Consider the following 57,671-nt stretch of genomic DNA (forward strand, 5'->3'; position numbering starts at 1 on the left):
GCATGGCCAGGTTCCGCAGATGCCTGCGAAATACGATCTGAACAGTGACTGGGTGGATGTAGCGAGACAAGCTGCTGCCGAAGCAGAGCTGCCGTATGCCCTAGATTTCGGATTAGTACTGACGCTGGATTCCTTTATGAGTGAATCCGAGCGAGTGGAATGGATTAAATCGACTTTTCCTACCGTCAAGGTATCAGACATGGAAGGGCTCGCGATTGTACAAGCTGCTGCTCAATATGGCATTCCCGTGATAGCTGTCAAGGCAGTATCCGATATTACCGGACATGGTGCAGATTCGGCCGACAGCTTCGATAATAATCTAGATGACGTTGCGAAGCATGCCGCGCATTTTACGGAGTTGCTAGTTCAGCAGATCCAGTCGATCGCCGTGTAGCTATATAAAATAATTCTGAACCGAAAGCGGTATGTCTTGATAAGACGTGCTGCTTGCGTTTTTTGTCGTAAGTTTATTTAAAGAAATTGAAAGTTTTGGAGATAGGTACTGGATACTATGTTGGCTTGTTGAACACAAAGAAAATTTAGATGAAGCCGTTGCAAAAATAGAAACGATAGAAGGTATTCCGTATATCATAAGCCTACTAAATAAAAATGGCGCATCAAATTGGTTATCAATTTGTACGCCATTTTTTATTTTGTTAAATCTAAATTGCAACGTTAATTTCCGCCACCGTTAACTAATGTCACTTCCTTCTGGAAAATAACCTTTGCTTTCCCACCGTAAGGATTGAGCAGGGATGCTTGAATCACAGCAGAGCCGCTTGATATTTGATTAGGAATAGATACCGTTCCGTTCGAACGGACGGTTACCTTGTCGTCTCCGTTGACTTTCGACCACTTTAAAAGAGCGGAAGGAAGCTCAATGTCGAGCACCTTAAGTGAATAGTTGTGTTTTTTTCCATTCGCTGTTGTTTTCAGTGTCTCTTTCGCTTCAGAGCGGATGTAAGCAACGGCCAGCGCGTTAATAGCAGGCTTGTCTTCCTGTAGTTTCTGAAGGAAGCTTTGCGCCGTAGTCAGCAGATCTTGCGATGTAACGCCAAGCTGATTAAAAATGCTGCTGATTTTGTACGCCTCTGAGTTGCCGAGCAGTTGCTCTAACGCATCAAGTACAAGCGCTGTCTGTTTTTGTTTATCCAGGACCAGTTGAACGAGCTCAAGCTTAGATTTTTGCGAAAGCAAACTGGCGATTGTACCTTCAAGACCAATAAGGCTGTCGCCGTCACCTGACAGGAAGGTCATGAAATCAACGATCGTTAGGCTATTTTGTCCTCCAGCGGCCGCTATTGTGTTCAAGGCTTCACGAAATGCTGAATTTGTTTGTATGTTGTACAATTCAGATTCATACGAGTTGTAATTGATCGAACCGATCACTTTGATGAGTTGAAAAATGCTGCTCTTCAGCTCCGTTTGGTCAACATCTTGCGGCAGCTTCGCTCTGATTTTGTTCCATACCGGATCGATCAGAGACAGGTTAGTCGCATCATTCAGTCCGGCGATTTCATCGCGCAGGCTTCGCACATCCTGCATATCAGAAGGATCGCCTGCTGCTAAAGCGGAATGAAGCTTAATAAGCCGTTCCAGGAACGGATTTGACAGCATACCTGTCATTGCGGACACAGACGGTCCGTCCGTTGTCCAAACGCTGTCCGACTGCTTTGCTTCTATTTTAAAGGTATAGTAGGTGTTTGGTTGAAGGTCACTTACCTCATAAGAGAGAAACGTATCGGATACCGTGTCGATAAGCTTATCGTTTCTGAAGATCCGATAGCCTCTGCTCCCTACAGCAGGGGTCCAAGAGAGTGTTAGCGATGTCTGCCCCACATTTCCTACACTCAAGGCGCTCCCTGCGGGCCATACAGCTTGTACAAGGAATGTGCCATAATAATCTTTATAAATTCCCTCATTATCGACTGCGCGGATTCTTAAGGTATGATAGCCATTTTCTAATCCAGTGGCTTCAGCGGTCAAGTTCCACGTTTTCTCATCGTAGCTGGAAGGTATAAGCTTCTCATCAACTTTGACCAGGATAGAGTCTTTTTGCAAACCAAATCCAGCTTCGCGTATTTTAGCCGTAATGACCGGATTGGCCGTCGTTACAGTAGCTCCGGTGCTCGGGTAAACTGACCAGACAGTTGGCGGAAAATGCGGTAGAGGCAGCGTTTCTGTAAATACAGAAGGTCCATCCGTTGTCCAACTGCCATCCGGAAGCTGGGCTTCTACCTTAAAGTCGTAGTATGAACCAGCCTGTAGCTCTGTCACCTCATACGAGTGAATCGTTTCATCCAACTCCGCCAGAAGCTGTTGTCCCGAATAGATCCGATAGCCCTTGCTCGCCTCAGCAGCAGTCCAAGATAGAGTTACGGAGTAGATGCTATTATTACCTGCATGCACAGCGCTTCCTTCGGGCCAAATGGATTGATTAACATAGAAAACACTTGTGAATTGAGCAACATTTCCTGCCTGGTCCGCAGCTTGGATTTCAAAGGTGTGGGTCCCATTTTGTAATTCGGGGGAATAAGTGAACGCTCGTCCGTGCATGTAATTGACGGGTATACTGCCTGTGCCTAAGACTTCGCCATCGAGCTTGAATTCGATCGAACTCAAATTTAGACCTGATCCGGTATCACCAACGCCTGCGGATAGGAGCGTTGTGTTCTCTGTTATGGCACTTCCGTTTTCAGGAAAAACATTGCTAATAATGGGGGGAGTAGAGTCGGTTTCCAGTAAAGGACTGCCCGCGTCTTTGCTCTCTTGCGCAAAAACTGAAGTAGGTGAAAACAAGGAAAGAACCAGGCAAATAAGGATCAGATACGATATGTTCTTTCGAACAGTATGAATAGTGGTCACCTCATTCTTCTATTTTTATAAATTGGAAATAACATCAAATTCGAATAATAATATACCATACAAATTAACGGGCAAGAGAGTGCAGAAAGTCCCAGCACCTGGCAGGGTACCCTTTCCAGAATGAATATTTTCATATAGGTTTAAATGGTATGGATAAAATCTTTGTCGAGGAGTTATGCATTTTGGCAATAGAGAAACCGTTTGGTTATGGATCGTCTCTCTTTAAAATATCGGACTAGATATTTATTCAAACAGAGCTAATGGTTTTCACTATCCTTTTTTAGCTTCAATTAGCGATAGTATCGGTTTCCAAAAGGTACGAAAATGATTTTGGGGCAGTCGTAAAACCATCAACGAGGCTGCGTGCTGGAAATTGTGTATAATTATTTAGGATTATATAACGGAGGTGGAGAAATGAGAGTTTTAGTTGTTGAGGATGAAATGTCCTTAAAAAAAGCTTTGTGCAATGGGTTGAAAAAATATGGTTATGCTGTTGATTCTGCAAACGATGGCAAGCAAGCTTTGGAGCTTATCGATATATATCCCTATGATCTGGTTGTGCTCGACCTGAATCTACCTAAAATGAACGGAATGGATGTTCTCAAAGAAGTTCGAAAAACGAATAAGGGGCTTCGGGTGTTGATTTTATCCGCAAGAGCGGAAATCGAGGACAAAATTTCCGGGCTTGATGCCGGAGCAAATGATTATCTGTCAAAACCCTTTCACTTCAAAGAGCTTGAGGCCCGTATCCGCGCATTGCTCCGCCGGGAGTTTATTCAAAAGGATTCTGTCCATACGCATGAAAATGTTAAGATCAATACCGCTCTGAAGTATGTTACTGTGAATGAACAAAAGGTTGAGTTGACAAAGAAGGAATACTCCATACTTGAATACCTCTTTATGAATAAAGACCGAATCGTGAGCGCCGAAGAGCTGATTGAGCATGTTTGGGACAGCGAGGCGGATTTGTTCTCCAACTCTTTCAAGGTACATATCAATTCCTTGAAAAAGAAACTGGCAAAATATATCGGGGATAAGGAACTGATTAACAACACCAGAGGGCTTGGATATTTCATCACTAAGGAGTTTGCTGATGATACTACTAAATAAGTTCCCCCTGCGGTTAAGGCTTACCATTTTAACTACGGTTGTTCTGACAACCATCTGTGTACTTCTGACGGCTTCATCAGTTTTTACGGCGCAAAAAATGTACACGGTACCTGCTGAAGACTATAATTTCAATACTTCACCGTCGAATCTATCTAAGGAGCCACCCGCAACTGATAGATTAAACAATAATTTCACTTACGCCAGCGTCGCTTATATGTTCATTATGATCGTATTAGGTACGGCCGCCTCTTATTTCGTCGCCGGAAAGACGTTAAAACCGGTCGCCGATCTAACCAAGCGTATTGAAACTATTGACGAAAACAAGCTGTTCCAGCGCCTTGAAGGTTTTGACACGAATGACGAAGTCGCAAGGCTCGCAGCATCCTTTAACCATATGATTTTGAAATTGGAGAAATCATTTAATCATCAAAAACAATTTGCGGCAAATGCCGCCCATGAGCTAAAAACGCCACTTGCCGGTATTATTGCGAATATTGAGGTGTTACAACTGGATAAAAATCCTTCTGTTCAGGAATATAAAGAGGTTTTGGACGATACCCTTACAAACGCTCAGCGACTGAGTACCCTGGTATATGATTTGCTGAAGATGAATAACGCCATTAATGCTGATATCTGTGAAAGTTTTGATGCGAAAGATATGTTTGAAGATATTATTTTGGCATTATCGGAAAACAGCAAAGTTAAAAATGTCCGCATAAAAAACAATATCTCAGATATTATGCTATTCGGTGAAAAAGTGCTTTTGCAAAGGGCTTTCTTTAATCTTGTTCAGAACGCCGTGAAATACAATAAATTGAACGAAGAAGTTGTGGTAACAGCAGCCCAGAATGATGATTTTGTGACTGTCAATATCAAGGATAACGGCATAGGCATTCCTGAGGAGGAATTGGAAAGTATCTTCGAGCCATTCTATAGAATTGACACCTCCCGTTCTAGGGAATTGGGAGGCAGTGGGCTTGGGCTTTCCATCGCAAAAACCATCATAGAAAAGCACAACGGAGAAATTTTATTTGAGAGTGAAGTTGATGTTTTTACAAAAGCAACAGTTATACTGCCAAAAAATTAACCGTCATTTAACCTTGCCTAAGTTATCGTGAGTATCAAGGTTATTGGTACAGGATAGCCGGTTAAGGAGGCAAAGCGATGACTTTTAAACAGACAATAAACACAGAGGCCGATGGCTTCGCGAAATTGCTGCGAGCAGAGTGGACTAATTTCCTAAAAAACCGCGGCTTGGTGATCGGAATTGTAAGCACGGTTCTACTCATCATGCTACCCGGTCTGTTCATCTCTGTCACCAGCTCGAACGGAGGTGGCTCTCCCCCTATTCTGGTGGGGCCGGATGGCGAAGCGGTGACCGATAAGTTCTACTTTGTGCATAAGCCGCTGACGGGAGATGGCAGTATCACGGTCCGGCTGACCTCAATGACGGGCCGGATCAAGGAACCTCCACCTAGTGGCACGATCGGACCTGGCCCCAATCCCGTGCCAGGGATGGTACCATGGGCGAAGGCCGGTGTCATGATCAAGGACGGTGTTCGCCAGGGTGCACCGTATGTGGCGGTAATGGTCACCGCCGAGCATGGTGTGCACATGCAGCACAACTTCACCCACGACACGGCTAGTCGGCCGGGTGGCGTTTCGGAGAACTCTCCCCGCTGGCTGCGGATCACCCGCGAGGGGGACATGCTGATCGGCTACGAGTCCTTTGATGGCAAGCAGTGGATCAAGATCGACACGGTTCAGATGGATCTGCCGGACATAGTGCAGATCGGAATGTTTGCTGCTTCCCCCGGTGACCTCAGGTTCGACGGTGTCGGGTATGCGGCCCGCTTTAGTGAGGTCACTTCCGTCTTCGATCAGGTCAACCTACATGGCCCATGGAGCCGTGACGATGTGGGCGTCGACATGGAAACCGATGGGAAAACGCCGCATCACCCAGGCGGGGTGGAGGAGTCTGGTAGTCGGTTCACAGTAACGGGAGTTGGTGACATCGCGCCGCAAACTGGAACTAATGGTAACTGGCGTATTGAGCAATTCCTTAATGGTGTGTTATTCGTGCTGATAGCAGTGATTATTGTGGCGGTGCTGTTTGTCACCACCGAAAATCGACGAGGCTTGACTCGCAACACTCAACCTGCGAGTACACGGCAAGACCGGGTTCTGGCAGCGAAGGCTATTGTGCTGGGTACCGTCACGTTTGTTGTCGGGCTGGCTGCCATTATAGTTACAGTTTCACTATGCAGGCAAATCCTGCTCTCAAACGGAATTCAAATACTTCCTGTAACTCTGTTTACCGAGTTGCGTGTAATACTTGGTACGGCTGCACTCCTCGCCGTAGTTGCTATTTTTTCACTCGCCCTCGCTGTCTTATTCCGGAGTAGGATCGTGGCGGTGATTGCCAGTATTGCGGCAGTCGTCCTCCCCTACATCCTTGCTAACGTGATGCACCCGGGCGCATCACAGTGGCTGTTAAAACTCACCCCAGCTGCTGGGTTCGCGATCCAGCAGAGCTTAACGGAGTACCCACAGGTAATCGGCGCCTATGTACCGCAGATGGGATATTACCCGTTGACACCATGGGCTGGCTTTGCTGTGCTTTGCGGTTACACTGCGCTGGCTTTCGGTCTGGCCGTCTTCATGCTGCAACGTGAACAGCTGAGGCAGGTCTTCTCAAGGATATAAAGAATATGTCAGGGTCTAAATGAGGATATCTTGTACAGTCAACCTTTGGACCGGATAGCTAGCAGAAACAATACAGAAGCCGGAATTCCTTAGCGTACGGAAATTCCGGCTTTTTCCTTATAATTGCTTAGCGTACGGTTTCCGCGTTTTGTTGGCGGGACCCCTACAGTGAAATTTGTTCGCTAGAAGCAATACTCGATTCCGCTAAGGATCGATAGCCAAAAAATAATTCTGTCGGTATGAATTTGCAACCTTGTTGAGCTAACGGGCAGTTTATTTTGAAGGAATGCGGTTTTGTAATGTTGGAATCGGTACTGGAGATTAGGATGGTTTCCTAGAATATTGGTAAATGGGGAAGAGGTAGATTAACAAATATTGATACTGATATGATGATCTGCGAAATTTTCAAGTATAAGCGTTGTTTAGACTCATGTTTCAGCTTGTTAAAACATGGGGGATACCTGCTATTTATTGCGAACTTGAAAAGGACTCTTGTAACTTAACCACTAAAGTATTTACAATCGCTTTACTCTCTGATGATATTCTCCTAATAATGGTATTCTATTATCATTTTAAAGCGTTAACTACTAAGGAGGGTATTTATGTTTAAGAAAATCTCTAAAAAAGTAATTCCTTTCGCTGTCGTGTCATCACTGGCGATTACAGCTTTGGTATCGGGTGCTGCACCGAGTTCAGCAGATTCTAAAAAAGTAGAAGATAAAAAGGTTAAAAACGTTATTTTCCTGATCGGTGATGGCATGGGGCAATCGTATACGTCTGCATATCGTTATATGAAAGATGACCCCAAAACACCTGTTAAAGAAAAAACAGAATTCGATACATATCTCGTTGGATCACAAATGACTTATCCTGAGGACGAACATCAGAATATTACCGACTCCGCATCTGCCGCAACAGCCATGTCCGCAGGCGTAAAAACGTACAATGCTGCAATCGCCGTTGATAATGATTTCACAGAGGTTAAGACGGTTCTCGAAGCAGCGAAAGAAAATGGTAAGTCTACCGGATTGGTAGCTACATCTGAAATCACACATGCGACACCTGCCGCTTACGGAGCACATGACATCAATCGCAAGAACATGGATGCCATTGCAGATGATTACTTCGACGAACTCGTCAATAAGAAACATAAAATCGATGTCATGCTGGGTGGCGGTTTGAACAATTTTGTACGTAAGGACAGAAACCTGACGGAAGAATTCAAAAAAGCCGGATACAGCTATGTGACAGATCGTGAAAGCTTGTTGAAGGACACGAATAGCCAAATCCTCGGATTGTTCGCGCCTGGTGGATTGGATAAAATGATTGACCGCAACGAAAAGACCCCTTCACTACAAGAGATGACGAAAGCGGCCATTCAACGTCTTAGCACAAATAAAAACGGATTTTTCTTGATGGTAGAAGGCAGCCAAATCGATTGGGCAGGACATGATAATGATGTAGTCGCATCCATGAGCGAGATGGCCGATTTCGAGAAGGCATTTAAAGAAGCGATTGATTTTGCCAAGAAAGATGGGAATACGTTAGTTGTTGCGACGGCTGACCATTCAACCGGCGGATTCTCGATTGGCGCCAATGGCATCTACAATTTTGATGTAGCTCCGATTAAAGCTGCTAAACGCACGCCAGATTTCATGGCAGCAGAAATTCTTGCCGGTGCAACAGTTGAAGAAACATTGAAAAAATATATTGATTTGCAACTGACAGATGAAGAAATCAAATCCGTTAAAGATGCAGCGGCTACCAAAGATCAAACGAAGACTGACAATGCGATCGAAGCTATCTTTAATACGCGTTCCAATACAGGCTGGACGACTGGCGGCCATACCGGAGAAGATGTGCCGGTCTATGCTTTTGGGCCTGGTAAAGAGAAATTCGCCGGACTTATAGATAACACGGATAATGCAAAAATCATTTTCAATATGATTGAAGGAAAAAACAAGTAACCTGTTCGTTAAGTGATAATTATACTTAGACTTATATTACGAAGCGGATCTTTCCAACTTAGTTGGTAGACCGCTTCGTTTTTCATTCTTACCAATCTTATCAACCACTCAAAATTGTCGTACTTTAATCAGAAAAAAAGAGGCTATCCCAAATGACAGCCTCTTGAAATCCTGACGCATAGTTTAATCGTCATTCTCTTCTTCGTTCATCGACCGAATCCGTACTTTCTCGACATCTGAGGCTTTCACAAAGGCGAAGCGGTGGTTGAAGAATATTCGGTAGAACTCTTCTTTGCCCTTGACCAGTTTACTGGTCGCATATGGGTCAGTCGTGAATATCGGAGCATCGTAATAATCGCTTTTGTCTTTTTCCACGGCAATATAAGATTGTCCCTGAGAAATGGTGTACTGAAGCGGGATCAACACATTCGGCGTGATATCCGAAGGATATGCCGCTTCTTCTGGATAAGCTGCTCCATAGACCGCAATGGATACGGTGCCGGCTTTCGGCGTGACTAACATTCCCTTGCCTGAAACCGCATTCATTCCTTTCGGGTTATAGAACCAGGCTTTCTGTCCTCCGAACCAGATTGCAGTCCAATCTCCCTGCTTGTCGGCAAGTGCGAAGGTCTGCCCTACGGTAGCTTTGGCGCCTACGCTGAAACCGTCTTTCTTATTTTGTGCGACAAGGGCAGGATCATCAATCAGTTCAGCGTTAAAGTCAGGCTCTTTATATAAATAAACGAAGTTAGACGGCTGAGCAGGCGCATCATTGATATCTGGCTGATTGGTCTTAAAGTCAGGCTTGATTGTCACAATATCTTTGGACCCATGCTTCGAGCGGATCGGTGCTCCAACCAACTCCATGTAGTGCTCCCAATCCCAGAATGGACCGGGATCCTGATGCATAACCTTTTGACGCGCCGGAGTTAGACCCGGTATTTCATTATGACCGATAATGTGGGCCCGATCGAGCGGAATATCGTATTTCTCCGCCAGATAACGAACCAATGCAGCTGAAGAACGGTAAAGTCTTTCTGTGAACCAGGTTGCTCCTTCCATAGCAAAGCCTTCATGCTCCAAGCCTATGGAATGCATATTGAAATACCAGTTGCCTGCATGCCATGCTACATTCTTGTTCTTGACCATTTGCGTAATCTGTCCGTCGGAGGAACGGATAACATAGTGGGCGCTGACGTAAGAGTCCGGATTGGTAAATATATTGAGCGTATCTTGATAGGTTTCTTCGGTATCATGTATGACAATATAACGGATATCAGGACCAAATTTAGGACGGTCGGCAAGATCGTAATTGGAATAGTCCGAAGGATCATCCCCGTTCTGCTGATAGGCTGCAGGAACAAAATTGCAATGGAGATTACGAGGGCACTCGGCGGCTTCAGGCTTCGTTGGGCGAAGATGCATTTTTTTCACGGAATCAGGGTTAGGCTTTATTTCTTTGGATGGCAGACTGAGCTGTTGTCCTTCCGAGGTTTGCCGCGATATTCCCTGCTGAATCGTATCAAATACATTATTGGCAAACTCCATGGCGGTCTCTGACTCTTGAGAACCACTGTATTCGGCAACAGCACCATACCAGTCGGACTCCGACGCAGGAAGTTCACCGAGTGTTTCTTGCGCGTACTTCGCTAATAACGCTGCTCCTCCCCGAATGTTGCTCATAGGATCCCGCTTCAATAATTCCGGATCGACGTTCAATAGCTGGGCCGCCTCCGATAAGGTATGTAGGCTCGGATCATTCAAGAAAGTCGATGTTGTATCCCCGTCGCCGGTTCCCTTATAGTTTTCGTTATTCTGTTGCGTATAGTCGGTCAAATGCATAACACCGTATCCCCCTGAAGTACTGGGCTCACCATGATGATGCTCCCACCTGGAAAGGTTGTAGGAGACGGACATTAAAATGCTCACTGGCACGCCAAACTCATTAGCCGCGGATTCGAAGGCTTCCTGTAATGAACTCGTCTGGTCTTGCTCCGCATAGACAGAAGGCACGGACTTGAAAGAAACAGGAACTCCAGGTATGGACCCGGCAGCCACCAGTAAGGCGACTGCAAGAGCGAACGACAGCTTGTTCCATTGGACTGTTCGAAGCAGTTTCAATATTTTCCCTCCCGAATAATAATGATGATGATAATGATGACTCCGATTGATTTCGCACCTCCATTTTTAATATATTTTTATGAAATTAAAACATGAACAAAATTTAAAAATCGAAATATTATTTCATCGGGCATTTGAATCGGAGTTAGATGTACTCTAGCAGGTGTTAAGGAGTAGTCCTTCGATTGTTGCAGTTTCATAGATGTTTATATAGACTGGTATCAGTTGGATGAACATTCTATCAAAAATGCTTGCAAGGTAAAATGGGAGGAAATAGTTTTGAATCATTTCACGATATTTGCATCCAGGAACGACATTGACGATATTGGAACGAAGATACGAGACGTTTTTGATAAGGGCTTTGACGTTAAGGTTAACGAGAATGAATATTTTATCAAGTCCAAGACGTTGTTTAACAAACACAAAATCACGATCAGAGTCGCAACTGAAGAAACAAGTCCCGAGTATTTCTTGCAAAACATTCCAGGAATGATGGGATTCTATGATCGGATTCCTTTTGAAGACGAGCATCTTAAAGGACTAGTGATGACACAAATATCCGTCTTAAACACGATGGTTGCCATCGAATCGGAGAAGGAAATGAATGACGGGCTGATGCAACTCTTTACGAAGCTGCTATTGGAGATAGGCGGGATCGGCTTTTTGCCCAACGGAATTTTACTTGATCAAGAAGGACAAATTATTGTGTATCCTGACGGCAGTTCAGGTTCAGCTGACTTCAGACCTCATGCTGCTACAAGCAAAGTGCTGGGGCCAGAGATCACATCTGAGGAAGGCGAACAACGAAAAGACAGGAGTATAGCCTATTTACATGAAAGGGGTATTCCGTACATTACTTGGATGCCTCAGCTGCCACCATTAGCAGAATGTCAATTTAAAACACAGGAAGAGATAGCAAAAAGAGCTGTCGCCTTATTAATCGTGATCCAATACGCTTGTGATGTGACTCAATCCGTGGATATCCATGAGTCCAAAAACTTCTTTATAGGCATGCTGCAAAAATATGGCGTTGAAGATGATTTGACTGAATATGAAAGCAGATTTTTGCAGGAGGATGAATTAGATACGCAGGACGCAGTCAATCTTACCTGGCAATATGAGGCGTATTGGACGCTTATTTGGGCATTGGGTCTTGTAGATACACTTGAATTCCCTGACCAGGTATGCGACTGTGATCATGCGATTCAAATCGTTTCCAACTGCGAATCGTTCGAACAGTTCTATCAGACAACGACGATGCGCAGCAGACAAGAAATTTTGGATGAGGCAGATAAAATGTATAGACTTCATTGGGCATGTGTAAATAGCAGGATTAAAGGAGAAGAAGCTCCTGCCGGCATGCAAGAAAGTATCGTGATAGAGCGACGTAGGGGACTGTTCTGGATGATCGGCCATCGGGATGAACAATGGGACGAAATTTCGATGGACACCTAGAATCAAGATCACAACATATCTATTAGGCGGACAATCGAAAGCTAAACGCTAGGATAGCCCTGAAAGACATTTCATTCCACGAAAATGCGGCTTATTTATTTTATGTCCTCAAGTTCTTGTCATTTTTATTCGACAGGATCTTGGGGACATTGCCGTTTTTACCGGAACTTTATTCCCCTCCGCATATAAAGTTTTTGTCGTACAAATTGAACTTTTATAACCTCTAGGGTCTCTTATCTATGAAAAGGGGAGAGAACATGAACGTAAGCCATCTTGTCAGACAAGCCCAAAAGGGCAACAAAGAAGCATTACTACAACTCATCATGGCCGATCAGGACGCTTATTATCGTCTTGCGTATACCTACATGGGAAACGAGCATGATGCGATGGATGCCATGGAAGACATGATTGTTACACTGTATGAAAAGATCGATCAATTGCAAAAGGGCGAAGCATTCTACAGCTGGAGCAAAACCATTCTCGTCAATCGGTGCAGAACATTACTCCGCAAAAAAAGGCGATTTTTTCCACTTGAAGACGAGCAAGATCTATCCCTTGCAGCATTCACTGACGATAATCCATATCGCCATACAGAGTCAGAGCTGGATATGCAGGTGTTGCTATCCCATCTGAATGCACAGCAGCGGGAAGCGATCGAACTTCGATATGTTCATGATCTTCCGTACCAGACGATTGCAGACATGACCGGCGCGCCGCTCGGAACCATCAAATCAAGAATCTCACAAGGCATACTTAAATTGAAAGCCATGATCGGAGGTGATCGTTATGGAGACGATCGAGGAGAAATTACAGGAGTATAAGCAGCAGACGGTGAATCAGATGCATGCGCCGTCAGAACTTGAGGAGAGACTACGGAATGCGCTGCATCGTGTTCCCAAGAAAAAGAGAAGCAAGACGAAAGTGGTGGCTTGGATATCATCAGCAGCTGCAGCGATTATACTCATGGTTGGCGTTTACGAGTATCCTGCCTTAGCTTATTACTTTAACATCAACTTGAATACACTTAGTTTTGCTGAAGTGGTGGAGCAGGGTTACGGACAATCTGTTGACAAAAGCATAACGCTTCAAGACGGCACGGTCGTTACAATTCAAGGTGTCATTGCTGACGATAATGTATTTCGCATGTATTACACCATTGATCGACCTGCAGGCATTGCGTTTACGGACGATGATTTTCGTCGATATGGATTTGAGAACTTGCGAGGGTTCTTGACCAATTCAGATTCGCTAAGAGGCGGCGGCGGACCAGGCAAGACCAAGAGCCAGTTCGTTGGAGATCATGATTTCAAGCCTGTTAGCCCATTTGCACGCACCCTAACTGTTACATTTACGGAGTGGTTGGATAATGGGAAAAAGTTGTCCTATCCCATCACCTTCAACTTTGAAGCGAATAAGGCGATGAAGAGTATCATCAAAGAGGATTTATCCGCATCCATCGCAGTTGATAAAGGGACGATTCATTATGACTATATTACTGCATCCCCAACGTCAACCATCGTGAAAGGGCACTATGAATTAGAAGAGTATCCGAGATTTTCAGGTGAAACCAAGCTGTATGTGAATGGGACAGAAGTAGGCAGGAGTGGAGCAGGGGGACATAATCCTGACTTTCAACTTCAATTCGCCGCATTCCCTACGGATAATATTCATTCCATTGATCTTGTCCTCGAAAATTTCGAAGGGTATCACAAGATCGAAGAACCCATCTCGCTCGCAACACCGTCCGATCGATCAATCAGAGTCGGAGATGAAAAGTTGTGGATTCGCAGCGTGACCAAAACCGATACAGGCTATGATATCGTCATTGCCAGAAATCAGTTTACGTTCTTGGAAAAGGACAATTTATCCATCCAAGCCGGAGGTCACGTCGTTCCGGTATCATCGATCTCTGAAGAACGTCCTTGGGATTTGAAGAATGGCAACATCATGTGGGAGCAGACGTATTCTTTCAACACCACGGACAAGCCAGAATTCCTGCTGGTCGACGGATACCAATATATTAAAACCTACAATAAGAAAATTTCTATTCCAGTAGATAACAAAAAATAAACCATGCTCTAGTACCCGGAAAATAGACACTTTTGAAAAAAGAGTGGCTGTTCTCCGGGTTTTTGTTTTGGTACATCAAAAAAGGAATAACTTACCAGAAGAGTGTGGATTACTCGGTAAAAAGGCTTTATTCTAGTATTAGCATTAAATCATCTGAGAAGGGGCTGAACATGTTGTACGGGGAAGCTGCGTGGAAGTTACATCAGGCCTACTTGATGAGAATAAATAATGCATAAAAAGGGAGAGGAAGCAATGTCACAATCACTCATCTTTGATATGGACGGAACACTATTTCAAACAGATAAAATTTTAGAAATATCGCTCGAGGATGCTTTTAATCATTTAAGGGATCTAAATGAATGGGATTCAGTAACGCCTATTGATAAATACCGTGAAATTATGGGTGTACCTTTACCAAAAGTATGGGAAACTCTGTTACCCAATCATTCCAATGAAGTAAGAGAACAAACTGATGCATATTTTCTAGAAAGACTAATTGATAATATAAGAAGTGGGAAAGGGGCTTTATATCCTAATGTATTGGAAATTTTCAGTCATTTAAAAGAGAATGGTTGTTCAATTTACATAGCAAGTAATGGTTTAACGGAATATTTAAAGGCAATTGTGAGTTATTATCATTTGGACAATTGGGTTACTGAAACCTTTAGTATCCAACAAATTGAATCGTTAAATAAATCAGACTTGGTTCAATTTATTATTGAAAAATATGGTATTACTAATTCGGCAGTAGTAGGAGACCGCCTATCGGATATCAATGCAGCTAAAGATAATGGTTTAGTTGCCATAGGATGTAATTTTGATTTTGCACGAGACGACGAACTTTCTCAGGCTGATATCGTTATAGATGACTTAATTGAGATAAAAACAATCGTATCACAGTTAAATAAATAGGTTTTCAACTAAACGGGACACGACCGTTATATTGAGAGTTTGTAAATCTATAGTCCAAGCAGGTTGGATAAGCGGGTACAAGGAGAATGGACAAGTCAGCTTTAAGCCGGATCAAGTGATTACAAGAGCTGAGATCGCGGTGATGCTGAACCAAACTTTGCATCTAGATTCACAGTCGTCTGGCGAAGCGACAAGCCAATTCAAGGACGCATCGCAAATTCCAAGCTGGGCGCATGCATCGGTGAATTCACTCGTCCAATCGGGCATTATCCAAGGCTACGAGGATCAGAGCTTCCGTACCAATAGCCATGCGACTAGAGCAGAAGCTGCGGTGATGATGAATAAGTTATTGGATGCGTTGAATAAGTAGTACGATGAGGTCATCGACAAATTATTTTTAGACTAGCTTTAATGAATCACATTATCATGGATTTCTACCGTTCACGACGAAGGGCAGCCTACTCGGCAGAGCAGGCTGCTTTTTGTTATGTTGTATCTTATATCGAAGTGAGGAATGCTTTTTTTGGCTAAAAAAGATGTCTATAAACAATAATAACACATTTAATATCAATATTTATTTATTGTAGAACGATAAATATTGTGTTAAAGTCAAATTAAATTTATTAGTAAGTGAGGGGCTTTTTATGAAACGAGGAACAACACTCTTTTTAAAGGCAGCTGTTATTCTTATTGGAATACCAGTTCTTGCTTTGTGCGTATTTTTGGTGCCAGAGATAGCGAATTTTGCAGCAGAATTGTATCCAGATCATACTTATTTTAAATATCTCGTTTTTATCGATTTGTATGCAACGGCGATACCTTTTTACTTTGCTCTGTATCAATCTTTTAAACTTTTGAGCTATATTGACAAGAACAAAGCTTTCTCGGAATTATCCGTAAAGGCTTTAAAGAATATAAAATACTGTGCCATCACAATCAGTACCTTGTACCTGCTAGGTATGCCACTCTACTATCTCATGGGGAAGAGAGTTGACCCTCCAAGTTTCATACCAATCGGATTGGTCATTATTTTCGCCTCTATGGTGATCGCCGTTTTTGCTGCTGTTCTCCAAAGACTTTTAAATGAGGCTATTGATATAAAATCAGAAAATGATTTGACGGTCTGAGGTGAGGAACATGGCGATTATTATCAATATTGATGTGATGTTGGCTAAAAGAAAAATGAGCGTAACAGAACTTTCGGAGAGGGTTGGAATAACAATGGCTAACCTTTCTATATTGAAAAATGGAAAGGCAAAAGCGATTCGATTATCAACTTTAGAGGCGATTTGTAAGGCTTTAGAATGTCAGCCTGGAGATATATTAGAATACAAAAGTGACGAAGACACCACCATTATCGGATAATGTGAGTGGTTAAAAATACATGTGGCGTTTATTAGTTCGATTGGGAAACCATTTGCTAGCTGATGAAAGACCAATTCATTGAAGTAACGGTACACTATATCTTAAGGCCCCCATTAGTTGATAATGGGGGCTTTAAATATATCCTTCAGTTTTGGGTTTTGATTTTCTCTGTCAAAACATTGATGATTCAAATAAGTTCCGAATCTTGGAGGATCCGATTTTCGGAAGTGAGGAATCTGTGAGTTCTCTTGATAAATCTGCCTCGGGAAGGCTACTGCTTTTGTTCGCTTGCGCTCCTTAAAGACTTCAGTTCGCAATCCGTAAAACTCTGCCACAAATTGCTGGATCTTTTGTATTGTGACAACCCGGGGGGAGTAGGAGGGGGTAATATCATTTATAGCTTCTATAGCTAATTAAACGCTAATATCCTGATTATTTAGTGTGGAAAATGCTACAAAGTTGGAAATAAGGATGCTGATTTCGATCGAAATAATATCATCGATATCGTGGATCTGTCGGCCATGGCAAGGAAAATCCTAGAGAAAGGTCGATTCACTGAGGAACAGATCCTTTGGACGACAAACAGGCAATTTTCCAAAAGCAATCATTATAGCACCACTACATTGTACATAGTTTAAGCTAACGGATTGGTAGGATATATCAATAAAAAAAGGGGATTATTGTTAAATAAAGAATATAGAATGAAACATCAAAAAGGAGATGGATTCATGAAAACGGAACTAGTAGTGCAGATCGACGAACCGTGGCAAAAAGAATCAGTGGAAGAAGTTGCGCGCCGCTTCGAGGTATTGAACCCTGGAGTGAAAATAATTGTTAAAGTTGTTCCTAACGGAGAAATCCGTACAACCTTGTACACAGGGGAATCCAATGCCGATCTTGTACAGTTGTTTAACGGAGACATCGTCGATTGCAGTAAGGATGGACTATTGCTTGATCTTCGAGCATGGCTGAGACAGAATCATGAATTAGAAAGTTTGTTTCACCCTTCGATATTCCGCCTGATACAGCCTGACGGACGAGTTGCAGTGCTTCCATTAAGCGCCAGTATGAAAGGCATTTTCTATAATAAGCAATGGTTTGACAAGGCGGGTATTCCTTACCCAGAAGAAGGTTGGACTTGGAATGATTTTATGGAGATAGCGATTAGGCTGCAGCGTGCGAATGTGCACAAAGAAGAATGGTTTGCGGCCCGAATCTCGTTTCACCGTGAGTACATTGGTCTTCTACTGCTCACGGCAGGGACAGATTGGTTGTCGCCCGATAAAAGAAGAGCCTCCGGTTACGCAAACAATGCGCAAGCTGTGCAAGCTGTGCAATGGGCAGTTGATCTTGTCCGCAAACACCAAGTTGCACGGGCGACCCAAGAGTATTTTGCGAACAGCGATTTGATTCGTAACGAAGCCGGGATGATTCTTGATTACTACGTTATGTTGCATGAAATTCAACCACATTTGAAGGAAGATCTCGGTGTCGCGGGATTGCCGCAATTTATTGATGGACATAGGGTGAACGAGCCATGGGTTTGCGGGTTCGGCATTTCTTCCAAAACAGCTAACCCTGAATTAGCCTGGTCTTTCCTTTGTGAATTGATCTGTACCAACAATGAATTGACCCGACTTGTGTCGGAAGGGTCAATTGCTCCGCTTCGCTCCGTATATTCGGAGGTAAGTCATGACAGTGATCCTTTGCGTAATGCCATACTGGCGGAACTCGAGAATAGTGCTCAACTTCCGGTCTCGTCAGGGAACACAGCCCTGTATCAATTGTTGGACGACTATGTGAATCCTGCTTTGGCCCGTATTATGTTCGAAGGTGCCGACGTTAAGGGGACGCTGGATGATTTAGCCGTCGTGCTGGACGGTAAACTTCAAGAACACTTTTCGGCACCTTTGTTAAGCTAAGGGGGAACGATGGTTCAATAAAGACACGAAGGCAGTCGGCCCAAATACGAATCGAGATTATATTGATAGTTTAATATTCATTACATTGTCGAACTCTGACAAGAACATAGCTACTCGACAATCGTTTCTAGAGCTTCTGCGGTAATTCTGGATGCCTCGTTACCTGTACGGTCAGGATAGATCAATAATTTCGCGAATACTCTACATATGGAATTATTTACGAAGCTCCTGAATAAGACGTTAGACGAAATTCATCTAAAGGATAAAAAGTACCATGAAAATTAACTTTAATAAGTATGAAGTAAGATTAGGAAACAAAACTTATATAATACTCACACCTATTTTTGAACTAACAAAGCTATATGTAATAAGTAGAGGTGACAGGTCAGCTATAATACTGGGAAATGATAGCAACTTAGAATACTTATCAAAGCTGCTATTGGTGATGTCTCAAACGAAGAATAGTATCTTGTATATACCGAGTAAACAAAATCAATTAACTGATTATTTACTAGATCGTTGGTCTATTAAAGAAAGTGGAAACGATCTAATCATACTACATCATTCACTCCAATTTAATACGAAAGATTGGAAGGATATTAGATATTTATTATCTAAAGGCAGTGATGAAAAAAAAGAAAATTTGGTCATTAATAATGATATAAATATTGAACGTAATTTAAGTAAGTATTGGTATCGAGAGCATAAGGACTTTTTAGATATTAAAGAAAAATTCGATACTATATTCTTAATTGGAAGCAGAGAAATCTTTTTTAATATCTCGATTGATGCGATTAATGTCAAAGATGAGGGTAAAGACTTATTTGAGCGTTTTCCTGGTTACCATGCACATGAACATATTGATTACTATGCAAGAAGAATATATGATAAGGCATTTAAATATTATGGTTGGTCTCTTTGTTTGGATTTTTATGATTGCGAACTCTGGGGGGGGATGAACTCCGTCTAACACCGTATCTACACTACGGGCTATACCCTTGGTTCGCAAGAAGAGGTAAGCAGAGAAGTGGATTCAGCGAACAACCCTGCAAGGCTAAGTGGCAAAGCCACCCGGCGCATACGAGCCTTAAGCCTTTTGGATTCGTAGATACAAAAACGTTATCTGAAATACGACAAGTGCTTAATTTAATTATAGGAGGCAAGGGCGATGAAGCAACTAAATATAAGTGCAATAATTAGTTCTTTCATATTAAGCCTTTCTATTGTTATTAGTGGCGTGATTATTAGTAATTCTGGAGACAGAGAACTGAACAAAGACGGAACAAGTCAAAAAGAATATAAACCACTAATGACAATCAAAGAAACAGCTGAATACTTAAATATAACTGAACTCCAGGTAAGAACAATTATATCTAGTGAAGAAACCATGTTAAAGACCGCTGGTACATATTCTAGCAAGATGTTTCCCATCTTTAGAATTGGAACCGATATTTATATAAGTACAGATGGATTAAAAGAATGGTTAAAGGAGTCTACAACGCTGAGAATACAATATTAATGAAAGTATTTCGAAGAAGGTCGTACTTCAGATAACAACGTATCTACGCTGTCGCTGTCGCTCCTTGGTCTGCCGAAGATTTTTCGGGAAGCGGAATCAGCAGACAACCCTGTAAGGCTAAGTGGCGAATCCACCCAGTCGCTACGCTCCTTTAAGCCTCTCGGGTTCGTAGATACAAAACGTTAGATGAAATTGCTGTAATGAATTAAATATGAAAACAAAGGGATGTAACCATGAAAAACTCAATAAATAAATATTTATATTATTTGGGATCAGTAATATTAGTATGTTTTGTTGTATATATGATCGCAACTAATTCTTTTCAAAAGACTCAATATACGCTCTTTGTCTATGAGAATCAAGCAAGTAATAGCAAGAAAGTTGATGGATTGGAAGATCCCAATAATAGAATAAGTGGCTACAGTTTCGGAGTTCCAGGTATCGGATTTCCAGATAAGAGAATAGATGTATTAAGCACACCATTTTATGTATTAATAAAACAAAAGAATCAAGAAATTGAATATGTAACTGACAATGTTAAGAAATTAAATGAGTATCTAAAGAAAGAAATAAAATAATTTGTAAGTGGATTTCGAAGAAGTCAGCAACTTCACCTAACACTGTATCTGTATCTACTCTGCGGGCTCTGCCATGGGTTCGTAAGAAGTAGTAAGCAGAGATGTGATTTCAGCGCACAACCCTGCGAGGCTAAGTCCGTCGGACCCGGCGCATACGCACCTTAAGCCTCTCGTGTTCGCAGATATACCAACGTTATAGGAAATCAGCACAAACCAGTAAATCACAAAACAAAAATTACTCTCTGATCTGATAAATAGGGGGATTATTGAATGATTATTCTAATTAGTGGAAATAGCAGTACTGGTAAGACACTTATGTCTCAAAAATTACTTGAGAAATATCAAATTCCCTATTTATCTATTGATCATTTAAAGATGGGGTTGTATAGAGGAGACTCAGCGTGTGGGTTTACACCGCTTGATAGTACGGAACTTATTGGTGAGAAATTGTGGCCGATTATTAAAGGAATTATTATGACTAATATCGAGAATAATCAGAATATTATTATTGAAGGATGCTATATATTGCCTCATTTTATAAAGGACTTTGAAGTAGAATACTCTGAGAAAATCATATCAGTTTTCATTGGCTTCTCACAAAGATATATTGAAGAAAACTTCGCATCAAACATTGTGAAGCATAGGAATGCTATAGAAAATCGGGGCTATTCAGAAGATAGGATAATTACTGATTACATTAATGAACATGATGCTTTTAGAAGGAAATGTCTAGACAGTGATGTCGAATACTTTGAAATTGACAAAAATTATGAAGAAGAGATTATCAAGGTATATGATTTTATAGAGATTCAAAAACACGAGATTGATAGAAAAATAAAAGAAGGCACTGACATCCTATAACAATGTGATCACGCATCGGGGGCCAAGCCCCCTCGGTCCCGGAAGATAATTTGGGTAAGCGATTGCTGGGACACATCCTCACCGACTAACCGCTTCGCGGCCGGTCACTACGTTCGCTTAAGTCGGTGGGACGTCGTGAACACGGATACGTTATTGGAAATCAGTCAAGAAATAGTATTTAGTAACCAATCAGGAAGGGGAAAGGAAAATTTTTAAAATTTATCTAAGTTTAAAGCACTGGTTTTACGGGATGTTTCCTTCCGCTAAGGATCGAATTAGAATTACTAGTTCATTAATGTCTTTACTCCCAGTCATCATCGTGTTAAGTCTAGGTGGGCCATTGGAATATAGAGACTACATTTTAATAACAATATGCATGATATTTATAATGGCGTCAGTGTTAAGTGCTTTATTCGATAGAATAATAGATTATGTATTAAAGAAATTAAAAACTAGAAAGACATTTAAAAAGGTTACGAATGAATTAAATGATTGGAAAAACGATGAAATCAATTAAAGATAGCAAGTGATTTTATAGTGATTCGTTAGTATTTCAAAAGGAGTGACTGACTTCATATAACAACGTACTACGCTGTGTCGCTGACGCTCCTTGGTCTGCTGAGGATTGTTCGTGGAAGCGTAGTCCGTAGACAACCCTGCACTAACTAGCCGCATCGCGGCCAGTCGCTTTGCTCCTTTAAGGTAGTGAGAGTCCGTAGATACAACAACGCTATACGCAATGAACGAATGACAGGGGGCAAAACATGAGGAAAAGAAGTTGGTTTCTGATTTCAGTCCCAACTCTATTTATATTTTCAATCATATTCTTTGTTTATTCAGGATTAAACGGGAATCCAATAACGAAGTATTATTTTAAAAAAGAAGTAGAAAAATATTTGCACTCTGAGTACCCAAACAGTGAATTTACTATAAATTTAATTTGTTATGGATTTAAAGAAATGAATTACTATGGCGATGTTTCTCCTATGAAAAATAAAAATCTGCATTTTAAGGTAGAAGAAAATTATCAAGGCGAGCTATATGATACTTTACAGGAATCTACACAAGAGAATCAGGCAAATCAAAAGTGTAATAATGAGTTAAATAAATACTTCAATAATTCAACATGCAATGCAGATGTATTTGGTTCAAAAATCATAATACAAATTCATACAGAGGACAAAAAAGAAAATATTAAAGTATATGAAAACGAAATAATAAATTTTATACATTCTATATCTGATTTGGATCTTGATCTGTCCGTGCATTTTAATAATGAATGGATTTTTATTGACCAACATTCTTTTAATGATATTTATACAAATAAGAAACTCAGATATGAATGACAAAGAGTATAAACTTGTAGGATCGAAGAAGCGGTCACTGGGTATAAACCATATTCACGCATGGGCATTCGCCCTCGGTCCGGCAGAAGTAAGATGAGGATTCGGGGTACAACTGGCAGCAGCAAGGAAACATATTCAGCCAGACACACCCGCACTACCTAACCGCATTGCGGCCGTCCCTCCGGGACTTATGGTGGTGGGGCGTCGTGAATACATAACGTCTTGTGAAATAACAAGCAAGAAATTAAATTAAATTAAATCGAAAACCCATATGAGGAAATCTATATGTGAGGTGGTTGTATTGAAGATAAAACTATGGATACCCATAGGAATTCTGATGGTGGCAATAATTGCAGGGGCATTTATTTACACCTATCCGCAACATCTTACTTTCACCATGCAAGGAATCATGTATCAATTAGGTGAAGTAAATAAGGATTATGTAAAACCAGTTGCTGTATCTGTAAATGGTAAAATGAAAAAGAGCATACTGGGAGTAAGAACATTTACAGGGGTAATTGATATTGAAGGTGAAGATATACCTGTTCCATCAGAAAATAGGAAATTAGAGCTTAGATTTAGCGAAAAGGGTGAAGCACAACTATTGTATAGGTATATCATTAATGGAAATATTAAACATTTTTCTTACGGTATTATATTTATTAATGACGATTTTAACAAGATTGCTATTATGAAATATCAAGCAACTCCTAATGGTAGGGGTTGGAACGGGGGTGATGGTTATATGATATCAACACCTGCACAAAATAGAGATGAGGCATTGGAAATATCAAATGAATTGTTAGATGATTTTTATACAAGGTTCACGCTAAAATGATTGTTTCATACTAACTAACGGAGAACATTTAATTAACTTTCGGTGAAGTGACCCCACAGAAATGTTTGATGGAGAATTGAAGGTAAGATCAAGGTATTAAGCAAATACACGCAAGGAAACTATAAGGATTTTGTTGAAGGTGATAGAAAAGTACAAACATTTGAAAGTGTCGCGGCCGATCGCTGTCGCTCTCTTAAGGCAGAGGGTTTGTAGATACAACAACGTTATCAGAAATTAATTGCAGGACTATGAGGAGATTAAATGAAAAAAATTATTGCAATCATACTAATGGTTGGATTGATAATAAGTATGTACTTCAACTATCAAATGAAAGAGTACAAAGACAATCAAAAAGTTGATTATACTATTAAACTAAATCATGGACTTCAAATTGGTATAAAAGAATCAATTCAGAATTTAGATTATGTGATAAAAAGCTTAGAGGACAATTCTCCGAAGGAAACCGTCATATACACATTAGGAAATTTGGCAGTATCATTGAAAGTTGGTGAAGAATCATTTGTCTTTCTTGATTCCGATTTCAAGGAAGATAAATTATCATCAACTTATGTAATCTATAGTGTATTTAGAGATATGTATTGGTATATAAAAACAGATATCACAGACGGCATTTTATCGAATAAGGTGTCGCTAGAAAATGAATCGAGAAATCAACTTATTAAGGATATAGAAGTTCTTAAACAAGATTTGGAGTATATTGATAGTCGATTTAATGAGGATATTTTGAAAGAACAAAGTCCTCAGTGGATTGAAAATAAATGGAAAGAGTTAATTGGAGAGATAGTAAGTAGAAATACGAATTTTAAGTTATATGAAAGAATTGGAATGAAATATACAATTTGTGAGTGGTTCGTGGAAGGCAATTAATCTAAAGGAGCAAACTATATGGTCGATATTTCAAAGGTTGCAATAACTGAACCATTAAGGATCATTGTTGGAGCCTCATCACAATCATATCCGGGGTGGATACAGACACAAGAAAATGAGCTAAATTTACTGAATAGAGATGATTGGTATAGGAGCTTCGGAGACAGGAAAATAGATATAATTTTGTGTGAGCACGTATGGGAACATTTAGCTTATGAAGAAGGTATAGAAGCCGCTAGGATTTGTTATGACTTTTTAAATTCCGGAGGATATGTTCGTTGCGCTGTTCCTGATGCATTTTTTCGTAATGAATGGTATCAGAACATAGTTAAGGTTGGGGGACCAGGACCATTAGATCATCCTGCTGCTAGCCATAAGATTGTACATAATTATAAGACTTTACGCAGTTTGTTCGAAGAGGCGGGGTTTGAAGTTAAATTATTGGAGTATTGTGATGAGGAAGGTAAGTTTCATTATAATGATTGGAATCCTGAAGGGGGATACATATACAGATCATTACGATTTGATCATAGAAATAAAGAAGAATTGGGTTTCGTTTCTCTAGTCATAGATGCAGTTAAAAACGTTTTGTAAGTAATCTGCGAGGCTAAGTCTAGCGACCCGGAGCTGAAGCTCCTTAAGCCTCTCGGATTCATGAATACTATAACGTTAGACGAAATCACCTGAAGAAAGAAAGGATGGGAGACAATGAAAAAATTAGAGATTCTAACCGTACCCTCGTTTTGGAAAACCGAAATGAAACAAAAATATTATCAACTTCATGAGGAAAACAGTAAGTTGGTTGTTCTGTTTCCAGGAAAAAACTATTCTTGTGAGAAGCCAAGTTTACATTTCGCTGGAACTTCCGCAATTCAAAGTGGTTTTGACTTATTGGTTCTTGAATATGGTTATCAAGCTGCGAGAACGAATTTGGATATTAATGATCTGCCAAGAGTAATAGAAGATAGCCATGAATCTGTTCGACGAATAATTAAGAAGTATAGTGAAGTCATTTTTATTAGTAAGAGCATAGGCACAATAGTTGCGGGTGAAGTTCATGGAAAACTTGATAATCCAATAAGACATTTATTTTTGACACCAATTAAAGACACAGTACACTATATCAACAAGTATAATGGACTTGTGGTTTATGGGACAAAGGATGAAGTGTTTAATAAAGTGGCAAACCAAATTAACATAGACAAAGTTAGAAGGGTAATAGAAATTCCTAATGCAAATCACTCTCTGGAAACCAACAATGTTGAGGAAAGTATCGAGATTCTAGGTAAACTTGTAAGGATATATATGAATTTTCTAAATAAGTAACGATTGTAGGTATAACAAGGTGACTTCGTCTAACACATATTCACGCTTCGGCATTCGCCCCTCGCGAAATGACCGTAAGTCTGATAAAGATCTAAACTAATAAACCAAAAACAAAAGGTGGTAGCTTATAGTGATTTACCCGAATATTGAAACCGAAAGACTATTCATGAGAGAACTTATTCTAGAAGATGTTGAAGCAGTTTATAAGCATTTTTCATATCCAGAGGTCACGAGGTTTATGGATATTGAAGTATGTAAAGATTTAAGAGAAGCAGAAGAGATTATTTCTTTTCATATAAACGATTCCGGTTGTAGATATGGATTATTTAATAAAGAGAATAATGAGCTTGTCGGGACATGCGGTTTTCATTGCTGGTCAACAGAGGATCAGGAGACAAAAGCTGAAATAGGTTTTGATTTGTCCCCGGATTACTGGGGGAGGGGTCTGATGCAGGAAGCTTTGATGAAGGTTTTACGAGTGGGATTTAACCTTATGAAGTTAGACTATATTGAAGCGTCAACAGAAGTAGATAATATCAAGTCGCAGAAGCTGTTAACAAAGATGGGATTCAATCAAGAGAATGAATTGAAGGACAACCTTGTGTATTTTACATTGAGAGATAAATAAACAGTTTGTAAGTAATTCAAGAAGACGGTAACTATGCAAAACAATATATTCACGCTGTGGGGATTTCGACCCTTGGTTCGCCATATGAGGGTGGAGCCAAGGGAATAAATAATTTTGAGGAGCATATCAATGATTGATATTCCAAGCATAATTCCACATCGATATCCATTCTTAATGATTGATCGGATTATTGAGATAGAGCAAGGTAAGTGGGCTAAGGGATATAAGAATGTGACATGTAACGAATGGTTTATTACTGAAACAAGTCACAGTATGCCAAGTATGATGATTGTGGAGGCGTTGGCGCAATTAGGAGCATTCACAACATCAAGTAAAGAGAATAGTCTGGGCTTTCTTTCATCTTTAAATGGTCTTGAAATTATAGGAAATGCTTATCCAGGCGATAGAATTGAATTATATTATGAAGTTATAAAGAATAGAAGAGGTTTTGTACTGGGCAAAGGAGAGGCCACTGTTGGAAACCGAGTAATTATTAGAGCAGAAGAGATTATGATATATATACAAGGCTCCTCATGATTCGTTGATTCACAACAAGTAATAAAAGAGGGCAATAACACGGTAACACCGTATCTACGCCGCGTCTCGTTCGCTCCTTTAAGGCAGTGAGGGTTCGTAGATACGAAGACGTTATCAGGAATCTTTCCAATATTAATAGATTAAGATGGTGATAGCATGGATGAACAGTTTTTTAGAGCCAAGGAGTTATTTACTTTATATCATGGAAGTACATTTCATATGTTTCGTGAAGGTAAATTAGAAGAATATAAGAGCTTTCTAAATTGCAGTTAAGGATGTATTAACGATTCCTATTGGATCATTCATTCTTGCTCTTTTAACTTACATTAATAATAACAACAAGAGAAAGTAGAAAACCCACCCTTAGAATGGAAGTCGAAGGTGGGTTTGTTCCGTACTGACCAAGGAGGAATACCCATCCAAGCCATTTGTATGGACCAAGTGCTTAAGGTGCTGAGACGTCGTGAACACGCAAACGTTAGAAGGCCCGTTGAGGGCCCCCTTTTGTCGATAAGGTAAGTTATTAGCATTAATTATGTTTTATTACACTAAATCTTTGATTGTACAGTACCAATGTACTGCTATTTTTGATTTTTACAGTTTCGTATACGCATCCTTATGTGCAATGGTAGGCATATAAGATGCGAAAGGAGGCATAGCGTTATCAGACATGGCACTGTTTCATATTTGACTGACAACCATGAAAATGGAAACGCTTTAGATTCCCGTATTCGCATCAACTCATTTGGGAGGTGATAAGTCGCTTTTGAATGCGTTGATCGCAGCGGTGAGAAGACGGACAAGAATCATGACGGGAAAGTTGACATGATAGACCTTGCAATTGTGGCCAAAGCGCGATAGGAGGATATGTATGAACTTATTAAGAAGAATTGCTAGTCCAATATTAGCATTTACTCTGGTATATAGTCCACTTTCAGATATGGGGTCCATATCCAAAGTACATGCTCTGGAAGCTACTTCCAAGGCATTCTATATAGCCAAAAACGGCAATGACGCAAATAGCGGTACAATGGATGCACCTTTTGCAACGTTGGAAAAAGCAAGAGATGCGATCCGCGAGTTAAAGAGTACTTCCGGATTACCAGATGGGGGAGTTACCGTTTATCTCAAAGAAGGTGTATATAACCGTACAGCATCATTTGCGTTAACAGACCAGGATTCGGGCACATCAAATTCTCCAATAACCTATAGGGCATATGGAAATGATAAGGTTTCTATCATGGGCGGATACAGCATAGATACATCAGCTTTTTCACCTGTAACAGACCAAGCCATTTTGAACAGGCTTCCGCAAGAAGCTAAAGATAAAGTCAAACAGATTGATTTAAAAGCACAGGGCATTACGGAATATGGTCAAATATCAAAGGCTGGATACGGTTGGCCTAAAGCTGCACCAGCGCCTGAACTCTTTGTAAATGGAAAGTCCATGACATTAGCGCGTTATCCGAATACAGGCTTTTTAACGACAGGAACGGTAGTTCAGCAAGGATTTATTCCACGTGATCATATGTCGGATATGCCGGCAGGAAATCCGAGCCATCCTGACTATGTCCCACCGGATCAATGGATCAGCAAGCCAGGGCCGATCTTTAAATACAGCGATTCTCATGTCGACAACTGGGCACAGGAAAGCGATCCATGGCTCTTTGGTTACTGGAGATGGGACTGGGCAGATGATAATTTACATATTAAATCGATTGACACGGTCAATAAAACAATTGAGGCATCCCATCCAAGCATGTATGGTGCCATTAGCGGACAGCGTTATTTTGCCTATAATTTGTTAAGTGAAATAGACATACCAGGTGAATGGTATCTGGATCGAACCAGCGGTATTCTCTATCTATATCCGGAAAAGGACGTAAACGATAGTGAAATGCAGCTTTCCGTTCTTGATACGCCGTTAGTGGATATGAAAAAGACTGATTTTACAAACTTCATGAATATTACGTTTGAGGTTTCCCGCGGACACGGCATAAAGATGGTTGATAGTTCCAATAATCGTATCGTGCATTGTACTTTTAGACGTCTTGGGCAAAAGGCGATCATGATTGGGGATGAGGGGGCTTTAGCTGATGACCCGGGCAATGTTAAATTTAACAGTGGCTTCACAGGAGGAAGCAATAACGGGGTTATAAGCTGTGACATTTACGATACAGGGCAGGGCGGTATATACATGTTGGGTGGCAACAGATCAACACTTACGCCTGGAGGTCACTATGCGGAAAATAACCATATTTATCGATATGCTCGTATCCTAAGAACATATACGCCGGCTATTTCCTTAAATGGTGTAGGCAACAGGGCAACCAATAATCTGATCCATGACGCGCCCCATATGGCGATTCAATTTAAAGGAAATGACCATGTTATTGAATTCAATGAAATCTATGATGTATGTCAGGAAACCAGTGATGCCGGAGTAATCTACTCATTACGTGATTGGACCTACCGCGGCAATATGATTAAAAACAATTATATCCATGATATAACAAATCTTGGAGGGCTTGGTTCGTATGCTGTTTATCTTGACGATTTATTGAGCAGTGCAGAAATAACAGGAAATGTATTTTACAACGTTTCCAATAGCGCATTTTTGCTAGGCGGTGGCCGTGACAATACGGTTAAATACAATATTATGATTGACAGCGGCAAATTTATGAGCCTGGATAACCGTGGAGAAGGCTGGGCTGCTTACCATGCTGAAGCACCAAATGGAACAGCCTATAAAAATTTAATGAGTGTTCCCTATAAGCAGGAACCGTGGGCGAGTAGATATCCGCAACTTGTAAATCTATGGGAAGATAGTCCTAAGATTCCTAAGGGGAATGTTGTAAAGGATAATGTGCTCTATAACACGGCAGAGGGGAGTATTGCAGACAGCGCAAAAACATATGGCACGATCGGAAATAATTTAAAGGTGACAGCGAATGAAGATGCTGGGTTTGTAGATAAGGCAAACCGAAATTTTAAGCTGAAAGATAGTTCCATCATTTATCAGCAAATTCCTGACTTCCCCAAAATTCCGTTCGATAAGATGGGGCTCAAGCTAGATGAATACCGTACAAGTATCGATGCGAATATTGGGGATTTCCATTTGACTACCCCTGCCAACCATTCAACTAATCTTGACCCCATGAATGTTGTCTTCGAGTGGCAGAAGGCTGATGGTGGAGAGGGTTATGAACTGATTGTCGCAGAAGACGAAGCATTTACCAAAATAATAAGTGATGTAAAATTGAATGGAACTCGCAAGGCAATCGATGGGCTAGAGGCAAATAAAACGTATTATTGGAAAGTAAAAGCATATATACTTGCGAGTTCTATTACCGGAGGCAAGTGGAGTTCTGAGGTATATACATTTACGACAGGAACATCCAGTACTTTTACAGAAGACTTCGAGAATGGATTTGCAGGATGGACAGCAGAGAAAGGAACACCTAGTACAAGTAGTGCACAAGCACATAGCGGGACAAAGAGCTATGTAAAAGATGAAAATGTTGATGCTATTTCCAAAACATTTTCTAACTACTACAATGGTTTCGTTACCGTCTGGTATTATGACAACATGTCTGGCGCTACGAAGCAACTGGTGAATGTTGAAGGCGGAAAGTGGATCGCTCTAGGTGTCGATACAACGAAAACGGCAAGCAGCGGCGGAGCAAAGTATCAGATCCGAATAGACAGTGATTTTACTTCTTCGGGTGTCAACAGAACAAAGGGTTGGCATAAGTTTACCTGGGATTATACATCCGGGAACCATGTTGATTTGTCTATTGACGACCAGAAAGTCGCAACAGCAGATTCCAAATCATTTAATAAAATTGCCATGGGAGACTTCTGGGGAGCGGCTGGAATTGGGTATTTTGACGATATTAAAATAGAGAATTTAAAAGTAGCCGTGAAGGGTGTAGTGTTAAGCAAGCCAAGTATGGAATTGGAAGCAGGAGGCACGGAAGCGATAACAGCAACAGTAACGCCTACTGCTGCAGCGAACAAAAATGTGACGTGGAAGTCTAGCAACGATGCCATCGTATCCGTAGATCAGAATGGCGTTGTGACAGCCCATGCGGAAGGAACAGCTACCATTACGGTAACGACGGCTGACGGGGGATACACGGCAGACTGCACGGTTACCGTGAAAAAATCGATGCCGAGAGTGGCATTAACCAGTTCTAAGACGGTGAACTCCGGCCAAACATTGGATGTCACGATGGGATTGAGCGGCGTTACCCAAAATGTATACCAGCAAATGTATGGTCAAGATTTGACGCTTAACTATAATCCGGTGAATTTGCATCTCGATTCCATAACCTCGGTTAGAGACGGGTTTCAAGTCATCGATCACAAGGAGTCGGTGCCAGGACAAATCCGGATTGTGGCTGCCAGCGTGGGTACGAACGTGTCGGCTCAAGGCGATTTGTTGTTAATGAGGTTTAAGGCAAAGTCTGTAACCCAGGCAACCTATACGACAATTTCAATAGACCGTGCAGTGATTGCTAATGGACAGGGGGATGAACTGCAGGTCAGTGGAGCATCCCATGAGGTACAAATACAGATATCTAATATACCAGTAGATAAGTCGCTATTGAATGCGTTGATCGCAAGCGCTCAGGCGAAATATGCTGCAGCAGTGGAAGGTAGCGAGGACGGTCAGTATATAACAGGATCCAAAGCGCTATTGCAGTCGGCAATCGATACGGCTCGCGTGACAGCAAACGACCCGAATGCCACTCAGCAGCAGGTAGATCGTGCGAAAGAAGCGTTGGAAGCAGCCATTCACGTGTTTGACACCAAGCGGATAACCGCAGATATCAATGGTGATGGAATTATCTCGATTGGTGACTTGGCTATCGTTGCAGGGGCCTATGGCAAACAACAAGGCCAGGCGGGTTGGAATGAGAAAACGGACGTGAATCATGACGGAAAAGTTGACATTGTAGACCTAGCAATCGTGGCCAAGGCGATCTTGAAATAGAATAGTTTTGCAAAATGCTTGCAGGGAAGGAAGAAGGGGAGAATCATTCTCCCCTTTTTTATTTTTACAGGCATTTTGTCGTGTCCATTACTTTTTCCTTGAAAAATAGTACGAGTCAGCATAATGTAATCAATAAAGATATTAATATGCTAAAATTTAGAAATGGGGTTGTAGTTCATGATGATTGATGCACATCAGCACTACTGGAGACTAGATCGGGGAGATTATGGCTGGTTGACACCATCTTCTGGGTCCGTACTATATCAGGACTATATGCCGGGCCTATTAAAAGATGAATTACACAATAACGGGTTTCAGGGGACCATTGTTGTACAAGCGGCGCCGACGATGGAAGAGACGACATTTCTTCTTCAATTGTGTGATAAAGAAGATACCTTGATGGGTGTCGTGGGCTGGCTTGATATCAACGCTTCAGATTTTGAACAGCACTATCTTCGTTTTCGATGCCATCCTCGTTTTGTAGGAATTCGTCCAACTTTCCCGGATATTTCGGATGGAGAGTGGGGGCATCACAAGCAGCTTATACATAATTTATCCATACTTGCTGAGGACGATTGTCCTGTTGATTTGTTGGTTCGTCCACCTGGTTTGGCAAAAATGGCAAAGCTACTCTCGTATGTGCCTAACCTGCCTGCAGTTGTCGATCACCTGGGCAAGCCGGATTTGTCAGGGAAAAGTGATCAACTATGGGCGGACGGATTACGCGCCATTGCGAAATTTGAACGTACCTCCTGTAAGGTGTCTGGATTGGCTACAGAAGGGGAGTTTGGTACTCGCAGGTCAGCCCAAGTGATACAGCCTTATATTCAGCATGCCATTCAGGTGTTCGGTTCTTCAAGGCTGATGTTTGGCAGCGACTGGCCGATTTGTCTGCAAGCAGGCCGTTTTACGGAGATGAGGTCTATGATTGAGGAGGCGTTGTCCCTTTATTTATCCACTGAAGAGATCGATCATGTATTTGGCCATAATGCCGTTAGGATATACGGTTTACAATAGGAGGGAACCATGAAGATTCTTCCGAAGTATAGATCAAGAAAATATCTTTTCCGATTGCTCCTCTCCATTTCGATCGTTACGGTAATTTTTCTGACGATCAGTTCTTCACTCCTGTACTACATATCCGAGAATAAGATGCTCCAAATGCAGCAGCAAGCAGATTTGAAAGTGCTTTCACAAATTAAATATAATATCGATAACTTGAATGAAACGGTCAAAAATATAACAGTTTCCACTTCTATGGATTCGGATGTTGTCTATTTATTGAATACGTCCGTGATGGATAAAGGTGAACTCGCACAAAAGCTGAACAGACTGGAAAAAATGGTCTCAGGGTCTATGTTCCTGCAAAGCGTTACGATTTATAACGCCAATACGGGATGCTACTATTCAACCCAGAGCAGCATAAATTGCGCGGACGATGGCATGAACGGTTCACTGTCCAAGTATATAAAGTCGCATAAAGATATCCCAAGGCTGAAGTTCATCCCTATTTCGGGCGTACAAGAAAAGTCACCGGTGTTCTCGATGTTTATCTATGACGAAGTAACTGACAGCAAGCTGATTGTAACATTAAAGCCGTCCTGGCTTTTTGATAATATCAGTAACTTGAATCATGTGGACAGTGAACAGCAGGGTACGATTTTTGTTACAGACAAGTCTGGTACGCCGCTTCTAGAAACTACGATGAGTACTCAGGTTCCTTTGGATGAATACCGAGAGGTGATTCGAAATCGTGCCGAGGCCGGTGTCGATCAGGATTATCTCGTCTACGAGAGCGACAGCAACAAGTTTATACTTAGCTTCATGTCATCGAGTCAGAGTGACTGGATCATCGCGAGCGTACAGCCTTATCAAGTTGTTCTCGGGAAGCTACACGAGATGCGCAAGATTTCCTTGATCATTATCAGCGTGGTTCTCGTGTTGTCCATAGCGGTTTCCTTTATTATTGCCTATCGACTCTATCGTCCGATTGAAAATATGCTGCATCAGATGTTAGGGAAGCGGCCCAGCAGTGGAGCGGAAAAACGTTCGGATCTCGATGAGCTTAAGCTTATTACCAACGAATATCAAGACGCGATGCACAAGTTAGTCAACCTGGAAAAGGAAGAATATTCCCAGCGGGATCAACTCAAAACCTTTGCATTACGCAGACTCATCTCCGACGCCAGCCTGTTAACGCCACAGGAGATCCAGCAGATTCAGTGGGATATCGATCTTCATCAAAAGCTGCGCCTATGCGTGCTTCTCATTGATGATCTGGAGGAATTCGAAAGGCAATCCAGCGATTCCGATAAACGTCTCTATAAATTTGCGATTGCCAATATTACGAAGGAAATATTAGCAAGAGATTTGCACTGTGAAATTGTACCGATGCAAAACGATCATTTCGTGCTGCTGGTTGGGGAAGCCCAGGAAGGTTCCAGCATGCGGTTAGAGAACCTGAAAGGAATCTTACAAGAGCTGCAGCAAACGATCATTGCCTATTATCGAATTTCGCTATCCATTGCAATCGGAGATGAAACGCAGGAATACAGCCAGCTTTCTCGCCAATATGGTCAGGTTCTGGAGAATGCATCCTACCGCATCGTTCATGGGAAGTCTTGTATTATTACATCTGATATTGTTGTACGGAATAAAGATAATAATGGCCCCTTTCAGTTCCCAACAGAGGCGGAGAAAAAAATATTGGAATCCATCAAGTCTGGTCAAAGCACGAAATTCCGTGAACAGCTCGAAGGTTTGTTTCATCAATTAGAAAGCTTACATTATAACAACATCATCTATTCCGTGTTTCATCTGCTCGCCATACTGAATCAAGCAGTGGGGGAAATGAACACCCACTCCGTTAGACAGGTGAATCTCGATTTCAAATATCAATACCAGCAGCTACTCAAACAAGAATCACTACAGGCCATGTTCAACATGTTCTCGAATATTTTTGAAGAAATTCATGGGCAGCGCTCACAGGACTTCAAAACGCAATCCAATCGGATTTTGATTGATACGATCAAGGAAATCATTGAGGAGCAGTATGAAGATGCCAATCTAAGCCTGTCGAGTATAGCGAGCACCATGAAATTATCATCCGCCCATGTCAGCAAGCAATTCAGGCAGCAGGAATCGATGTCGATCAGTGAATACATCAATGAGGTCCGTCTGCGAAATGCGCTCGCTCTTCTTGAGAATAATGACTACAGTATCTCACGTATAATGGACATGGTGGGCTACAGTAACGAGAGTTACTTTTTCAAGCTCTTCAAGAAGAAGTTTGGCACAACGCCCAAAGAATATCGTTTTAAAAAAGTCCTTGATGAATAATTCACATGGTCAGCCGCTCCGCAGACCGTTTCAAAGTTTACACGCTGAAACGATGCTGCTGGGGCGGTTTTTGTGTTATGGACGTAAAACTACAGTGTTTTAGCGTTTTTACCTGCAAAAAGTAGAGTGTTTTTTAGTAATTACAGTATTCTTTTTCCTTGTTTTCACGGGATAATAGGGGCACAGCAGTCGCATGTCGCATGCGGCAATGAAAAGGAGGAGCAGGAATGATAAAAAAAGAGTGGAGGCACTTTAAGCGAAACCGGGAATTGTTTGTCATGTCACTTCCGGCGATCGTATATAAGTTATTGCTTAGCTATCTGCCGATGCTTGGTTTGGTTATCGCATTCAAACAGTATCGATACGATCTTGGTGTATTTGGAAGCGAATGGGTGGGATTTAAGAACTTCAAGTTCTTCTTCAATTCGGATACAGCATTCATCGTTACTCGCAACACCATACTGTATAATCTTTCTTTTATTGTACTCACCATTTTGATAGCGCTAACATTGGCTATTTTATTGAATGAACTCTCAAGAAAGTGGATCAAGGTGCATCAAACGGTTCTATTTTTGCCTTATTTTCTATCTTGGGTTGTTGTCGGTTATGTGGTACTTGCATTCCTCGACCATAAGAACGGCTTTTTAAATGTCATTTTAGGACTGTTCGGACAAGATGCGATCAAATGGTATGAGCAGGCAAAGTATTGGCCGGTGATCATTGTCATTACTCAGCTCTGGAAGTCTGTGGGATTTTCAACGCTCATCTATTATGCAGGAATGCTGTCCATAGACTCCAGTTATTATGAAGCGGCAAAAATTGATGGCGCTAACCGATGGCAAATGATTCGTAAAATTACGATTCCGACTTTAATGCCATTGATCGTGATTCTGTTCATTATCGATGTAGGGAAAATATTCAGGGCGGACTTTGGATTGTTCTATTTTATTCCGAATGACTCGAGCTTTCTCTACAGTACGACAGATGTTATTGATACCTATGTATACCGTTCACTTCGGGTTGTCGGGGATATTGGAATGTCCACCGCGATTGGATTATACCAGTCCGTCGTCGGGTTTATTCTGGTACTTCTGGCCAACTGGGTTGTTAAAAAAATAAACTCGGATAACGCGCTCTGGTAAGGAGGGGATGCAGAATGTCTACGATACAAGTTACGATAAACAAGAAAGCTGCAAAAAGCTCTTTGGCAAGTAAAAAATCTAGCTGGAGCTCCCGGATTATTAATCTTTTCTTCTGTGCGCTATCCATCCTGTTAATCATCCCTTTGATTCTGGTCATATCCATCTCGTTCACTGATGAGAAAACACTTCTACAACACGGTTACCATTTGCTCCCGGAGAAGTTTAGTCTTGAGGCGTATTCCTTAATATTTAAATCCCCTGGCGTATTATTGAATGCCTACGGTATTACCATTCTGGTGACCGTGATTGGGACGGTTATTGGATTATTTCTAACTAGTTTGACCGCATACACGATCTCACGCAAAGATTATCGGTATCGTAAACCGATGACCTTATATGTATTCTTTACCACCTTATTTAGCGGCGGGCTCGTTCCGTTCTATATTATGGTCACCCAGTATTTGCATCTAAAAGATACGATGTGGGCATTGATTGTCCCGTATTTGCTAAGTCCATTTTACATTCTGGTGATGAAAGGTTTTCTGGATAAAATTCCGATAGAAGTCGTTGAATCCGGCAAGATCGATGGGGCAAGCGAATGGCGTATTTTCTTTACCATCGTGCTGCCGCTCTCCTTGCCAGCGCTAGTTACCATCGGGCTGTTCATCTCGTTCCAGTATTGGAATGATTGGTGGCTGGGCTTACTGTTCATCGACGACCAGAAGTTGGTTCCACTTCAATTAATGTTGTATCGCGTAATGAGCACCATCGAATATTTGTCCAACAATATGTCAACCGTTAACGTGAGTATCGACATGTCGCAATTTCCGAGCTTGTCAGCAAGAATGGCCATGGCGGTGCTTGCAGCGGGGCCGATGATGATCGTTTTCCCGATGCTGCAACGATTTTTCATTAGCGGCCTAACCGTAGGTTCTGTCAAAGGCTAGTCGAATGAATGGCTATCAAATTGCTTGGTACGACGGGTTCATCTTCCCGTTCGTACGAGCAGTTGATATAAATATCATAATTTACTTAGGGGGAAAGATGGGATGAAGAAGCAATGGCTCAAATTGTTTGCAGGTGTGATCAGTTTCGTATTGGTATTGACGGCATGTGGAGGTGCCAAGGAAGAGCAGAAAGTCGCAGATGGTAAGCAGAATGAAGAATTGCCTCCCGTAGAGTTGGTATGGAATTTCCCATTAAGCGCAATTCCGCAAGACTTAGCAACCGTTCAGGAAGCGGTGAACAAGATTACCAAAGAGAAAATCAATGCAACGGTAAAGCTGCAAGCGCACACATTTGCCGATTACAATCAAAAAATGAACACGATCGTTGCATCCGGTGAAAAGTATGATGTTGCATGGGTGGCCAACTGGAACTGGGACTATCTGCAAAACCAATCGAAAGGTGCTTTTCTAGAGCTGGATGATTTGATGCAACAGAACGCGCCGGATTTACTCAAATCGATGCCTGACTTCGTCTGGGATGCAGCCAAAATCCAAAGTAAAATCTATGCCATTCCCAACTATCAGACGGTAACGAAAAAAGAAGGTTTTGTCATTCAAAAGCGTTTTGCAGACAAATACAAGCTGGATGTCAGCTCCATTAAGAAGTTTGAAGATATCGAACCGTTCCTGAAACAAATAAAAGAAGGCGAATCAGCGGACGTGGTTCCATTTCTGAATGATAAAAAAGGAAGATTCAGTATAATGTACCAAAGTCAAGGGGTAGAAGCGATTAACAATGTCGTGGGTGTGGAACTTCAGAATCCCGACAAACCTATTAATTTGTTCGAGACACCACAGTATAAGCATTACCTGGATGTGATGAGAGACTGGTATACCAAAGGCTATATTAACGAAAATGCGGCAACGCTCAAGAACAAAAACGATATTATCAAAACAGGCAACGCAGCCGTTCAACTCCATAATGTGCTGAAGCCGGGCGGTGAAGTGGAGGCCAAAGCAGCCAACGGCGGAAATGATGTCATTTACGTGCCAATTACAGATGCGTACGCTTCCACAGGCACTGTTATTACAACGATGCAAGCCATCAGCAAAAACTCCAAAAATCCTGAACGCGCAATGCAGTTTATCAATCTGTTGAACACAGATAAAGAACTTTATAATGCCATCAGTTACGGCGTTGAAGGCAAGCATTACAAGAAAGTGTCCGATAACGTCGTTCAAATCAATAAAGATGGCGGTTATGCACCTAACGCGAACTGGGTATTCGGTAACACATTTAACGCTTATTTGGTTGAAGGGATGGATCCTTCCGTCATGGAGCAGACCAAGAAAGAGAATGAATCTGCGACAAAATCCCCTTTAATGGGTTTCAAGTTCGATAACACGCCAGTTATGGCGGAAATAGCTAACTTGACGACGGTGCTCGATGAAAATCAGCCGGGACTCGAAACAGGTACGGTTGATCCAAATACGAATCTGAAAGTTTTCCAGGATAAGCTGAAGCAAGCGGGCATCGATAAGGTCATTGAAGAAATGGCAAAACAAATTGAGGCCTGGAAGCAGACGAAGTAATTGGTAGATACGTACCGTGACGCCTTGGCGTGGGTCACGGTACGTATCTTTCCTATGGCGTTAAACGGCTATCATTTCCCTAAAGTCTTCACGATGGAGGTAACTGCATTGATCAATCAACTGACACTTAAGCAGTTTAAACGGGCTTTGGAGGAGACGAACCGACCTTCGCAGATTCTTTTCGCAGAAGCAGCCTCCCCCGAGCATTGGCAAAGAATCAGAGAAGGGGTGAAATACGCAGAATTTTGGGAGCAGCTTGAGGCAAAAGCGGAAGAACTGCTCGCGATGACGCCTACGCCCCCCTCATTTTCGGACTTTATTTTATTTGGTAGCACCGGTGACCGAACAATATATCAGAGCAAGCGGGATCAACTCTACACAGGGTTGCATACGTTCAGTCTTCTTGCCATGGTAGACAGCAGACCGGAATGGATTACAGGATTGGAAAATGCAATTTGGAACATATGTAATGAGTTTACGTGGGTACTGCCTGCGCATGTGGGTCTCTACCATAACCACTATCCGAATCAAATTTGGGACCAGCCGAAGATGCCTCGCGAAACGGTTGATTTAGCGGCTGCACACATCGGATTTACGCTGGCTGAGATCATTCATTTGATGGGGGATCGCATGCATCCGTGGGTTGTCGAACGCGTCAAGGCAGAGATACATCGGCGAATTTTTGAGGTGTATTTCCATGATCCGGTTCCTCAGAACTGGGAGCTCAAAACGAACAATTGGCCCGCCGTCTGCGCTTCTTCCATTGGTGCGGCAGCGATCTATCTGGAACAGGACAGTGAAAAGCTGAGCGGCATGCTGTGGCGAGTCATAAATGTCCTCCGCGCTTACCTATCCGGATTTGATGAGCAAGGGGCCACGCCGGAGGGACCGGCCTACTGGCAGTATGGCTTCTCGCATTTTGTCTTTTTTGCGGAATTGCTAAAGGAGCGAACGCAAGGGCGAATCTCCCTTCTGGAAGACAAGAAAATCGAGCAGATTTCGCTGTTTCCGCAATTTTGCATGCTGGGCGGTGGAAAAGTTGTCAATTTCTCCGATTCCGCCGAGCAGGTGAAATGGAATACGGGCGTGATTCATCGCTTGCAGAGCTATGCACCGGCCCTTCAAATGCCGGAATCAACGACCTGGCTGACGCCGACTTCGAACAGCTGGTTGGACAATGCAAGACTTATGCTGTGGTCTCCTGATCGGACTGAATCCAGGGCAGAGGCCTGGCGAGATTCGGGACGGATTGAAGAGAGGATTTTCGAAGGGAATCAGTGGGCCATTTCGAAGGTCACCGATGCCAAGGGTCGCATGATCGCTTTTGCAGCCAAAGGCGGTTATAACGAAGAGCCGCACAATCACAATGATTTAGGGCATTTTATTCTCCATGTCGATGGTAGAAGTGTGCTGGCAGATATGGGACTCGGCGTATATTCCAGACAGTATTTTCAGCCGGAGTATCGTTATGAGCAAGTAAACGCCGGATCGCATGGCCACTCCGTGCCTATTGTTAACGATTGTACACAGGGCTTCGGTAAACAGTTTTACACTGAAATGACCGGGCATCATCAAACGAATGAGGAAATGGCTGTATCCCTGAATCTGACGAAAGCGTATGCATGTTCTGAATTGAGACATCTTACACGCCAATTTATATGGAAACGTACTTTGAACGAAACGCCGTATCTTGTCATTCGTGATCAGGTTTCTTTTTCCAATCAACCGACTTCCTTTCAAGAGGTATTCATCAGCAGTGTTCAGCCAGTGAAGACGGTTCCAGGTCAATTAGAATTGAGCGATGTTACACTTTTCTACGAAGAGAGTGAGTGGTCTGCTGAAATAGAATCCGTGACGCTAGATTCCGATACCGAGAAGGGAAAGAGATTTTATCGGATCATCCTTCATCATCAACATCCGATATCCGACATGGAGATCGCGTTTCGGTTCGTGATTAGCCAAGGTTAGCAGCATTGTGCTCGAAAAAGAATAAAGGAGCGGGCCACGATGGAATATGCCATATTAGGAAAAACAGGATTTAAAGTATCCAAAATCGGTCTTGGCGGGGCACCGCTTGGCGGCGATTACGGCGGTACAACGGATGAAATAGTAACTCGAGTCATTGATCTTGCACTGGATTTAGGCATAAATTTCATAGATACAGCCCCGTTATACGGTCGCGGGGAAAGCGAACGAAGAATCGGGAAAGCACTGAGATGTAAACGCAGCGATGTGATTATCGCCTCCAAAGCAGTTATGCGAGGAGAGCCTTACACGTACGAGAATACGATAAAGTCAGTCGAAGACAGCTTGAGCAGACTACAAACGGATTATATTGATTTGATTCAGCTCCATGAATTGGAGCAGACCACCTTTGAACAGGCGATTAACGAAACGCTGCCTGCTTTCCGTAAGCTGAAGGAGCAGGGAAAAGTAAGAGCGATAGGTGTGAATGCAGGAAGGCTTGATCTGTTGATGCCATTCCTTCAGGAGGAATTGGTCGATACGATCCAGACTTATGCGAAATATACCTTGATAGACTATTCGGCAAAAGATGAGCTCTTGCCCCTAGCAAAGGAGAAACAGATCGGCGTGATTCATGGCAGTCCGCTTGCGATGGGAATTTTGGCGGATCATCCGGCTCCTTTTTTGCAGAACAATGAGGTCTTGCTTGAAGAAGCCGCTCGAAGAATGACACAGCTTGATTTTCTAAGGAATACTGAACCGAAAGGTCTTGTTGAGCCGGCGCTTCGTTTCAGTCTGACTTGCCCGGATATCGCCATAACACTCGTGGGAACAACCTCGATTCAATCACTAACGTTAAATGCCAGCTTTTGTGATGGTAGAGGCTTATCTGATGATGAGATGACAAGAGTGTTTAGCTTATTCCGAGGGCAGCGATTGTTATAAATAGTTCTGACAAACAGGAGGTTTCAAGATGGCCATCACAGAAAACCCGTTATCCATTCCGGTTATTTATGCAAAGCGTCGAGCGGTTTCGCCGCAGTGGGCTGTTATGCAACGCCGACTATTTGATCAACTGAACAATGCGGCAGTCGAATTTGTTGGACGCTATACTCGTCCGGACGGTACGCTGATCTGGAGGCGGGATTGGCCGGGCATGGATGGATCGGATGATCCATACGAAGGATTTATGAATCTGGCTCTGCTGTACATGCTTGGCGGCAGTTCCGAACTGCATGAGCTATCGCGTAAAATATGGGACGGAATAACATGGCAGTGGACGGAATATGGCCAGATTCATCGTGAATTTGATAGCTATTACGATTGGATGCATCATGGTGAAGGCTATCTGTATATCTATTTTCTTGGACTTGCAGGTCCTGTCACGTTGAAGGACCGCCAGCGCGCTGCTCGATTTGCCGCGATGTATATGGGGGAAGATCAAGAGGCGCAGAACTATGATCAAGAACGAAGGCTGATCCGTTCACCAATCACAGGAAGCCGAGGTCCGCAATTTGTTCTGACGGCCGAAGACTGGAGTACACATCGAGGCATTCTTGACGATTACTTGGCGCCGTATGAGGATATACCCGGCGTGGATTTTACTAGCGGAAAGTGCGAATGGTCAAATGATGAGGTCTATGCCAGTGTCATTGCGTTGATGAATGAGCGGATGACTCGCGGCGATGTGCCGTTAAACTTAAATGCCACCGGGCTTGTCACCCATGCGTTCCTACATTTCGGAGCAGAAAAATACCGCAAGTGGGTCATGGATTACCTAGCTGTCTGGGAAGAGCGGACAAAGCTAAACGGCGGTATCATTCCTGATAATGTAGGCTTATCCGGTAAAATCGGCGAGTACAACGACGGCAAGTGGTGGGGCGGTTACTATGGCTGGCGTTGGCCTCATGGATTCATGACGATCATTGAACCGCTGACGAACGCATGCATGAACGCGGTGCTGTTGTCAGGGGATATGAGCAAGCTTGATTTAGCCCGGAAGCAGCTGGATGAGAACTGGGCACTTCGACAGGAACAGGATGGAAGCATGCTTGTTCCTTATAAAAGATTCGACGCAGGCTGGGCGGATTACCGGGTCGCGGATCCGAAATATGCCGTTTATCTATGGGCGATGTCCATGGCGCATGAAGATCTGGAGCGCGTTGAACGGATTCCGAAGGATCATGATTGGGATGAGATCATCATTCCACAATTGTCCGGTACCGATAAAAAGACGCGCAGAAACACGAAACATTACATTGGCAACACGCAACCTTGGTTCCAATTTATTAGAGGCCAATATCCAAATTATCCTGAGCAGATTTTAAAGGCCAACACCAAGCTTGTTGAACAGCAGCTGACCAAGATGCGTACGGAGGCGGGGGATCCCTCTAGCTGGTCCGATCATTTCAGTGAGGATGATTTCTCTAGTATCCACATTTGGCAAGAAATGTGCCCCGTGTATATGGAGAGTCTTGTTCAGCTGACGCTAGGCGGGCCAATGCATATTTCGCACGGTGGACTGCAGCATGCACGGGTTCGCTACTTCGACCCGAGTGCGAAGAGACCCGGTTTGCCAGAGTCTGTTGCAGCGCTTGTCAAAGCGTTGACTGCGACCTCGGTAACGGTGGAGCTAGTAAATATCAGTTTATTTGATCATCATGCTGTTGTCATTCAGGCAGGTACGTTTGGAGAGCATGTATTTAAAGAAGCCTTCATATGCAATGAGGAGGGTGAGGTAACAGAAACTATTCCCGTCCATAATAAGTGGCTAAACGTAGCTTTAGCTGGAGGGACAACTGTGACTTTGCGGATCAGCATGGATCGATATGTGAACTCTCCTACTTATGATATGCCATGGGCAGACCCCAAGAAAAAGGATTTGCTAGTCGGTAGAACGCGATAGTCACAACAAAGGAGTGAAGCAGCGGATGGACGCACATGCCTCATATTTGAATAAACTCGCAGCAGCTGACCCTACTTCCGATCTGATTAAAAATTTTACATCTCGCAAAACACAGGTTCCAATAAAGCAAACCAAGGTAGGAAGAGAGCATTATTTGGATTTTGCCGAAGGTCGTGTACGCGCCTTTTTACCCTATATGAATGAGCAAGGGGCCATTCTCGATCCGACAGACGGTAAGGAACATGAATATGCAACGGCATCCTTTGTCAAGGCAGGCGCAGTACTTCTTCAATCGGGTCGATGCCGGGATTTGCAAGAACTCATTCTGAAGGCGATGGATTGGGCCAGTTATTGTCTGGGCGCAAATCAGGTGCCGGACGATCATGCTGACTTTACATCTCATATGCTGGTACTGGGGTATGAGCAATTGTCCAGCCTTGCTGATCCTGACAGAGTAGACTGCTGGCGCTCGAATTTGCAGCGGGTTGAGCCGGAGCTTACCTATTCACAAACCGAACGGAATTTCCCGGATATTCGGCAAATTCGCAATTGGGCAACGTATGCGATGCACGGAGAGATGATGAGGTTTCGCGCTGGGCTGACGGATTCCACTGCTTTTATCGATAAGTACCTGCCGTATCAGCTGACCCGATTTACGTCGGAGGGGCTCTATCGAGACCCGAATTTGCCAGCCGCCTATGATTTGGCCGCAAGAGACCAGTTAAGCGGTGTGCTGGAAGCTGGATACGAGGGAGCAGCCTCTGAACTGCTCAAGGTTCTCCTCCACCGGGGTGCTAAAACCATGCTGTTCACCCAATCGACAACCGGCGCCACAAGCTGCGGCGGTCGCAGTAATCAGCTGCTGTGGAATGAGCTCTCCTTCGTGCATATTTGCGAGAGAGAAGCTGCATATTACCTGCGGCATGGGGAATTGTTGTGGGCAGGAACGTTCAAACGTGCCGCGCATCTGGCCTATCAATCGATTCTTCGATGGGTGGAGGATCCGACTGAATTTCGATTATTCAAAAATCGCTTTCCGATCGTGGATCGTGTGGGTTACGAGTTTTATGCCTATCATTCAACGTACAGCTTGTATGCCGCGCAAATCGCCGTTTCATGTTATTTGGATGCAGATGATTCGAATGAAGAAACAGCTGCCCCTGCCGATGTTGGGGGATTTGTGCTGCATTTGCCTTCATTCCATCGCATTTATGCAACAACCGGTTTGATGCAGGGCGGCTATCATATGACAATCGATACCGCTGCCCAGATGGGTCAGGACGCAACCGGTTTTGTTCGACTGCACCGGGCAGGGATCCCAGAAGAAACGGCATTGTCGACCGGAATCGCTGGTCTGGAGGGAGAGATTCCTTGGATATTTTATCGCCCGAAGCAGACGATTCCCGCACCGCTCTTTCCGGCAGCCATTGGTCCAATATGGCGGGATGAACATGGAACTTGGCATAGGTTGGCTAATTACGGCCGAAGACAGCACGAAGTTTTTCATGCATTGGATGCGGAGGGACAACCGCTGAATGCCGAACAGCTGTCGTGGTTATGTGGATTATCGGTATCGGAGCCTGAAGGTCAAGAGAACAATCTAAGTTTTGCCTTAACCTATGATGCAAATCCGCAACCGAAGGCTTACCTTCTGGACCCAAAAACGCCTGGTGCCAACGTGAATGAAGTATACCGCCGGGCGGTAAGCGATGTTTTGCCGAGACCGGGGAATGGCAGTGCGGAGCGTATTGAGGAACATTACCGAATAGGCGTGGATGGAGTAACGGTTACCTGGAAGTTTGATGCGGCTGAAGCAGCTGAGTTGACTGCAGTTGGCGTGACGGTTCCGCTGTTGGTGACGAATGGGACAGATCAATCGTCGATCTCCTGTGAGGGGAATAAAGTTACGCTGAAATACAGTCATGCTACATATACCGTGTGGGCGGATGAAGCGGAGACAAATATTGAACTAGAATTGCTGCCGGGAAGAATGCCGAACCGGAATGGTCATTACCAGCTGGCACAATGGACGCGGAAGGATAAACAGGAAGTCAGATTGCACTTTTCACTGACGAATGAACAATATGGCTTCGGACCAGAAGGGGGTAGAGATGATGAACATTGAGCCGCAGACTGAGTCGTCTAGTCTTCTTTGGTTAGATCAGACTTGGAGCAAGATTCAGAGAAAGGTCGAGAACATGTGCGAGTCGATCGGTGCTGACTTCCCATACGCCTCGTATCATGGCAAATATAATCGGGAGGAGGCGGATTGGTGGACAAACGGTTTCTGGCCCGGACTTCTATGGCTGGTTTATCGTGAGACCAAGAATGATCGTTTAAGAGAAATTGCCGCGCTTACGGAAGCGAAAATGGATCTGGTTCTGCATGACTTTTACCCGCTCCATCACGACGTAGGATTTATGTGGAGCCCGTCTTCTGTTGCGCAATATAAACTCCTTGGCAGCGATTATTCCAGGCGGAGGGCTTTGACTGCAGCGAGTCACTTGGCAGGTCGGTTCAACCCGATGGGCCAATTCATTCGGGCTTGGAATCAGCCGGAGCGCGTCGGTTGGGCGATTATCGATTGCATGATGAATTTGCCTTTGTTGTACTGGGCCAGTGAGGAAACAAATGATCCGCGTTTTCGCCATATCGCTAAACTGCACGCAGATACCACGCTGCGCGAATTTCTTCGTGCTGACGGATCAGCTCATCATATTGTCTGCTTTGATCCAGAGACGGGAGAACGCCTGAAAGCACTTGGTGGACAGGGCTATTCACCAGATTCCGCCTGGTCACGGGGGACTGCGTGGGCCATTTATGGCATGGCTTTGAGCGCTCGTTATACCGGTGATGTCCGTTATATCGATGCGGCAAAACGTTCGACCCATTTTTTTCTCGCGAATCTTCCAGAGGATGGGCTGCCGCCATGGGATTTCCGTGCGCCCTGGGAAGAAGGAATGGCCATGGATTCCACGGCCTCCGCTTGTGCGGCAAGCGGCATGTTGGAGCTTAGTTTATTAGTGCCGCCAAGTGAAGCTCCCTTGTACAGAAATGCGGCTGAGAAGCTGCTTCAGAAGCTGGACGACAAATGCTCGGCCTGGAATGATCCCAATGAAGAAGCGATTCTTCGGTTCGGTACAGCCAACAGTCCCCGCGAAACGCATGTCAACGTGCCCATTATTTATGGCGATTATTTTTTTGCAGAAGCCATTGGCAAGCTGCGCGGGATGAAAGACACGTTCTGGTAAGGGGATGCTGCCTCCTATGAAGCGTTTATTATATTATTCCCAGCTGCGGCGGGACTCCGAAAGCGAGTTCCGCCGCACGGTGAATGCAGAAATTGAATCACTTCGAAGCGATTGGGCTGATCAGGGACTAACAGATGTATCTATCTTTGTCTCACAATTATATGTGTTTATTTATGCGGAAACCGCTCATTCTTCGGCCCAAACAGAGTGGCGGTGGCCTCTTCACTACAGCCGATTGTTGGAGTTGTGGCCAGCGGATCCGCTAAACTCGTTAGAGCTTAACAACACGTCCAGGTTGGCGGTACCATTAATTGATATCTTTCATGATGGAATTCCTGAGCGTTATGACTCGTGGAGAGAACATCGTCAAGTTGACGAGCGAATCGGCTCAATCGCTTGTTTACGACCGGAAATGACAGCAAGTTATATCTATTACCACTTTCAAAAGCAGGAAGAAGAGGCATCAAGCTTCAACGAGACTTATATGATCGGATTGTTCGGCACGCTGATCTTCTCGTATTATGAATTGCCAAGCTTTATTAGCGAACACAAACGTCAGGGATGTCTTAATTCGCGGCAAACACCAGCAAATTGGCATGAAGTGATGCAACCGCATTTTAGGTCTTGGAAAGATGAAGCGGGCAGAGATTTACTATGGATGCGGATGGAGAGAATTAATGGTAGCATATGACATTCTTTTTTTGACGGGATATATAGACATTGAAAGCCGCATAATTGCGGTTTTTTTTGTTTTACTTGAACGTTTAAATAATACGCAAGTTTCAACTCTAATTAATTCTAAATTTTTCCTTAATTATTAACAATTCACTCAACTTTTCTCTTCTTTTATGAGTTTATAAAGTATAGAACGATTTACACATTAATCATGAAAGGATGTTCACCAATGAAAATTAAAAACGCGCAAAAAGCAGATTTTGTTGTTATCGGTGGAGGTTTAGGGGGCTGTATGGCAGCCCTTGCAGCAGCGAAATCAGGATTAAGTGTCATCATGACGGAGGAAACTGATTGGATTGGCGGTCAGCTAACCAGTCAAGCGATTCCGCCGGATGAGCATCGTTGGATTGAGAAATTTGGCTGTACACGGACCTATCAAGAATTCCGCAACCGGGTAAGGACTTATTATAAAATGAATTATCCCTTGACGGACGAAGCGTTCCAGAACGAAGTGTTAAATCCGGGCAATGGATGGGTTAGTCGACTCTGCCATGAACCTAAGGTAGCACTGCGTGTCACTGAGGATATGCTTGCACCTTATACGAGCAGCGGCCGCATTACGATCTTATATCAATATCGCGTCGTCGATGCTGTAACAGATGGCGATCTCGTTACATGTGTAAAGGTTCGGCAACATCATAGTTTTGAGGAAGCTACGCTCCAAGGCACTTTTTTTGCGGATGCGACCGAATGCGGAGATTTGCTGCCTTTGGCCGGGATCGAGCATGTGATGGGAGCCGAATCGAAAGTACAGACAGGAGAGCCGCATGCTGCAGAAGTAGCGGATCCATTAGATATGCAGTCGATTACACACGTATTTGCCGTGGATTACGTGGAAGGCGGCAACTTTACGATAGACAAGCCCAAACAATATGATTTCTGGCGTCAATATGTACCACAGAATTATGAGAATTTGCCACTGCTCGGCTGGCTCGTACCTGAGATCAGCAAGAACGGTACCATCAAAGAGTACGCACTTTTTAAAGGCAAACTAGGCCAGTGGTGGGAGTCCTTATTCAATTATCGCCGTATTATCGATAAATCCCTATTTAAGAACCAATTATTTCCAAGTGACATTTCCTTGATTAATTGGCCGCAGAACGATTATCATCTGGGCGCCATTTACGGTGTATCCGAGCATGAACGCAGCAAACATTTGGAAGGGGCGCGTCAATTAAGCTTATCTTTATTGTACTGGCTGCAGACCGAGGCGCCACGCTTAGATGGAGGAAAGGGATATCCCGGGCTTCGTTTGCGTAAGGACGTGCTCGGAACGGAGGATGGATTCGCCAAACATCCATACATTCGCGAATCGAGACGTATCAAGGCTTTATATACGATTACGGAGCATGATGTGAGCAAGGAAATTCGTGGACAGCAAGGTATTCGCACGTATGACGATAGTGTAGGCGTCGGACACTATTATCTGGATTTGCATATGACAACAATATCCCATCGGAGTCTATACATCCCTTCATATCCCTATGAAATTCCACTGGGTGCATTACTTCCAATTCGTATGAAAAATGTGCTCCCCGCTTGTAAAAATATTGGAACGACGCAAATCGCGAACGGTTGTTATCGACTTCATCCGACGGAATGGAATATTGGCGAAAGCGTCGGTTATATCGTTTCTTATGCATTCAAAAATCAAATTCAACCCCATGATATAAGAAAAGACTTCAAGCACATGCAAGCATTTCAAAGGATGATCCAGGAGCAAGGCATACAAATCCATTGGCCCGATGATATAGAGCTGCCATAATCATAGATTCATGCCGAAGGTAGGTTCTTGTTCTCTTTACGGACGAGAAGCTGCCTCCGTTCGTACCAATTTTTGGGTTGAGGTGATGGACAATGAAATGGGTTAAGCGAATGGGTCAGGCTTTGTTCGTACTTCTTATTATGCTGACTGCGGCTGGCTGTACAAAGGCACCATGCGTGGAGATCATCGAGTGGGTTGATTTCCTGATGATTAATAACATTAAATATTATTACAACGACGATGGAACGAAGGAAGTAACAGTTGAGCAACGCGGAGACAAGGTAGGTGAAGTCTCCTATATGTTGAATGAGAATGCTTGTACGGGCCATGTGGACAAGAACGGGGATGCGGCATTCCTTCCGATCGGTACCGGTATTTATGCCATGAAAGGTTACAAGTCGGAGTTCAGGGTCATAGCCGACAACAAGATTTATCAAGTAAATGATAATCCAAATGCGGCAACAATGGGTGATTATTTGGATATCAGCGGAAGAGTTGAGAAAGTGAGTCTAGAAAGCGCCGAGGACGGCAGTCCAATCGGCGATTTCAGCGCGAATGCGGCATCAGAATTTATTCAAGAGTTGCTGCCTTTATCTCATATAGGTTTCGATGCGGTCTATAAGAAAACAAAGCATGAAGCTGGCATTTTCCTGCGCGTGCACCTTCAGGATGGAACATCCTTCCGGATGGTCTATTATCCGAAAGCGAACGCCTTTACAGCAGGTGCATTCGGAACAGAAAGATTGAAAGAGGTAATCATGACTCAAAGACAGCAAATTAAAGCAGCGGCAGGAATGTAAATGCGCAGTTCTCTCGGGAGATGGATTAGCATTGTAATTTAGAGTTTATAGTCGCGGAAATCGCGGCTTTTTTGTTTTAACGAAACACTTTCCGGACCGTCATCATAAGAGTTTATATAAGATTGATTTCGTTAATACGGACAATCCATTTTCCATATATATAGCTATGGAAAGGAGGGGGATTATGAACGGTCAGGCGGTTGGTAAAAGTGTTCCGAGAAAGGAAACGTGGGAAAAGGTTACAGGGAGAGCCAAATATGTGGATGATGCCTCTAACCCAGGGCTTTTACATGCCAAAATTGCCGTCAGCCCCTATGCTCACGCCATTATCAAATCGATTGATTTGTCTGAGGCCTGGAAATTTCCGGGCGTACGAGCGATCATCACCGGACAGTATTATCCGGTCTTGACGGGTTCTCCACTTGAAGACCGACCGCCAATTGCCATCGATAAAGTGAGGTACTATGGAGAGCCGGTCGCCCTCGTTGTCGCGGAACAGGAACACATAGCAGAGATGGCAGCTCTAAGCATCCAAGTGGAATATGATCCTTTGCCTGTCGTAAACTCTCCAACTGAAGCCTATCAGAAAAATGCACCCATCATTCATGAACACCTTGCTATGTATAAACGGACCGAAGAGGCCATTCCAGAAGCGAGGACGAACGTCGCGAACCGAACCAAAATACGTAAAGGAAATATGGAGGAAGGATGGAAGCGCAGCGACCATAAGATTGAAGTTCATGTTACTATACCTCAATCGGATCATGCCGCGATGGAATTAAGGAGCAGCAGAGCAGAGATTGTACCCGATGGCAAAGTAATCATCCATTCCACTTCGCAGTCACCTTATGTCATCCGAAGAGCGATCAGTTCCTTTCTTCATATCCCGCTTCATAAAGTCATCGTTCATACGCCTCTCCTCGGAGGAAGCTTCGGGGGCAAATCCGCGATCCAGATGGAATTCCTGGCCGTATTGGCTTCGAGAGCTGTTGGAGGAAGAGCTGTAAATATCGTAAATTCCAGGGAGCTGGATATGATCTCTTCGCCAGTACATATCGGGTTAGATGCAAGAGTCAAGCTAGGCTGTACCCGGGAAGGGAAAATTGAAGCCGCGGACATTTTATTTCTATATGATGGTGGAGCCTATTCAGATCGTGGAGCCATTATGAGCCGAGCAGGAGCGACCGATTGCACGGGTCCTTATCGCATCGATAACGTTCATTGCGACTCTTTATGCATGTATACGAATCATCCTTATTCTACTTCATTTCGGGGGTTCGGCCACCCGGAGATGACGCTAGCAATTGAACGAGCAATGGATATCTTAGCGAAAAAAGTGCAAATGGATCCCCTCGCGTTTCGTATCCTGAATGCGATTCAACCAGGGGATACAAGTCCGACGCAAACGCAGCTGAATCGTAGCAATCTAGGTGATCTGTCCATGTGTATAACGAAGCTGAAAACATTAATCCGTTGGGACGAACCATCAAAGGTTGAAATCCATGGCCATCTCATCAGGGCAAAAGGCGTATGCTGTTTCTGGAAGAATTCGAATACGCCAACAAATGCTGGGTCGGGAGCCATTGTGATGTATAATGCCGACGGAAGCGTTACTTTACTCTGCGGTGCAGTGGAGATCGGTCAAGGGACGAGGACGGCGCTTACGCAAATGTTAGCCGAACGGTTGTGTATGGATGAGCAGATGGTCCAAATTTCAACTGACGTGAATACCGAATCGGATCCCCAGCATTGGAAAACCGTGGCGAGCCGCAGCACTTTCTTAGTTGGTAATGCCGTTCTGAGGGCGGCCGATGATGCGATAAAGCAGCTGAAAGAGATTGCTTCGATTGTGCTCGGTTACCCACCAACCGAGCTGGATGTCGGTGGGGGGAGGGTTTACTTTATTCACCGTCCCGATATCGGGATCGAAATTATCAAAATCGCTAATGGATACATGTATCCGAACGGCAACACCATCGGTGGTCAGGTGATCGGTCGCGGGAGCTACACGATGCAACATTTAACGCAGCTGGACCCTGAAACCGGCAAAGGAACGCCGGGTCCCGATTGGACCGTGGGCGCACAAGCGGTTGAAGTTGAATTAAATACAAGGGAGTACACGTACAGAATCGTTACAGCAGCGTCGGTGATTGATGCCGGCAAAGTGATTAATCCAGAATTCGCCCGGAGCCAGATTACAGGGGCCATGAGTATGGGGCTGAGTTTCGCCAGCAGGGAAGCGTTTCAGTTCGACCCTAACGGAAAAATATTAAATCCTCAGCTTCGTACCTATAAGCTAATTCGATATGGTGGGCAGCCGGAGTATCTGGTTGAATTCGTCGAAACGCCAAATCTCGAAGCTCCTTATGGATTGCGCGGTCTCGGTGAGCATGGATTGATTGGTATGCCTGCGGCACTGGCGAATAGCTTAACGAATGCGATCGGTGTGGAACTGAATCACCTGCCATTAACACCGGAAATGATTTGGAGGATGGTTCATGATTCCGTTTAATTTTGAATATTATAAACCTTCTTCCATTCCTGAGGCTGTGGAATTATTCCGACAACTGTATGCGCAAGGGAAAAACCCGATGTATTTTTCCGGTGGGACAGAGATCATTACATGGGCCCGAATGAACGCCATTCGTCCGGGAGCCGTGATTGATTTGAAGTCCATATCGGAGTGCAACATCATTCAATACCAGAACAATCATCTCGTTATTGGATCTTGCGTACCGTTATCGATGTTAACCGCAGTAAATCTGTTTCCACTGCTCAGTGAAACTGCACAAGGTGTCGCCGACCAAACGGCACGTAATAAAATTACGTTCGGGGGGAACATTTGCGGCAGAATTTACTATAGAGAGGCCGTACTCCCGCTGCTGCTCTCGAACAGTCGAATGCTTATAGCGGGTCTAAAAGGGATGAGAGAGGTTCCGATTCATCACGTATTCGTACAACAAATGAGATTGGAAAATGGAGAATTTCTTGTACAAATGATTACAGACCGCGAATATTTAGCGCTACCTTACGTTCATGTTAAAAAACGTCAGATCGGCAACGTTGGCTATCCGCTTGTCACATTGGCTGCAATTAAGAAAGATCATCAGATACGAACAGCGTACAGCGGTGTTTGCGCGTTTCCTTTTCGCTCCATCGAGATGGAGCAAGTGTTGAACGATCCCGTGTTATCTATAGAAGCTAAAGTAGATCAGGCAATCGATAAGCTTCCTGCTCCGGTACTGACGAATACGGAAGGATCTGCCGCTTATCGGAAATTTGTGCTGAAACATACGCTGATTGAGACCTTATCCCTGTTGGAAGGAAGGTGAGGCATGCCATCCTACGATATCTCTCAATATTCGATCGGATTGCAAGTGAACGGCGAATGGAGAACGATTCAAGTTCGGGCTGCGGATACCCTATTATATGTTCTTCGCGAAAGTCTCGGTCTGACAGGAAGTAAAACCGGCTGCGACAATGGCGACTGTGGAACTTGTACGATATTAGTCAATGGGGTGCCGATCAAATCGTGTATCATGCTTGCCGTGGAAGCCAATGGACAGCACATAACAACGATCGAAGGTTTGACCCATTCGCCTGTCATGCAAGCCTTCGTTCAACAACAAGCGTTCCAATGCGGTTATTGCACACCCGGATTTATTGTGAATTGTCATGGTTTGTTGAATGCACATCCTGATGCGAATGAAGAAACGATCGGGATATGGCTAGAATCCAATATTTGCAGGTGCACATCGTACGAGGAAATTCATAAAGCCGTGATGTCCGTTTTTACGTCGAATAACGCAGCGAAACCTACATCCCAAGGGAGTTGAAGGAGGAGGGCATAGTTGGAAGAAATTCATCGTATCCTAGAAGCTATTCGATGTAATAGCCAACGAAGCGTGCTTGCAACGATTACGCATGTAGAAGGGAGTGCCTACCTTAAAGAAGGAGCTTCCATGCTGTTTCTAGAAGACGGCTCACAAATTGGGCTGCTAAGTGCAGGTTGCTTGGAGACGGATCTAGCAGCACGCATACCGGAAATATTGGAATCAGGCAGATCTTGCGGATTTGTGTACGACATGCAATCCTCGGACCTGCTGTCCTGGGGAGAAGAATCAGGGTGTGGCGGCGTTATTCATGTGACGATAGAACCCGTAGATAACGTATTAATGGATCATTTATGTTCGTTAAAGGATGATCTGGATCGGCAAATGGAGGTCAAGATCATCAAAAATATCAGCTCAGAGGGATCGGTAGCCGATTATGCCTTCGTGACCGGGGATCGCCAGGTATATGGAGAATGGAAGGGAGGATTTCCAGAGGCTCTATTGGATTTAACATCGTCCGGCGAATCACGAAAAAGCGGTATGAAGACCGTCCCCTCCTTGCAAGCGAATGTTTTCGTTCATACGTATTACCCTAAACCGCGTTTGTTGATTTTTGGAGCGGGTCAAGATGCTAGACCGCTGGCCGCATTTGCGACTGATGCCGGATTCTCTGTGATCGTCTCCGATTGGAGACCCGTGCTTTGCGATCGACGTTATTTTCCCGATGCGGATACGTTTCTGTTAGGGTTTCCCGAGGAGACGGTAAGTAGGATCCATTTTACTTCTTACGATTATGCCATTGTGATGACGCATCATTTTCGGAGAGACCAGCAGCTGATTCGTTTACTTTCAGAGCGGCAACTTTGTTATATTGGCGTTCTGGGTTCGAAGCATCGAACGCAACGCTTACTCGAAGAGGGTCCGATTCCGGAGAATTTGCATGCACCTGTAGGCATCGCGATTGGGGCGGTAGGACCCGTGGAAATCGCAGTGAGCATTCTCGCAGAGTTAATCGATACGTATCGCATAAATAGGACGAGAGAAGCGATTGCCTATGAACCCTAGTCGCATCCATGGCATCTATTTAGCAGCTGGTCAGAGCACTCGAATGGGCTCGGATAAACTCCGACTACAACTGGGTTCGATGTGCTTGGGAAATTATGCGTTGGCTGCGGCCATGGATTCTCGGCTGGAGCACGTATGGATCATATCCAGTGATGCTCGGCCGGATTGGATGGATCGTTCATTCTTCGAAGATCCAATCCATCGTAAATGGTCCGTTATATCCTGCCCTGAAGCTCATTTGGGGCAAGCAGCCTCCCTTCGGTGCGGAATCCAGGCTGCTAATTCGATGAAAGCGACGGCTGTCATGATTTTACTCGCAGACCAACCTTTAATTACGAAGGAATTGATCGATGAACTGATTGGACAGTATGATACAGGCCTGCTACAACAAAACATTCATTACGCAGCCGCCTGTTTCGAAGGTTTGGCGAGACCGCCTGTACTATTTGATCATCGAAAGTTTACGGATCTCATGCAATTACAAGGCGATCAGGGCGCAAGAAGTCTGATTCGTAAGGATCCATCGGGAATTTGCATGGATTTCAAGAATCCGGACTTGTTCATGGATGTCGATACACGGGAAGATTATCAGTTGTTACTGGACAAAATGGGATTATAGAAATCTTGAATGATTTGTTCGGCGTTCATATATAAAGCAAGCGGGTACTGATCATTCGCTAAATGAGAAGGTGTTTTTAATTGCAGTGCGTTCGCGTTCGGTTTAAAGGTGCTTTTATCCACGTTATTCAATATGGTCTTCCATTCCTTTACAAGCATTCCCAACGTGTTCAAATGCTCAGTCCAAATTTGTTGATTCTCTGTTGAAAAAGATCTGCTGTCGGACCATTGTATAAAAACTCGTATCATATCTGAAAGATTTGCATAGCCTAGCCGAAGCTGATTCATATGTTGGGTCAATTTATTCAACGTGTTACGTTTATTGTGAGCAAGCGGGTTGAGACGTAAACTTTGATTCGCCTTATCCAATTCGGTTGTCGCTTGATGAAGCTCTTGGAATAAGGTTTGCAATGCTTGTTTTAAGGACTGAGCGTCAGTTGAGGAGCACCCATGCTCGACCCATTGTGCAGCAATATAGAAATGCTTAGTTAAATGATCCGCGAAATGAATCATCTTTTGCGTGGCCTTATTGATGGAATTAGGAGGAAATATTAGCAAATGAATCAGAATGGCAACAGCAGCACCGATGATGGTATCGCGAATGCGGTCTAGCGGATAGCTGGGCATTTTGCTTTGAAAGTACATCACCAATAAAACGCTGAGAGCCACCTGGACTATCACGACATGCTCCCATTTGAACAGCACCACAATCACGGACCCAAGCAACAGCATAAGACCGATGGTCCACCCGTTTAAGCCGATATAAGGCATTATACTTGCAGCAAGTAATACGCCGACAATCGTACCGACAATGCGCTGCCATGCATATTGGATGGATTTGCTGACGGTAACCTGAATGGTCAGGATAACGGTTAGAGGCGCTAAATAGGGATGAGTGGATCCTGCCCATTTGGCAATCTCCCATGACAGTGCTGAAGCGAATGGGATTTTCCATATCGCTCCATGATTATTGATGAAATCCATAATCTTATTATTCAACTTACTTAACCCCGCTTTATCATCGTTCTCGTTAATTACCATGGATTCGTTGACGTATCCGACTTGGTATATATTGCCCCAAACCTGAAGAATATATGGCATTAAGAAAAGCAGCAGGTCTAAGTCCTAAAGATTTAACCGGTGCAGACGGTGAGGAAAAGGCTTATTGGAATGGGAAGGATGAAATTGAACAATTCTTGTAACTATAGGAAATTGAGAAAACCATTGAAGTAATTTCGATGGTTTTTATTTTTTTCTTTTAAGTGAGTTGTAAGTGCTTAAGAAAGGAATACTTACAATACATTCACAGTGGAGGAATACACATCATCATGAGATATTTAATCGCTATTCTAGGAGTGCTAGTCGTGTTCGGCCTGACGTATGCGGTAAGCAGCCATCGCCGGAATATCCGTTACAGGCCGCTTTTCTTCATGTTCGTCCTGCAGGTGCTGCTTGCATTTGCCTTACTGCATACCGTCGTCGGTGAGCTCCTCATCGGAGGTTTCGCTTCGATATTCGAGAAGCTGCTATCCTATGCAGGAGAAGGCGTTAACTTTGTGTTTGGGGGTCTTGTCAATCAAGGTCAAATGACCTTCTTTCTGTCGGTTCTGCTCCCGATTATTTTTATATCCGCTCTCATCGGGATTCTGCAGTATACGATGATCTTGCCTTTCATTATTAAATATATCGGCCTGGTTCTC

Annotated in this window: 48 protein-coding genes and 1 pseudogene (2 of these 49 running past the window's edge); 45 read left to right on the forward strand and 4 right to left on the reverse strand. The window is 43.5% G+C overall.

All coding sequences use genetic code 11. The annotated features are described in order from the left end of the window. Positions 1-394, forward strand: the 3' portion of a protein-coding gene (locus tag AC3WU2_RS05310) for a 5'-methylthioadenosine/adenosylhomocysteine nucleosidase (protein ID WP_492451936.1). It extends 323 nt beyond the left edge of the window; 394 of the gene's 717 nt are visible here — the last part of the coding sequence; its start codon lies beyond the left edge, outside the window; the stop codon is at positions 392-394. Positions 395-675: 281 nt separating this feature from the next. Here the strand turns inward: AC3WU2_RS05310 and AC3WU2_RS05315 are convergent, their stop codons facing one another. Next, on the reverse strand, positions 676-2,622 hold the full coding sequence (locus tag AC3WU2_RS05315) for a fibronectin type III domain-containing protein (RefSeq protein WP_492451938.1): 1,947 nt from the start codon (positions 2,620-2,622) through the stop codon (positions 676-678). A 657-nt stretch (positions 2,623-3,279) separates the two neighbouring features. On the opposite strand from AC3WU2_RS05315, the gene AC3WU2_RS05320 reads away from it, so the two are divergent. The 4 genes from AC3WU2_RS05320 to AC3WU2_RS05335 all read left to right on the forward strand — a co-directional run bounded on the left by AC3WU2_RS05320 (position 3,280) and on the right by AC3WU2_RS05335 (position 8,648). Then, positions 3,280-3,975: a response regulator transcription factor gene (locus AC3WU2_RS05320; RefSeq protein WP_492451940.1), complete on the forward strand. Its 696-nt coding sequence runs from the start codon at positions 3,280-3,282 to the stop codon at positions 3,973-3,975. Beyond that, positions 3,959-5,062 carry a sensor histidine kinase gene (locus AC3WU2_RS05325; RefSeq protein ID WP_492451942.1) on the forward strand — a complete coding sequence of 368 codons (1,104 nt, stop codon included), beginning with the start codon at positions 3,959-3,961 and terminating at the stop codon, positions 5,060-5,062. The genes AC3WU2_RS05320 and AC3WU2_RS05325 overlap by 17 nt, the downstream gene beginning before the upstream one ends. Positions 5,063-5,139: 77 nt before the next feature. After that, a complete protein-coding gene (locus AC3WU2_RS05330; RefSeq protein WP_492451944.1) occupies positions 5,140-6,681 on the forward strand; it encodes a hypothetical protein in 1,542 nt (513 codons plus the stop codon). A gap of 602 nt (positions 6,682-7,283) precedes the next feature. Next, complete coding sequence (locus AC3WU2_RS05335) at positions 7,284-8,648, forward strand: alkaline phosphatase (protein WP_492451946.1); 1,365 nt, start codon at positions 7,284-7,286, stop codon at positions 8,646-8,648. A 183-nt stretch (positions 8,649-8,831) separates the two neighbouring features. On the opposite strand, the gene AC3WU2_RS05340 is transcribed toward AC3WU2_RS05335, so the two are convergent. Continuing rightward, the gene (locus AC3WU2_RS05340) at positions 8,832-10,769 is read right to left on the reverse strand and encodes an N-acetylmuramoyl-L-alanine amidase (protein ID WP_492451948.1); all 1,938 of its coding nucleotides are present in this window, start codon (positions 10,767-10,769) and stop codon (positions 8,832-8,834) included. Positions 10,770-11,048: 279 nt separating this feature from the next. Between AC3WU2_RS05340 and AC3WU2_RS05345 the strand changes: the two genes are divergently transcribed. From AC3WU2_RS05345 to AC3WU2_RS05375, 7 genes are all read left to right on the forward strand, one after another. Then, positions 11,049-12,224: a DUF4272 domain-containing protein gene (locus AC3WU2_RS05345; RefSeq protein WP_492451950.1), complete on the forward strand. Its 1,176-nt coding sequence runs from the start codon at positions 11,049-11,051 to the stop codon at positions 12,222-12,224. 257 nt (positions 12,225-12,481) lie between these two features. After that, on the forward strand, positions 12,482-13,045 hold the full coding sequence (locus AC3WU2_RS05350) for a sigma-70 family RNA polymerase sigma factor (RefSeq protein ID WP_492451952.1): 564 nt from the start codon (positions 12,482-12,484) through the stop codon (positions 13,043-13,045). Further along, positions 13,011-14,294, forward strand: a complete 1,284-nt coding sequence (locus tag AC3WU2_RS05355) for a DUF4179 domain-containing protein (RefSeq protein WP_492451954.1) — start codon at positions 13,011-13,013, stop codon at positions 14,292-14,294. Before AC3WU2_RS05350 ends, AC3WU2_RS05355 begins: the two co-directional genes overlap by 35 nt. Before the next feature lie 252 nt (positions 14,295-14,546). Continuing rightward, positions 14,547-15,206 (forward strand): HAD family hydrolase, encoded by a 660-nt coding sequence (locus AC3WU2_RS05360; RefSeq protein WP_492451956.1) that lies wholly within the window; start codon positions 14,547-14,549, stop codon positions 15,204-15,206. Between the two features lie 31 nt (positions 15,207-15,237). Then, positions 15,238-15,576 (forward strand): S-layer homology domain-containing protein, encoded by a 339-nt coding sequence (locus AC3WU2_RS05365; protein WP_492451958.1) that lies wholly within the window; start codon positions 15,238-15,240, stop codon positions 15,574-15,576. Positions 15,577-15,850: 274 nt separating this feature from the next. Beyond that, positions 15,851-16,333, forward strand: coding sequence for a DUF2975 domain-containing protein (locus AC3WU2_RS05370; RefSeq protein ID WP_492451960.1), 483 nt, complete (start codon positions 15,851-15,853; stop codon positions 16,331-16,333). Positions 16,334-16,343: 10 nt separating this feature from the next. Further along, positions 16,344-16,571, forward strand: coding sequence for a helix-turn-helix domain-containing protein (locus AC3WU2_RS05375; RefSeq protein ID WP_492451962.1), 228 nt, complete (start codon positions 16,344-16,346; stop codon positions 16,569-16,571). A 207-nt stretch (positions 16,572-16,778) separates the two neighbouring features. Here AC3WU2_RS05375 and AC3WU2_RS05380 read toward each other — a convergent pair. Beyond that, positions 16,779-17,026 (reverse strand): annotated as a pseudogene (locus AC3WU2_RS05380) (helix-turn-helix domain-containing protein); the annotation flags it as partial. A gap of 273 nt (positions 17,027-17,299) precedes the next feature. Between AC3WU2_RS05380 and AC3WU2_RS05385 the strand changes: the two are divergent. The 32 genes from AC3WU2_RS05385 (at position 17,300) to AC3WU2_RS05540 (ending at position 55,972) form a co-directional block, all read left to right on the forward strand. Further along, positions 17,300-18,493 (forward strand): ABC transporter substrate-binding protein, encoded by a 1,194-nt coding sequence (locus AC3WU2_RS05385; protein WP_492451964.1) that lies wholly within the window; start codon positions 17,300-17,302, stop codon positions 18,491-18,493. Positions 18,494-18,767: 274 nt separating this feature from the next. Then, on the forward strand, positions 18,768-19,463 hold the full coding sequence (locus AC3WU2_RS05390) for a hypothetical protein (RefSeq protein ID WP_492451966.1): 696 nt from the start codon (positions 18,768-18,770) through the stop codon (positions 19,461-19,463). A gap of 198 nt (positions 19,464-19,661) precedes the next feature. Continuing rightward, positions 19,662-20,012 carry a DNA-binding protein gene (locus AC3WU2_RS05395; RefSeq protein WP_492451968.1) on the forward strand — a complete coding sequence of 117 codons (351 nt, stop codon included), beginning with the start codon at positions 19,662-19,664 and terminating at the stop codon, positions 20,010-20,012. A 233-nt stretch (positions 20,013-20,245) separates the two neighbouring features. Beyond that, positions 20,246-20,590, forward strand: a complete 345-nt coding sequence (locus AC3WU2_RS05400) for a hypothetical protein (RefSeq protein ID WP_492451970.1) — start codon at positions 20,246-20,248, stop codon at positions 20,588-20,590. Positions 20,591-20,860: 270 nt separating this feature from the next. Continuing rightward, complete coding sequence (locus tag AC3WU2_RS05405) at positions 20,861-21,451, forward strand: P-loop nucleotide/nucleoside kinase family protein (RefSeq protein ID WP_492451972.1); 591 nt, start codon at positions 20,861-20,863, stop codon at positions 21,449-21,451. 764 nt (positions 21,452-22,215) lie between these two features. After that, a complete protein-coding gene (locus AC3WU2_RS05410; RefSeq protein ID WP_492451973.1) occupies positions 22,216-22,797 on the forward strand; it encodes a YfjL-like protein in 582 nt (193 codons plus the stop codon). A gap of 301 nt (positions 22,798-23,098) precedes the next feature. Next, positions 23,099-23,635: a hypothetical protein gene (locus AC3WU2_RS05415; RefSeq protein ID WP_492451975.1), complete on the forward strand. Its 537-nt coding sequence runs from the start codon at positions 23,099-23,101 to the stop codon at positions 23,633-23,635. A gap of 261 nt (positions 23,636-23,896) precedes the next feature. After that, positions 23,897-24,523 carry an oxidoreductase gene (locus tag AC3WU2_RS05420; RefSeq protein ID WP_492451977.1) on the forward strand — a complete coding sequence of 209 codons (627 nt, stop codon included), beginning with the start codon at positions 23,897-23,899 and terminating at the stop codon, positions 24,521-24,523. A gap of 18 nt (positions 24,524-24,541) precedes the next feature. After that, positions 24,542-25,117 (forward strand): class I SAM-dependent methyltransferase, encoded by a 576-nt coding sequence (locus tag AC3WU2_RS05425; RefSeq protein WP_492451979.1) that lies wholly within the window; start codon positions 24,542-24,544, stop codon positions 25,115-25,117. A 114-nt stretch (positions 25,118-25,231) separates the two neighbouring features. After that, the gene (locus AC3WU2_RS05430) at positions 25,232-25,849 is read left to right on the forward strand and encodes an alpha/beta hydrolase (protein WP_492451981.1); all 618 of its coding nucleotides are present in this window, start codon (positions 25,232-25,234) and stop codon (positions 25,847-25,849) included. Positions 25,850-25,979: 130 nt separating this feature from the next. Then, positions 25,980-26,477 carry a GNAT family N-acetyltransferase gene (locus tag AC3WU2_RS05435; RefSeq protein WP_492451983.1) on the forward strand — a complete coding sequence of 166 codons (498 nt, stop codon included), beginning with the start codon at positions 25,980-25,982 and terminating at the stop codon, positions 26,475-26,477. 129 nt (positions 26,478-26,606) lie between these two features. Beyond that, positions 26,607-27,014 (forward strand): ApeP family dehydratase, encoded by a 408-nt coding sequence (locus AC3WU2_RS05440; RefSeq protein ID WP_492451985.1) that lies wholly within the window; start codon positions 26,607-26,609, stop codon positions 27,012-27,014. A 304-nt stretch (positions 27,015-27,318) separates the two neighbouring features. Then, positions 27,319-27,366, forward strand: a complete 48-nt coding sequence (locus AC3WU2_RS05445; RefSeq protein WP_492452201.1) for a hypothetical protein — start codon at positions 27,319-27,321, stop codon at positions 27,364-27,366. Between the two features lie 519 nt (positions 27,367-27,885). After that, positions 27,886-32,013, forward strand: a complete 4,128-nt coding sequence (locus tag AC3WU2_RS05450; protein ID WP_492451987.1) for an Ig-like domain-containing protein — start codon at positions 27,886-27,888, stop codon at positions 32,011-32,013. 177 nt (positions 32,014-32,190) lie between these two features. After that, positions 32,191-33,030: an amidohydrolase family protein gene (locus tag AC3WU2_RS05455; protein WP_492451989.1), complete on the forward strand. Its 840-nt coding sequence runs from the start codon at positions 32,191-32,193 to the stop codon at positions 33,028-33,030. A gap of 9 nt (positions 33,031-33,039) precedes the next feature. Next, positions 33,040-35,352 (forward strand): helix-turn-helix domain-containing protein, encoded by a 2,313-nt coding sequence (locus AC3WU2_RS05460; protein WP_492451991.1) that lies wholly within the window; start codon positions 33,040-33,042, stop codon positions 35,350-35,352. Positions 35,353-35,579: 227 nt separating this feature from the next. After that, positions 35,580-36,494 (forward strand): ABC transporter permease, encoded by a 915-nt coding sequence (locus AC3WU2_RS05465; protein WP_492451993.1) that lies wholly within the window; start codon positions 35,580-35,582, stop codon positions 36,492-36,494. Positions 36,495-36,508: 14 nt separating this feature from the next. After that, entirely contained in the window at positions 36,509-37,441 is a 933-nt protein-coding gene (locus AC3WU2_RS05470; protein WP_492451995.1) for a carbohydrate ABC transporter permease, read from the forward strand. Positions 37,442-37,543: 102 nt separating this feature from the next. Continuing rightward, on the forward strand, positions 37,544-39,034 hold the full coding sequence (locus AC3WU2_RS05475) for an ABC transporter substrate-binding protein (RefSeq protein WP_492451997.1): 1,491 nt from the start codon (positions 37,544-37,546) through the stop codon (positions 39,032-39,034). Next, positions 39,035-41,002, forward strand: coding sequence for a heparinase II/III domain-containing protein (locus AC3WU2_RS05480; RefSeq protein WP_492451999.1), 1,968 nt, complete (start codon positions 39,035-39,037; stop codon positions 41,000-41,002). Positions 41,003-41,041: 39 nt separating this feature from the next. After that, a complete protein-coding gene (locus AC3WU2_RS05485; protein WP_492452001.1) occupies positions 41,042-41,944 on the forward strand; it encodes an aldo/keto reductase in 903 nt (300 codons plus the stop codon). Between the two features lie 28 nt (positions 41,945-41,972). Further along, positions 41,973-43,904, forward strand: coding sequence for a DUF8034 domain-containing protein (locus AC3WU2_RS05490; protein WP_492452003.1), 1,932 nt, complete (start codon positions 41,973-41,975; stop codon positions 43,902-43,904). Between the two features lie 25 nt (positions 43,905-43,929). Further along, positions 43,930-46,029: a hypothetical protein gene (locus tag AC3WU2_RS05495; RefSeq protein WP_492452005.1), complete on the forward strand. Its 2,100-nt coding sequence runs from the start codon at positions 43,930-43,932 to the stop codon at positions 46,027-46,029. After that, positions 46,019-47,155, forward strand: coding sequence for a glycoside hydrolase family 88 protein (locus tag AC3WU2_RS05500; protein ID WP_492452203.1), 1,137 nt, complete (start codon positions 46,019-46,021; stop codon positions 47,153-47,155). Before AC3WU2_RS05495 ends, AC3WU2_RS05500 begins: the two co-directional genes overlap by 11 nt. 16 nt (positions 47,156-47,171) lie before the next feature. After that, positions 47,172-47,846, forward strand: a complete 675-nt coding sequence (locus AC3WU2_RS05505; RefSeq protein ID WP_492452007.1) for a hypothetical protein — start codon at positions 47,172-47,174, stop codon at positions 47,844-47,846. Positions 47,847-48,059: 213 nt separating this feature from the next. Beyond that, positions 48,060-49,655 carry an FAD-dependent oxidoreductase gene (locus tag AC3WU2_RS05510; RefSeq protein ID WP_492452009.1) on the forward strand — a complete coding sequence of 532 codons (1,596 nt, stop codon included), beginning with the start codon at positions 48,060-48,062 and terminating at the stop codon, positions 49,653-49,655. 92 nt (positions 49,656-49,747) lie between these two features. After that, positions 49,748-50,455, forward strand: a complete 708-nt coding sequence (locus AC3WU2_RS05515) for a hypothetical protein (protein WP_492452011.1) — start codon at positions 49,748-49,750, stop codon at positions 50,453-50,455. Positions 50,456-50,639: 184 nt separating this feature from the next. Continuing rightward, a complete protein-coding gene (locus AC3WU2_RS05520; protein ID WP_492452013.1) occupies positions 50,640-52,967 on the forward strand; it encodes a xanthine dehydrogenase family protein molybdopterin-binding subunit in 2,328 nt (775 codons plus the stop codon). After that, a complete protein-coding gene (locus AC3WU2_RS05525; RefSeq protein ID WP_492452015.1) occupies positions 52,954-53,787 on the forward strand; it encodes an FAD binding domain-containing protein in 834 nt (277 codons plus the stop codon). The genes AC3WU2_RS05520 and AC3WU2_RS05525 overlap by 14 nt, the downstream gene beginning before the upstream one ends. A 3-nt stretch (positions 53,788-53,790) precedes the next feature. Next, entirely contained in the window at positions 53,791-54,291 is a 501-nt protein-coding gene (locus AC3WU2_RS05530) for a (2Fe-2S)-binding protein (RefSeq protein ID WP_492452017.1), read from the forward strand. 15 nt (positions 54,292-54,306) lie between these two features. Next, positions 54,307-55,353, forward strand: a complete 1,047-nt coding sequence (locus AC3WU2_RS05535; protein WP_492452019.1) for an XdhC family protein — start codon at positions 54,307-54,309, stop codon at positions 55,351-55,353. Next, a complete protein-coding gene (locus AC3WU2_RS05540; RefSeq protein WP_492452021.1) occupies positions 55,343-55,972 on the forward strand; it encodes a nucleotidyltransferase family protein in 630 nt (209 codons plus the stop codon). The genes AC3WU2_RS05535 and AC3WU2_RS05540 overlap by 11 nt, the downstream gene beginning before the upstream one ends. Here the strand turns inward: AC3WU2_RS05540 and AC3WU2_RS05545 are convergent. After that, positions 55,942-56,970 (reverse strand): FUSC family protein, encoded by a 1,029-nt coding sequence (locus AC3WU2_RS05545; RefSeq protein WP_492452023.1) that lies wholly within the window; start codon positions 56,968-56,970, stop codon positions 55,942-55,944. The two genes, AC3WU2_RS05540 and AC3WU2_RS05545, sit on opposite strands and share 31 nt — an antisense overlap. Positions 56,971-57,299: 329 nt before the next feature. Here AC3WU2_RS05545 and AC3WU2_RS05550 point away from each other — a divergent pair, with 329 nt between their 5' ends. Then, positions 57,300-57,671 carry the beginning of a NupC/NupG family nucleoside CNT transporter gene (locus AC3WU2_RS05550; RefSeq protein WP_492452025.1) on the forward strand. 807 nt of this gene lie beyond the right edge of the window, so the window shows 372 of its 1,179 coding nt (coding positions 1-372); its start codon is at positions 57,300-57,302; its stop codon lies off the right edge, out of view.

This window comes from Paenibacillus sp. EB106-05-06-XG162, assembly GCF_058791655.1.

Coding starts and splice junctions, on each gene's coding strand:
- AC3WU2_RS05485 (WP_492452001.1), top strand. CDS start 41,042: ATGGAATATGCCATATTAGGAAAAACAGGATTTAAAGTATCCAAAATC.
- AC3WU2_RS05405 (WP_492451972.1), top strand. CDS start 20,861: ATGATTATTCTAATTAGTGGAAATAGCAGTACTGGTAAGACACTTATG.
- AC3WU2_RS05425 (WP_492451979.1), top strand. CDS start 24,542: ATGGTCGATATTTCAAAGGTTGCAATAACTGAACCATTAAGGATCATT.
- AC3WU2_RS05475 (WP_492451997.1), top strand. CDS start 37,544: ATGAAGAAGCAATGGCTCAAATTGTTTGCAGGTGTGATCAGTTTCGTA.
- AC3WU2_RS05420 (WP_492451977.1), top strand. CDS start 23,897: ATGAAAAAAATTATTGCAATCATACTAATGGTTGGATTGATAATAAGT.
- AC3WU2_RS05460 (WP_492451991.1), top strand. CDS start 33,040: ATGAAGATTCTTCCGAAGTATAGATCAAGAAAATATCTTTTCCGATTG.
- AC3WU2_RS05330 (WP_492451944.1), top strand. CDS start 5,140: ATGACTTTTAAACAGACAATAAACACAGAGGCCGATGGCTTCGCGAAA.
- AC3WU2_RS05505 (WP_492452007.1), top strand. CDS start 47,172: ATGAAGCGTTTATTATATTATTCCCAGCTGCGGCGGGACTCCGAAAGC.
- AC3WU2_RS05350 (WP_492451952.1), top strand. CDS start 12,482: ATGAACGTAAGCCATCTTGTCAGACAAGCCCAAAAGGGCAACAAAGAA.
- AC3WU2_RS05490 (WP_492452003.1), top strand. CDS start 41,973: ATGGCCATCACAGAAAACCCGTTATCCATTCCGGTTATTTATGCAAAG.
- AC3WU2_RS05390 (WP_492451966.1), top strand. CDS start 18,768: ATGAAAATTAACTTTAATAAGTATGAAGTAAGATTAGGAAACAAAACT.
- AC3WU2_RS05515 (WP_492452011.1), top strand. CDS start 49,748: ATGAAATGGGTTAAGCGAATGGGTCAGGCTTTGTTCGTACTTCTTATT.
- AC3WU2_RS05470 (WP_492451995.1), top strand. CDS start 36,509: ATGTCTACGATACAAGTTACGATAAACAAGAAAGCTGCAAAAAGCTCT.
- AC3WU2_RS05325 (WP_492451942.1), top strand. CDS start 3,959: ATGATACTACTAAATAAGTTCCCCCTGCGGTTAAGGCTTACCATTTTA.
- AC3WU2_RS05450 (WP_492451987.1), top strand. CDS start 27,886: ATGAACTTATTAAGAAGAATTGCTAGTCCAATATTAGCATTTACTCTG.
- AC3WU2_RS05495 (WP_492452005.1), top strand. CDS start 43,930: ATGGACGCACATGCCTCATATTTGAATAAACTCGCAGCAGCTGACCCT.
- AC3WU2_RS05525 (WP_492452015.1), top strand. CDS start 52,954: ATGATTCCGTTTAATTTTGAATATTATAAACCTTCTTCCATTCCTGAG.
- AC3WU2_RS05395 (WP_492451968.1), top strand. CDS start 19,662: ATGAAGCAACTAAATATAAGTGCAATAATTAGTTCTTTCATATTAAGC.
- AC3WU2_RS05370 (WP_492451960.1), top strand. CDS start 15,851: ATGAAACGAGGAACAACACTCTTTTTAAAGGCAGCTGTTATTCTTATT.
- AC3WU2_RS05375 (WP_492451962.1), top strand. CDS start 16,344: ATGGCGATTATTATCAATATTGATGTGATGTTGGCTAAAAGAAAAATG.
- AC3WU2_RS05400 (WP_492451970.1), top strand. CDS start 20,246: ATGAAAAACTCAATAAATAAATATTTATATTATTTGGGATCAGTAATA.
- AC3WU2_RS05440 (WP_492451985.1), top strand. CDS start 26,607: ATGATTGATATTCCAAGCATAATTCCACATCGATATCCATTCTTAATG.
- AC3WU2_RS05465 (WP_492451993.1), top strand. CDS start 35,580: ATGATAAAAAAAGAGTGGAGGCACTTTAAGCGAAACCGGGAATTGTTT.
- AC3WU2_RS05510 (WP_492452009.1), top strand. CDS start 48,060: ATGAAAATTAAAAACGCGCAAAAAGCAGATTTTGTTGTTATCGGTGGA.
- AC3WU2_RS05430 (WP_492451981.1), top strand. CDS start 25,232: ATGAAAAAATTAGAGATTCTAACCGTACCCTCGTTTTGGAAAACCGAA.
- AC3WU2_RS05500 (WP_492452203.1), top strand. CDS start 46,019: ATGAACATTGAGCCGCAGACTGAGTCGTCTAGTCTTCTTTGGTTAGAT.
- AC3WU2_RS05540 (WP_492452021.1), top strand. CDS start 55,343: ATGAACCCTAGTCGCATCCATGGCATCTATTTAGCAGCTGGTCAGAGC.
- AC3WU2_RS05530 (WP_492452017.1), top strand. CDS start 53,791: ATGCCATCCTACGATATCTCTCAATATTCGATCGGATTGCAAGTGAAC.
- AC3WU2_RS05360 (WP_492451956.1), top strand. CDS start 14,547: ATGTCACAATCACTCATCTTTGATATGGACGGAACACTATTTCAAACA.
- AC3WU2_RS05410 (WP_492451973.1), top strand. CDS start 22,216: ATGAGGAAAAGAAGTTGGTTTCTGATTTCAGTCCCAACTCTATTTATA.
- AC3WU2_RS05455 (WP_492451989.1), top strand. CDS start 32,191: ATGATGATTGATGCACATCAGCACTACTGGAGACTAGATCGGGGAGAT.
- AC3WU2_RS05335 (WP_492451946.1), top strand. CDS start 7,284: ATGTTTAAGAAAATCTCTAAAAAAGTAATTCCTTTCGCTGTCGTGTCA.
- AC3WU2_RS05320 (WP_492451940.1), top strand. CDS start 3,280: ATGAGAGTTTTAGTTGTTGAGGATGAAATGTCCTTAAAAAAAGCTTTG.
- AC3WU2_RS05355 (WP_492451954.1), top strand. CDS start 13,011: ATGGAGACGATCGAGGAGAAATTACAGGAGTATAAGCAGCAGACGGTG.
- AC3WU2_RS05520 (WP_492452013.1), top strand. CDS start 50,640: ATGAACGGTCAGGCGGTTGGTAAAAGTGTTCCGAGAAAGGAAACGTGG.
- AC3WU2_RS05385 (WP_492451964.1), top strand. CDS start 17,300: ATGAAAACGGAACTAGTAGTGCAGATCGACGAACCGTGGCAAAAAGAA.